Source organism: Rhodococcus sp. P-2, from assembly GCF_016598535.1.
Lineage (GTDB): Bacteria > Actinomycetota > Actinomycetes > Mycobacteriales > Mycobacteriaceae > Rhodococcus_F > Rhodococcus_F baikonurensis.
Genome location: NZ_CP066779.1, coordinates 3319543 through 3374299 on the forward strand (window position 1 = coordinate 3319543; position 54757 = coordinate 3374299).

Genomic DNA, 54757 nt, shown 5'->3' on the forward strand with positions numbered 1-54757 from the left:
ACGCAGACTTCGCTGCGGGACCCGAATACGGAATGATGACTCTCGACTCTCTTCGCGCCGCCCGGAATACTCCCGAGACAGGTATTGCCGACTCAGCGCAGATCGGCCTGATGGGATACTCGGGCGGAGCAATCGCCACCAACTGGGCGTCCATCCTCGCCCCGGACTACGCCCCGGACATCAACGAGGACCTGATCGGCGCCGCCCAGGGTGGACTGTTGGTCAACCCGGCAAACAACCTCCGGTACGCAAACGGAAGCATCGGTTGGGCAGGCGTTGTCGGGATGGCAGTCGTCGGACTTGCCCGTGCCTACGACATAGATTTCGATCCGTATCTCGGCGATCGGGGACGCGAACTCCTACCTCGCATCGAGGATGCCTCGATCGGTAACGTCATCCTGCAGTACCCGGGAGTGACCTGGCAGGACCTAGCCAAACCAGAGTATGCGAACCCCAACTCGGTGCCCGAGTACGTCGACGTCGCCAACAAGATCAACATGGGAAACGCGCCGATACCCACCATCCCGATGTTCATCGCTCAAGCCGCAAACGGAGCCCTCGAGGGCACCCAGCCAGGTGGACCGGGCGTCGGCCCTGGCGACGGAGTCATGGTCGCCGGGGACGTCCGCTCACTCGCCACTCGCTATTGCGACTCAGGTTTGTCCATCCAGTACGACCAGTACGACACCATCAGTCACGTTCCGGGTGGCGCGCTTTGGCTCCCCGGCGCCATCACCTGGCTCAAAGACCGTTTCAACGGGAATCCTTCGCCGAACAACTGCTCGAACATCGCACCGGGCAATTCCCTGGTGCCGGAAGAACACGCCGCGGGTTGAAGAATCCAGCAGTCGCGTCAGATCCCGATTGCCAGATCGTCGATATCCGCAAGTGTGCCGCCATTTTCGAGGATGCTCGTGTAATTCCGAAGCCGGTTCTGATCGATCTCGGTGGTGCTCACTCCGCGCTTCCAGTACCCGAAGGCAACTACATCGTCCTTCGCCAGGCCGACGGTCTTACGGAAATGCGCTCGGATGGAACGCATCTCATCGCGCTCCCCGGCTCCCCACACTGCGTAGTCTCCGGGGTTCTCGAGTTCGAGAGCGTGCTCGGCGAGACGCCCTTCCACGTGGTGCAACTTCAGGCCGGGAATCACGGGCAGTTCCGCGAAAGCCCCTGCGTCACCGGTGGCTACCCAACCGACGCCGGTCAGTCCTTCCGGCCACTGAAGCAGGATCGAATAGAGGGCAGGTATCGCGGTGTCGTCGGCGAACAGCGCGACGCGGCGACCAGCGACCTCGGGAACGAGGAAGTGCGGGCGGGGACCGGTGAGCGAGAACGAGTCACCCACACGAATGTCGGCTGCCCACTTCATCATCGGACTGGTGTGGCCGTGCAGCACTACGTCGAAGGTCATCGAACCGCTCGACGCGTCGAAGGTGCGCACGGTGTAGACGCGAGAGACGTCGCCGAACTTCGGACCGAGCTGGATGCGGAATGCGACGTTGGGACGCAACCAATTCGGGTCTTCCGCCGACGAAGTCAAGTGGACGGTGATGCGCGAGATGCTCTCGGTCGGCCGTTCGACGCGTTCCACGACAGCGACCACGTCGTTGAGGCCACGGTCGTGGTCTTCGCCGCGTGGCGCTTTCACCGACGCAGAGGACGAAGCTTCTTCGTTTCGGGCTTCTTCGGGGCGAGGTGAGGTTGTCATCGATTTCTCCTGATCATGGCTTCAGTTTTGGACGGGTAGCTGACTGACAGGTCTGCGGTCTCGCGGAACAACAAGTGGCCGTCCGGTTTCCGGATCTTCGAGAACAAGAGCCTCGAGGTCGAACACTTCGCGCAGCAACTCGGGGGTGAAAACCTCCGAGGCACTGCCCTGCATGACTATTTTTCCGGACCGCATCGCGACTACGTGCGTGGCATATCTGGCCGCGAGGTTCAGGTCGTGGAGGACTGCCACCAATGTTCGGCCGGACTGATGAAGTTGGGAACACAGGTCGAGAACTTCGATCTGGTGGGCGATGTCGAGAAAAGTGGTCGGTTCGTCGAGCAACAGCACCGGAGTACGCTGCGCGAGGGTCATGGCTATCCACACCCGCTGACGTTGTCCACCACTCAGTTCGTCCACCAATTGATCTGCTGCATATCGCATTCCGACCTCGGTCAGCGCTTCGGAGACGACGCGCTCGTCTTCGGGCGACCATTGGCGCAGCATGCTCTGATACGGATAACGGCCGCGGGAGACCAGGTCTGCGACACTGATCGCGCCGGGCGAAAGCGGGGACTGCGGCAACAGAGCGATTCGGCGAGCGACGTCCTTGGTTCGGTAGGACCGAATATCGTTACCGTCGAGCGCAACCCGACCCGATCGAGGTGTGAGCATTCTGCCGAGCGCACGCAACAATGTCGACTTGCCGCACCCGTTCGGTCCGACGACCACGGTGAACCCGCCGTCGGGGATTTCGAGAGTCAACTCGTCCACGATGGTTCGATCGGCGTAACGGAGTTCGATCTTCTCGGCGTGGAGCCGCGGCACTGGCGTAGCTGTAGTCATTGATCTCTTTCGTAGCAAAGTTTTCAGGCCTGACGGGCCAGCAGCCAGATCAGATAGGCACCACCGAGCAGACTGGTGACAAGACCGACCGGAGTGCGGAGACCGACCTCGACCGCTTGTGCGATCAAGTCGGCACCCGCCAGCAGAACTGCGCCGAGCAGGAAGGAGGTCGCGACAAGAACACCGCTGCGCCGTGCCAATCGTCGTGCGATCTGGGGAGCTGCGAGCGCAACGAAAGCGATGGGGCCGGTAGCTGCTGTCGCTGCTCCGGTGAGTGCGACCGCAAGCACGATGCCGGCAAATCGGTATCGCTCCACGGAAATTCCGAGTGAGGACGCTGCGTCGTCGCCCATCTCCATCATGGTGACGCGCCTGGACACCACGACGAGAGCAGGAACGAGAACACCGACGGCGATCGCAACGCTGACCGCGTGTGGCCAACCGCGCCCGGTCAGCGAGCCTGCCGTCCACTGCTGCACCACGGTGGCGTCGTCGATATCCGCGCGCACCACCAGGAACGACATCACGGCACTCAGCATCGCGCCCACGCCGATGCCGACCAGGACAAGTCGAAGACCGCCGCTGACTCCGTCTTTGCGAGCGAGCGCGTACACGAGCAATGCGGTCAGCATGCCGCCGAGAACAGCGGCACTCGCGGTCTGCAGGACCCCGCCGCCGAAGAACACGATTTGAACCACCGCCGCAGTCGCAGCGCCGGTGGTGAAACCGATGATGTCCGGCGAGCCGAGTACATTGCGCGAAAGCGTCTGGAAAACCGCGCCGGCCACACCAAGGCTTCCGCCCACTCCGATCGCCGTGATCAGCCGCGGCAGCCGGCGGTTCTGGACAGACCGAACCGCCGCTGGCGTGCCTTCGCCCTGCAGTGCGCGCCACACGTCACCCAAGGACAGATCCAAGGTTCCGTACATCAGCGTGACCAAGGAAAGGGCTAGAAGTGCCGCACTGATTGTCATGGCTACGAACAGCACTCGCGGAACTATTCGCCACGACCACGAGCCGATTCGAACCACCCAGCCTCGAAACAGCGGTGGGACCGGCTGCGCGGCAATCATGTTCACAGTGACGCCACTCGCCGCGAGCGAACGAGCGCAACAAATAGCGGACCACCGAGCACTGCCACCGCGATCCCCGTCTGCAGATCTCCCGGCGCGGTGGCAACGCGACCGAGAACGTCGGCCAAGAGCAGAAATGCCGGGGCGACGACGAGCACACACGGCAGTAGCAACCGCAGATCCGGTCCGACGACGCCCCGCACGATGTGCGGCGCGGCCAGCCCCACGAATCCGAGCGGTCCGGCCGCCGCGGTGGCGGCCCCTGCCAGCAGGATGACTGCGACAGCGGACCCGACCCGAGCGGGTCCGGTGCGGGCGCCAAGACCTTTCGCGACGTCCTCACCGAGCGCGATCGCATTGAGTGGACGAATCAGCAACAACGACAACCCGATACCGACGATGACGAAGGGAAGGACGGTGACGATCACGTCTCCGCCGCGACCCTGCAACGAACCCACTGCCCAGAATCGGAACTGATTGAATGCGGCCTCGTTGCTGATGAGAACCATGCTGGTGAGCGCCGTGATCGCCGTTGCCACAGCGGCACCGGCAAGCGCCATGCGCGCTGGGGTCGCGGCGCTGCGATGCGCAGACCCCAACATGTACACCCCCACCGAGGCTACGGCCGCGCCGGCCAGCGCGAACCACAGATAACCGCCGACCGAAGTCACCCCCAGATAAGCAATCGCAATCACGACTGCCGCTGACGCTCCGGCGTTCACACCGAGTAGCCCCGGATCGGCCAGAGGGTTGCGGGTGATCGACTGCATCAGCGCACCGGCCAGTCCGAGTGCGGACCCGACCACCAGCCCGAGAATTGTTCGAGGCAAACGTGATTCGATCACGATCAAGTGCTCGTTGTTACCGGCGTCGTAGGAAAGAACTGCGTCGAGCACCGTGGAGACGGGAATGTTGCGTGAGCCGAGGACGAGTCCTCCGACGGATGCCAGCACGATCACGACGATGGAGACGACGACCAACAACCCCGCACGCGCGGCCGTCCCGGACCTCAGCGGCGCTTCGGTCCGGGGCGGTGCGGTCCGGGACGATGCAGAAATACCCACGCGGTCATCCACCGAACGTGGACACCAGCGACTCGACTGTCTGCTTTGCACTGAAGTAGTCGAGACGGAAAGCCGCCGTACCCATCGCGTAGACCCGATCACCCTTGACCGCAGGTTGATTGGCTAGAAGCGGATCGGCGGCAAGTTGCTTCTCCACGTCCTTGGGTCCCATCGAGACGGCGAACAGCGTCTGCGAACCGTCGAGTGCGGCAGACATGTTCTCGGAGCTGACGATCGCGACGCCGGAGGCTCCCCGCTTGTCCGGCGCGACGAACTGCTCGGCAGGCTCGGCATAGGTGAAGCCGAGCGAGGCCAGCAGATTGCCCTGCGGGCTGTCGGCTCGGAACGTCCAGACACCGTCGGCACCCATGTAGACCAGTGCCGTCACCGGCTGCTCGGGAAGCGTGATTTTCGCGGCTTGGGTGGTGACCCAGCTGTCGTATTCGTCGACGGTCTCAGCGGCCTCGCTCTCGAGTCCGGTGACGGTCCCGAGCTGATCTGCGAGCTCCTCCCAGGAACTGGCGCCGTAGTCGAGAAGTACGGTGGGTGCGATGTCGCTCAGCTGCGCGTAGGCGTCGAGCGTCGAGTCGCCGCCGTTGGCGGACCCGATGATCAGATCGGGCTCGAAGGTCTCGATTGCGTCGAGGTCCAGCTCGAGATTTCGGTAGAGCACCTCGACGCCACGATCAGCTGCCACGCCCGACCACTGGGAGAAGAACCCCTGGCTGTCGGTCATTCCCGACGGCGTTGTCGCCGCACTCGCGACCACCGGAGCACCGATCGCAAGCAGTGTGCCGGTCAACGACGGCGAGGTGGAGGCGATCCGAGTCGGCTTTGCGGTGATCTCGGTACTGCGGCCGCCGTGTTCAACGGTGCGTGGCCATCCCTCGGTGGACCCGGAGGTTGTCTGGTTGCCCGCGTTTCCGGTGTCACTACCGGACGAATTCGAGCAGCCGGCAAGAGCGAGGGCGACGACCGCGGCGAGTACTGCCGCCGTCGGACGTAGAGATCTGCGCATGAGTATGTGGCTTTCTGAAGGTACGAAGGTGCGCCGCTGCGAACGCAGACGGACCGGAGGTAAAGTTAGCCATACTTAAGTAGCAAGGGTTGTCCAGGAGCGCCAACGTGTTACCACTATCGGGAAGGTCGGACCAGATCTTCATGGGCCCGATCCGTGCCGGCCGCACCGAGCCCAGCACGGGTCGCTCACCCCTTCTGTTCTGGGTTCTTGCAGGCAGCGGACGCGTCAGAACCGGATCGACCGTCTACGAGGTGCCGGCAGGGGAGTTGCTGTGGATCCCCGCGGGCGCACGATACGCAATGGAGACGGACTCGGATTCCGTCGCGTTTCCCATCCTGCTCCCACCCTCGGACGGCGTCACCGACGGACCGGCCACCGTGACACGGCTGCGCGTTCCTCCCGGCTGGGAAGACCGACTGATCCACGAGTTCGTTCACAATCTGGGCTATCTACGCGGGGACGCGGCAAAACCGGCGTCTCTCTTCGAGATGATCGCCCGGGCAGACGACGGGTCCACGTCGCTGCCGCGATTGCCGCACTCACGGGAAGCGTTCGAAATCGCGCACGCCCTCTTGCGAACACCTGGCACCGACGACACCGAAGGACAATTCGCGAAGCGCACCGGGATCAGCACTCGAACGCTCCAGCGGTACTTCGTGGAGGAGACCGGCCTCACCTTCACCCGCTGGCGACTTCGAGCGCGGATCGCCGCCTCGTTGGAGTACCTGAAGCAAGACCGCGAGATCAGTTGGATAGCAAACGAAGTCGGGTTCGAAACGGGCAGCGGATTCACCCGCGCGTTCCGAGCCCAAATGGGAGAGAGCCCGAGCGACTATCGCCGACGGACCCTCTCCGGTCCGTCCGATCGCAGTGCGCGAACCGACGATGACCAGGCCTTGGTCCGCATGCTCGCAGAGTCCAGACAACCCGGCGAGACCGCGCCACCGATACCGGCCAACGCGACGTGGCCGCGCGTCAACGGAGCCCACGTTGCAGTGTGGGTCTACCGAGGCCAAGCCCGGGTGGATGTCGCCCACCGCAGCTGGGAACTGCGCACCGGCGAGGCCATGATTCTGCCTGCAGGCGTGCGCAATACAGTCACAGTTCCGTCCGGATCACTGCTGCTCCCGCTCGGCTTCCGCGCCTCGAACGGGTCGACCGTATCTGCCGACGCTCTCGAGACCGTCCAATTCTCCCCCGATGACGAGCTGGCATTGCTGCACACATTCGTCGCCGCCTACACACCCTTGCGCCCGCGTGGCCACGACAGCACCGCGGTGTTCGACATCATCGCCACCGGGCCACTCGCGCAATCGGTTTCAAACGAGGGCAATGCCGATTCGATTGCCACGCGACTGGCAGCGACAATCGCCGCCCGGCCGGCCGACCCTCGCACTCTGGAGGAGTGGGCCCAGGAGTTCGGCACCGACGCGGCCAGGCTGCGCCGGGAGTTCCGGACCGAGACCGGCACCACGTATCCGCAATGGCGATCCCTTTCTCGGATGACCCAGGCACGCACCCAACTACAACTCGGGATTGCACCCGGCACGGTGTCGAGGAACCTGGGTTACGCGCACCTGCCCGCGTTCAGCCGAGCGTTTCGCACTGCGCACGGAATCTCACCGCAGCGCTTCCAAGCCCAGTCCGTCGAACGCGCCCTCTGGTTACGTTCGGTGCCGCGCGCCGCCGAGCCGAGCACTCGGGTTCCTCACATCCACTGAACGAGTTGCCACATGATGCCGTTGGGATCGACGAACTGGCAGTAGCGCTCGCCCCACGGTTCGGTCTCCGGCTCGGTGACGACGGAGGCGCCTTCGGCGGCGATGCGGGTGAACTCCGCGTCGACGTCATCGACCACGAATGCGATGAGCATGCCCTGGCCGGCCGGACCTGCGACGAAGTCGGGCTTGAACGTCCCGAGCCCGGTGCGCAGGAAGACCACGTTGACCCCAGCATCCGGATGATTCAGGGAAACGAAGCCGTCGTCGGCCATGGCCTCGGTGAAACCGAAATGAGTTTTCGCGAAGTGGGCCGAGGCGTCCGCGTCGGTGACGTTCAAGGACAGAGCAGTGCTGGTGATTTTCATCGTGGCCTCCATGATCATAAACCTTGTGCAGTGCATACAGTATGCACCGTATAAGGTATACCACCGTTGAGGTATTCCCGATTTCTGGAGACGACTGATGGCACGCGAACTGATCGACCTAATCTGGCGCGATCACCCCCTGGCACCGAAGGGTGGCGCCCGTGGCCCGCGCGCGAAGGTCACCACCTCACAGGCGGTCGACGTCGCCATCTCCGTCGCGAACACCGACGGCCTCGACGCCGTGACCGTGCGTCGCCTGGCCACCGACCTCGGCATCTCGGGAATGGCGCTCTACACCCACGTCGGATCCCGCGACGATCTGCTGGTGCTCATGGTCGATGCCGTACACGCGAACAGCCCACGTCTGCCGTACGGAAACCTGACGTGGCGCCAACGCGTTCGTCGGGTCGCAGAGGAAGAACTTGCCCTCTATGCGGAGCATTGGTGGCTCCTCGACATCACCGATCAGCGCTCCGCGTTGGGTCCGGGAACTATCGCGAAGTACGACCACGAACTTCACGCGTTCGACCGCACGGGACTGACCGACATCGACCGGGACTCCGCCCTGACATTTGTCGCCGACTTCGCCCGATCCTCGGCGCAAGCACGGCGCCCCGACCCTCGCGCAGCCGACATGGCCGAGGTGTGGTCCTCCTGGAACCAACGCCTGGCCGCTTACCTCGGCGACGACTTCCCGTTGGCTCAGCGCGTCGGCGGCGCGGCGGGAGAAGCGAAGAACACCCCGTACAGCCCCGAGGCGGCGTGGGAGTTCGGGCTCGACCGGGTACTGGACGCTCTCGAGGGGCTTGTTCACATCGAATGACTCGTTCAGATCGAATGACATTCTTGCAATTCGTGGGTGACAATATGTCCGTGCAGCGCTTCGCTTGGTCTCGACGGTTCGGCGGCAAACCTTCGTTGTTCGAACCGCGAGAGCTGTTGCACGCCTATGAGAATCGGTCGACCCGAGAGGTGCGGGATTCCGGCGAGCTTCTGATCGAGATTCCGCTGAGCGACGCGAGCATCCTGGAGATCACCATCCTCGATCCCTCCGCGGACTGGATCGAGCCCCGAGTTCGAGGGCTCTGCAGTTCGCTGGACGAGATCCACCGACGAGCCCAACGCATCCTCCGCGGGGGATTCAGCATCGGCTGGATCGAACTCGAATCAGAGCGACACGGCATCATCGACTATTGGGAAGACGGCGTGAACAACGAGTACCCCGTCGCCATTGTGTGGAACGGAAATTCCTGGGAAGAAGCGACGACCACCTAGCCCCGAATTCAGCGGCATATATCCGCGAAGACGGGGTAGACGAGTAGATACCAGCGGCACATCGACTCAACTCCAGGCGTGGTGGACAATGTTTCTCAGCGACCAGTCAATTCGTCGTCACACCCGCCGTTTCGGAGCAGCTCTGTCGCCTTCACACAAGTGGCCTCCGCCCACCGAAACACAGCGCATCGCACGCTGGAGTGAGCGGTCGGAGATGCTCGGCGCGCTGTCGGTACTCCTGTTCTGGGCTTTCGGTTTCGGCATCCTGCTCGGGGCGGGCGCGATTACAACAGGAATCTTCGCGCTCCGACGTCACCCGAAGAAGTCTGGCGGGCATCTGCTCTCGAATGCCCGCCAGCTGCCCTGGGATGCAATAGTCGGCCTCTTCACCGGCGTCATCGGTCTTGCCCTGAGCGGTTGGTTCTTCGTCGTGGTCCTACCTAACATGTAGGCGTCCGCTAGCCGAGACCGTTGGCGTGCGTGGCCAATGTTCGGAGTTCCCGTCGCAGTATCTTGCCGGTGGTGGTGAGCGGCAAGCTGTCGATGAACGTGATCTGCCTGGGATACTGATAGAAAGCAAGGCGACTTTTCACGTGGGTCTGCAACTCTTGGCGAAGCTCTTCCGAAGACTCCGTTCCTTCGGACAGAACGACAAAAGCATGAACAGCTTCCCCTCGCAACGGATCCGGCACACCGATGACACCGGCCATGGCTACCTCGTCGTGCGAGAGCAGGCACTCCTCGATCTCTCCGGGACCGATTCGGTACCCGGCGGACGAAATGACGTCATCTGCGCGTCCCTGGTACCAGAAGTTCCCGGCGTCATCGGTCCGACCCAGATCGCCAGTGTGAATCCAACCGTCGTACACCTTTTCATCGGTCTTCGACGGTTGGTTCCAATAGCCGAGGAACTGTCCGGGATTGCCTGCCTTCACACAGATTTCACCTACCTGTCCCACCTCGACCGGCTCGCCGAACGGATCCCGCAGGGTGATCTCGAAGCCGGGAAAGGCCCGACCCATCGAACCGCTGGCCGGGTTCCACCTCGAACGTGAAGTCCCGATGGTCAGATTCATTTCTGTCTGCCCGTAGAACTCGTTGACATCTACGCCGAACGTGCTCGCCACCCAGGCTTGCAGGGCGTCACCGAGCGCCTCGCCACCAGTTCCCAATGCCCGCAACTGAATACCACGCGCAGCAGTCTTGTCGATGCCGATACTTCGCATCTGCTTGAGCGCGGTGGGCGGAATGAAGGCGCCCGTCACCTTGTGACGGCTCAGTATCTCGACCGCACGCGCCGGCGTGAATTTGTCGGGCGTCGCGACCACGGGACACCCCAACGCAAGTGCGGGGAACAGTACGTCGAACAGACCACCGATCCAGGCCCAGTCTGCCGGCGTCCAGAAGACGTCTCCCCGCTGGGGAGCATTGTCGAACGCCGTCCGCACACCGGGCATGTGCGCCAAGAGGATTCGGTGCCCGTGGAGCGCTCCTTTCGGATTCCCGGTCGTTCCCGAGGTGTAGATGATGATGGCGTGTGAATCGGGGCCCGTCGCTGCCAATTCCGCGCTTTCTGCGGCATTGTCGACGAGGCTGTGGAAATCGAGGAGTTGAACGGGCGTCGGATGAAACTGCTGATCGAACTCTCCGACAACGATTACGGCTTCGAGGCCAGGGATGTCGCTGATTCCGTCGACGACTCGTTCGTAACAGTCCTTGTCGATCACAAGAACCTTTGCACCGGAGTCACGCATTCGATGTACTAGCGCATCCGCGCCGAACTTGACCGAAAGCGGAACGGTGACCATTCCGGATCGGAAGGCGCCCAGATGTGTCGCGAGAACCTCGATCCCCTGTGGGACCATCACACCGACTCGGTCCCCTGAGACAAGGCCGAGGTCCGCGAGCACGGTTGCGAACTTTCGGCTTCTCGTGGCAACTTCACCGAATGTGTACCGAGTCCAGTGTCCAGCGGTGTCTACGACCAAGGCTGGATCATCTGGATTCTGCACATCGACACATGCGTGCGCGATGTTGAATTGCTCTGGCACAGTCCATTCGAAGTGTTCTGCTTCGAGGTCCTGCCACCATGGCATATGGTGCCGAGAACTCACCGAACACCCACTTCGAGGTCGAGGGAATGGGTCTCGCCCACCAGGAAAGAGAATTCGCCGGAGAAGACAAGGTCTCCGTCTTGGTTGACGAGTGAACCTTTCGACGTCACGATCGCGGTCTCACCGTCCGAGCGCGGGCGCACCGACAGCACCTCCGACACCGCATGCACCGAGTCGCCGAGGTAGGTCGGCCTGTGGAATCTGACCTGGTCGAGCCCATAGAAGCACTGCAGATACCGGGGATCCAACTCCACCAGGCCGAGCAAGGTGGACAACATGAGAGCACCGTGGGCGATCTGTCGACCGAAGCGCGTCTGCTGCGCGTAGTCGGGGTCGAGGTGAAGAGGATGGCGGTCCCAGGTGAGGTCGGCGAAACTTCGCACATAGTCTTCGGTGACGACTCGCGGGTCCGTTACCGCAATGTCTCCGACAGAGATCTCTTCGAAACTCTTTGTGATCATTGAAGTTTCCTCTATTAGTTGACAACCGTTGAGCGTTGATCGACCGGCGGCAGATACGCCCCGTTGTCATCGATGTACATGTCCCGACTTCCTTCGTCGAGGTCGGTGTCACGGACGAAGTAGACGCTGATCAGCGAAATAACCGACAGGGCAGCGATATACACAGCGACCGCAAACGATCCTCCGGTTGCGCGAACCAACATGGCGGCAACCATCGGCGCGATTGCACCACCCAAGAGCACCCCGATCTGAAAAGCGATGGACGCTGCGCTGTACCGCACCCGTGCGTCGAACAATTCGGCGATGAACGTCGCCTGCGGCCCGTACGAAATGCTGAGCATGAATGCGCCGACTGCCAATGCGCCGGTGGTGATCCAGAAGTTGCCGGTATCTATCGCGGCGAATGCAACGAAGACCCACACTCCCATGCCGGTGATGCCGACCATCAGGATCCGGCGTCGGCCGAATTTCTCGGACAGTTGGCCGAAGATCGGAATGAAGATGACTGCAACGAGCGCGGACACCATGACGGCGCCGAGCATGAGGTTTCCGGACAGCAGATCGAACTGATCGGCGTATGTCAGGCTGTAGGTGTTGAGTATGTAGAAGTAAGCGCCCGTGCTGATCATCGAACCTGCGGCAAGAATGATTTGGCGAGGATAGTTCTTGAACGCGTCGACCATCGGAATCTTGACCGCGGTGTTCTGCTGCTTCACGCGAGCGAACGCGGGTGTCTCTTCCAACGCGGTGCGAATGTAAAGTCCCACGGCAACCAACGCGATACTCAGCAGGAAGGGAATTCTCCACCCCCACACCAGGAATTGGTCTCCGGTGAGCGCCTTGGTGCCGAACATGACGGCCGTCGCCAGCAGAAGGCCGGCCGGCACACCGACCTGCGGCATGCTGCCGTAGAAGCCGCGGCGATTCTTGGGTGCGTATTCCACAGCAGTCAGAACTGCACCGCCCCACTCACCGCCGACACCGAAGCCTTGAATCAGTCTCAGCAATACGAGAAGAATCGGTGCCCACACGCCGATCTGGGCGGAGGTCGGAAGGACGCCGACCAGGAACGTCGCGGCTCCCATCAAGAGAAGTGCAAGAACCAGGACCTTCTTGCGTCCGATGCGGTCACCGAAGTGGCCCATCACAACGCCCCCGAGCGGCCGCGCCAGGAAGCCGACCGCGAAGGTGGCGAACGAGAGAATCGTCGCGAGCGCGGGGTCTGCACCCGAAAAGAACAGTGGCGCAAAGACCAGCGCGGCGGATGCGCCGTAGATCTGAAAGTCGTACCACTCGATCGTGGTGCCGACCAGAACCGATCCCGCCACACGCCGCAGGGCAGGCCTGTCGACAGTTGCGGGAGATGGAGGATTCGCGTCGTTCATGTCATTGCTCCTTGTATGGAGTGCCCTGTTAGCTCTCGCACCGAGAGGGAGGCTCGACAAGGAGACTATGCAGTGACCCAGGGCACAGTCAAGCTTTTTTCAATCGATCGATTGATTACTCAAGATGCAATTCGCCAGTATATGAACAGCTATCAATCAACTGATTGACGGTCAGTCGATTTCGGCGGCGATGCTAGCATGATTGGGCAACCAACCGAAATGAGGATCATGGACCTGGGGCGCGTTCAACGGGCGGCAGTCACGCTGTTCGCGACGAAAGGGTTCGCCGCCACCGGCATTCGTGAACTCGGAGCAGAAGCCGGCATCAACTCGGCAACGCTCTATCACTACGTCGGCAGCAAAGAATCACTGTTGGCTTCGATCATTCGGTCGTGCCTCGACGAGCTGACGCAGTCGGGAGAGCGGGCAATGCGTCGCAGCGCCGATCCCGTAGTCCAGCTCGCCGGCTTGGTGTCCTCACACGTCGGCATTACCGCCGTCAACCAACTGACTGCCCGCGTCGCCGAGTACGAGATGCGCGGGTTGACCGGCGACAACAGAATCGAGTTGCAGACGCTGCGCGACGAGTACGAGCTTCTTTTCGGACAGATCCTCGAACGCGGCCAACGCGTGGGAGCCTTCGACATCGAAGATCTGGCCTTGAGTCGACTCGCGATACTCGAGATGTGCACCGGGGTCGCGCACTGGTACCGGCCCGGTGGGCGCCTCGAGTTGGAAGATGTACAACGATTCTTCGTGAGCACGACGTGCAAGCTTCTGTCAGTTCCGTCTGACGAACTGAACGGCGTGGAATTCATTCACGACGTTCGAAAGCTGGACAGCGAGCCCGAGACTCAGTCCTCTGAAATTTGGGGCACCCACGCACAGAGCGACTTCGTGCGCCGGTCCGAACTGTAATCACACCAGAACTCCCGGGCTGTGGTACGCACTGAACATGCACCTACCCGCGGACAGCCATGTTCACAGCGAGTGGTCGTGGGACACCGGCGGACCACAGTCCGACGCTTCCGGGCGAATGCAACAGACTTGCGCGCGTGCCGAAGCAATCGGATTGTCCGCGTTGGTGTTCACCGAACATCTCGACTTCGATGCTCGTTGGCGCACAACCGCCGCAGATCTGATGCCCCATCAAATTCATCTGCTGAGCACCGACGGCTACGTCCGCGTACCGATCCTCGACCTCGACGGCTATCTCGACAGCATCGAACGATGTCGACACCGTTTTCCTGAATTGCAGATTCTCACCGGAGTCGAGTTCGGGCAACCGCACCTGCACGAAGCGCAGGCGACGCAACTCCTTGATCTCGGTGTCATCGACCGAGTATTGGGTTCCTTGCACACGCTCGAAGTCGGCGAAGATCGAAGTGAACCGAACACTCTGTTCCGCATTTGGGACGCCGACGAGGTCATGTGGGCGTACCTCGAAGAGATTCCGCGCATGGTCGCGGGTTCCCGTGTCTTCGAAGTGTTCACCCACATCGACTACGCGGTGCGCGCATGGCCGACCGAAAGTGCGGGACCGTTCGATCCCCGCCGATTCGAAGAGGGATTCCGAAATGCCATGCGCGCCATAGCCAACAGCGACCGAGCCCTCGAGATGAACACCCGTCGGCTGTGGCCCTGGATACCCCAATGGTGGAGCGAAGAGGGAGGCAAAGCGGTGACATTCGGCAGCGATGCACATGTGCCCGAAGCTTTGGCAGCCAACTTCCCGGAAGCGACAGCGATGCTCGAGCACTACGGATTCCGTCCGGGTCAACGTCCGGAAGAGTATTGGACCCGCTGATCCACCTGATTCCAAGACCTACATTTTCCGTGAACTCGGGTTGTCGGAGACGGATCAACCCGCAATAGTCGATGTATGGATCGGTACAAGATCACGATGCCCGACGGCTCTTCGACCGAGGAACCTTTCAACTCCGACATGGAAGCAATCACTTGCGCAGTGGATGCCAACCGAGGAGTCAGCAAGAACCTCGTAGTCGAAAAATACACGGCCGACGGTCATCTGGTTCCTACCGCGCAGGCACCTGCGAAACAAACAGGTCGTCACAAGAAGAACCGTTCGAAGCGCTGAATAGTCGACTAGATTCCAACTCTCGAAATCGGTGTGTGACGACCGGATCCGTGACGCAGAAGTAGTTGGATCGCATGCTCGACGGTCGCTCCCAGGACTGCTTCGGGGTCACCTGAGAAAACCTGTTTCTCTGTTTCCGCGGTCCCATGGTCGACGACACCGAACCACACTGTTCCCGGTGGAACGTTCTCCTGGGTATCCGGACCGGCTTCGCCGGTGACAGCCAGTGCCAACGTCGCGCCGAACAGTGTGGCAGTGCTGTGTGCCATGACCCGTGCAGCGTCCTCGCAGACGACCGGGCCGTCAGGAACATGAAGAACGGAATGCTTGACCGCTCGGGTATAGGCGACGATCCCGCCACAAAACCACGATCCCGCGTTCGGTGCCTTCCCCAGATGTGCAGCGATTATCCCGGCAGTCAACGATTCCGCTGTGGCGACTGTCAGGCCACGCTCTTCGACCACGGTGGCCAACCGACGGCACAGCGCGTCGAGGTCCTTGTTCGACTGAATTTCGGGACGTGGATCGTCAGTCATATGTTGCCACTCTTGTCTTCGCTCCTCCCTACGCCGGTCTGATGTGCCGGACCCACTCCACTTTCGCTGGAAGTCGATTCAGTGGTCTCCGCGGCAGGTTGCTCGTCCGCGGGGGATGCAGTTCGTCCACCGGCAGTCTCTTCCGCCGGTGGTGCCTTGAACTCGGAATCGGTGACCGGTTCGCCGGCCCCTCCGGTGTTCGGCCCACCAGAACTCTCGGCCTCCTTGAAGGCCGACTTCTTTGCGGACGACTGACGTCCGTCGTAGGGCGGCACAGCCGGTTCCGACGGGGTGGGCTCGGCAGGCGTCGTCTCAGTTCCTTCCACCCCCGAGATCGTCTCCTCGTCGTCAAACGAGCCGGAAGGGCGATCTACCGGACCGCCTCCGGGTTCATTCGAGCCCGTGCCTCGCGAGCCTACGGCTCCACGCGCAGACTGAGGTTCCTCGGACGCCCGCTCGCCAGATTCGTTTTTCATGACTAACCCTTCGCCATCATGCAACTCGCGACGCGACCTACAGACGGGATGACCTCTGCACGGGGAGCCGACAAGTCCTCATTTCCAGTGAACTCGGCACGAAATTGGAAGTCAACGCCTCCCCGTTTCCAGTAGGCCCCGTTATCTGCAGGTCCCGGCTGCCTACAGCTCACTGACCTCTTGCGAACTGCACCCTTCGAAAGTGCGTCGGGCGCACTCGTCGATCACATCGGCCACCCGTGACCGGCGTGCGAGTTGCCGGCGCTGCACGATCGCTCCGTTTCCGTTACTGAAGACCTTGTCCAAGGAAGCCGTGACCTGCTCGAATTCTCCGAATGCGGTCAGAGCAGGTTCGACATGATCGACCAGTCGCCGAACCGCCTGGTGCGCAGTCAGCAAGCGTACCGATTCGACGTCGAGCGACCTCCCGTCGAGTCCGTCACGCGCCGCCCGCCAGCAAGCCGCGCGGAGTAGCTCCTGATCGACGGCAGGCGCAACCTCACCTTTGGTGATCGCAGCGGATGCGGTGCCGACGAGTGCCTGCACCAGTGTGGCCAGAGTCATCGTCTCCTCCACGGTGGCGGGAACGTCGCTGATTCGAATCTCCACGGTGGGAAGGTGATCCGACATGCGCACGTCCCAATAGACCATGTGCGGATCGAGAATGACCCCAGTCTCCAGCATCGCTGCAACAGCATCTTCGTAGTGCCCCACGGACTCGAAGAAGGGCGGCGGACCCGAACTGGGCCACCTGCCGAACAGAACGTAACGCCAACTCGCATAACCGGTATCGCGTCCGGCACTGATCGGCGAGTTCGCCGTCAATGCCAACAAGGTAGGTAACCACGGACGCAGATGATTGATGATCTGGACCGATCGTTCTCGATCTTCGACACCCACGTGGATATGGCAACCACACATCACACCTTCGGTGATCGCACCGAATTGACCGGCCATTCGTTGGTATCGCGACTTCTGTGTGATCTCGTCGACCGGTGGATCGTAGAAAGGCGTCCCGACTGCGATGAGTTGGCAGCCCACGCGGGCAGCGGCATCGGCGGTGAGGGCACGGGACTCACAGAGTTGATCACGAAGATCACGAATGTGACTGCCGATCGAAGTGGCCGTCTCCACCTGACAACGCGTGAGTTCGAGTTGCAGCGAGATACCGAGTTCTCGCCCCGCGGCAGCAACCTCGGAATTGCGGGGGCTGGGATGCCCAGTCTGGGGATCACAGAGCAGAAACTCCTCCTCCACACCGAGAGTCGGTGTACCTACGGAGAATAGGTCGGGATTCGGCTTCGCTTTCATAGGCCTTCCTCGCACCGGTTTCCTGCACATCCGATACTTCGAGCGTACGACGTTCTCCGTCTTTCGGCACTACTCCATCCGTTTCATCCACTCGTCGATCGGGTAGTTGCCCTGTGAACAGACGACGAGCGAAGAATCGCAAGTCTTCATGAGCTCAGGAGGGAGTGTGCCGTGACCAACGCGAGCGGGAGTTCACCGGTAGATGACGAACACACCAATCGATCGCACGTCGGGGAGGCAATCAGCGACGGCCGCAACTATCCCGGATACCTGCTGATCGGTTTGGGCCTGGCAACACTCGGATTAACCTTGGTGGCAGCAGGTTACGGATTTCGCGGTTGGGCAGTCATTGCAGGCATCGTGTGCGTGGTGTCCTTCATCGTCGGGACACTGGCCATCTTGATGGAACACCGTCGGGTCAAGCGACTGGAAGGTCAGGAACTCTTCGATCAAGAAGGGCACTGAGCCGAACGCTCGAGTCGTATTCTGCACAAGCAGAATACGACTCGAGCAGAATGGAGCTCAGTGATTTCGGAGTTTCTCGATCAGCTCACCCTTGTTCAGTTTCGAGTAGCCGTGCAGATCGAGTTCCTTGGCGCGTTCTTTCAGCTCGTCGACCGTCCACTCCTCGTACGGCGAGGATTGCCCGCCGGACTTGGCGACATTCGACCGCCCTCGATTGGCGGCCGCATTGGAGATTCGGGCCGCCTTCTCCTTGGAATCACCCTTCTCGCGTAGCTCTTCGTAGAGTTCTTGATCCTTGAGTTGAGGTTGTGAGTCCTTGCGAGCCACTGTTTCGTCCCTTCACTCGTCTTCACTCCGGCGGTGTGGCCGAACTTGCGGTGTGGCCGAATTGGCAGTTCGGCCACACCGCAAGTTCGAACGTACGCCGGCACTCAGGATGTGGGCGGCACCTCGAAACGCCCCCACACGCGGTGCGTCTTCAGAAGCTGAGCCAGCGAGGCCAGGGCCCCTTCCGCGTCCGCATCGACCACGACTCCCAATGCAGACTCGTCGATACCGGCGGCGGCCAGCGCACTCATGCTCTCACCCCAACCACCAATTGCCTTGCTGTGACGATACATTTCGTTCAGCAGAGTCTCCACCCGTGGATCCAACTTGCCCTCGCCGATCCGAGAAACGTCGCCGCTCAGCAGGATTGCGTCGAATTCGATCGAACGAGCTGTGAGGTACGTTCGCTGCACCGTCACCGCGTCGTCACCGTCCCCGATGGTTCCGCCGTGCGGGCCGAGGATCAGCGGCACCATACCGGCGTCGAAGATCTTGTCTCGAACGGCGACAACCGTTTCGAGGTCGGAGTTCTCGTCGACCAGTAGTGCGATGATCCTTCCGTCTACCGGCCATTCCTCACCGACCTGGGACAGCGCAGGGCTGAGCTCCGGATCACTCAACGGCTCCGTCGGTTCGGGAACCGGAAGTCCAAGCCCCCCTGCGACGATCGCCACGAGACCCGCGTCGATGTTCGCCAAGATTCCCAGATTCCGGATCTTGATGTTCTCCTCGTAGCACTTACCCAGTTCGAAGGTATACGCCTGCGCGACGTGCTCCTGTTCGACAGGGGAGAGACTGCGATAGAAGAGTCGAGCTTGCGAGAAGTGGTCGTCGAACGATGCCGGCGCCTGCCTCACCTTTCGCCCTGAAACTTCCTCGGGCACCTCGATGTAGGCCGCGCTGTCCGCCGAGGCCAGGAACGGGCACCCGCCGTCCAACGAATTGGGATGGTACGGCGCGACTCCGGTATGCACACCGTCCTGATGGAAGCCGTCGCGGAGCATGTCGTTGACGGGCGAGTGAGGACGGTTGATCGGAATCTGGTCGAAGTTGGGGCCACCGAGTCGCGTGATCTGGGTGTCGAGGTACGAGAACAAACGCGCCTGCAGGAGGCGATCGTTGGTGATGTCGACGCCCGGGACCAAATGACCCGGATGGAATGCAACTTGCTCGGTCTCGGCGAAAAAGTTCGTCGGATTGGCATCGAGTGTCATCGTTCCGATGACCTGAACCGGTGCGAGTTCTTCGGGCACGATCTTGGTGGGATCCAAAAGATCTATGCCTTCGAACATTTCGTCTTCGGTATCGGGGAACACCTGCACGCCCAGATCCCAGGACGGATATGCGCCCGCCTCGATGGCGTCGGCAAGATCGCGGCGATGGAAATCCGGATCCACACCGCCGGCGATCTGCGCTTCCTCCCACACGAGTGAATGCACTCCAGCGGCCGGCTTCCAGTGAAATTTCACCAGATTCGTCTCGCCGTCGGCATTCACGAGCCTGAATGTGTGAATGCCGAAGCCCTCCATCATGCGATATGAGCGCGGGATGCCTCGATCGGACATGTTCCACAATGTGTGCGCCGTGGCTTCGGTGTGCAGCGACACGAAATCCCAGAAGGTGTCGTGAGCACTCTGCGCCTGCGGAATCTCCCGGTCCGGGTGAGGTTTAGCGGCATGGATGATGTCCGGGAACTTGATTCCGTCCTGAATGAAGAACACCGGGATGTTGTTGCCCACCAGATCGAAGACACCTTCGTCGGTGTAGAACTTGGTGGCGAAGCCGCGTGTGTCTCGGACGGTATCCGCCGAACCGCGTGAACCCAGAACTGTGGAGAAGCGTACGAATACCGGGGTTCTGGCACCGGAAGCGAACAACGAAGCTTTACAGATGTTTTCGGCTGCACCATTGGCCAGGAACGTACCGTGCGCGGCCGCACCGCGGGCATGGACGACGCGCTCCGGAATTCGCTCGTGATCGAAATGTGTGATCTTCTCACGCAGATGGTGATCCTGGAGAAGAGTCGGGCCCCGCTCGCCTGCGGTGAGTGAGTGGTCGGTCTCGTAAAGCCGTGTACCGGTTGCAGTGGTGAGGTACTCCCCCCGCTGGCCGCGACCGTTTCCCTTCACCTTCTCCTCGGCACCCGCGACGGTACGCACCTCCGGCTGCCGCTGGTCGTCCTTGGGCGGCAATGGCTGTCGAGGCTTGACCGGCTCTTTCAGGTCCGGCGCTTTCGGGGCCGGTGCACCTGGGACGGACTGAGATGAAGGCATCGAACAGCTCCTCTTGATCGTCATGCTGGGCGCACGAATTCTGGTACGCCCTAAGTAAGTAGAGATTTCAAACTGAATGCGGAGCCACGACTCACCCCCGGGCTGGGATCAATCCCAGGCCGAGGGCGACGAGTGCGTCAGGGCTATTGCTCGGACTTCTGTCGCGCTTCGTCCGCGGCCGCTTCAGCGCGAGCCTTCTCGGCTTCTGCCTCTTTCTTCGCGACTTCTCGCTGGCTTTCGGCTTTGTCCTGCTGAGCACGGCCCTCTCGGGTCAAACTGTCGTTTCCGGAGACCGCACCAACGGCTTCCTTCGCCTTACCCTTGACGTCCTCTACAACGCCTTTGATGCCCTCGCTGGGGCCGCTCTTGTCGTCTGGCACGTTGACCCTCCAATTCGTTCGGATTTTCGCTCGGGGTTCCCGCGCAGGCAGGACTCCCACACAGAAGGCCCTACCCCGTCGAAATTCGCATAAACATCCGGGCACCGGCGCAGCACGACGCGTCGAGGTACCAATCGCTGAGAGGAGTGTCGTTCACCCTCATGTGTTATTCAGTGCACATGAGCCAGTTACAGACCGATCCCCCCGTGGGCGGAACGCTGTCCACGATTCGCGCGCTTGCGCCCAACCTGGCCCCGAGCGAGCGCCGCGTCGCCGACATCTGCATAGCCCGGCCCAAGGAGTTCGCCTGGTGGTCGGCGGCAGATGTGGCCGAGCACGCGTCCACGTCGACGGCAACGGTAATTCGAGCGTGTCAGAATCTCGGATTCAAAGGCTTTCAGCATCTGCGCATGCTGCTGCTCAGAGATCTCGGCGCAGCGGAATCACGGGTGCAGGATGCGTCCCACGCCAAGGACAGCATCGGACTGGTGCAGGCGGTGTTCGGCGACGTTGCTGCCGATCTCGGCGGAGCACTCACGCCATTGGATCGTGATGCTTTCGACCGGGCAGTCGAAGCCATCGCCGACGCCGATCGTGTACTCGTCGTGGGAAACGGGGTATCCGGACCGTCGGCAGCGGCAGTAGCGGTGAGGTTCATCCTCAACGGACGCACAGCCGAAGCCCCCACCGATGCAGTGATGCAGCAACTGACAGCCCGGCACCTCACCTCGCGTGACGTCTGTCTGGCGATCAGTGACAGTGGGCTCAACTCGTTGACCCTCCAACCGGCCCATGCCGCGAAAGAGGCCGGCGCCATCGTCATCGGCGTGACCGGTTACGCGCGTTCGCCGCTGGTGGAACTGGCCGACATGGGACTGGTTCTCGGTGGTGGATCCGGGCCGTGGGGCGCGCACGGCGCTTCGGCGACCGTCATCCAGCTGACCTTTCTGATCGGCCTCCAGATCGCCGTCAGTGAACGACGCGGTGGGTCGGCGGAAGCTGCCGCCCAGACCCTCGAGCATGTGATCGGAATCCTCAATCACGGTTCCACTAGCTGAAATTCGGGTCCTCCACACGTTCCGGCTCGAATAGTTGCCCTGAGAATTACGGACATTTAGGACGGCGTTCGGTCACCGTTCATCTTCGACTGGCTAACTTTCGATGTAACGAAAATCCCCAATTTGACGCGATTGGGTAACGTGATTTCATCGGGAGAAGCCAATGGGCAGGATTCGCATAGAGAATCTGAGTCGAAAGTTCGCAGATGTCACCGCAGTCGACAACATCGACATCGATGTTCGTGACGGCGATTTCCTGGTCCTTCTCGGACCGAGCGGTTGCGGTAAAACGACACTGCTGAGGATGCTCGCCGGCCTTCTCGAGCCGACCAGTGGCCGGATATTGCTCGACGACGAAGACATCACCACCGCTCCCGCACGTCGACGCGACGTCGCCATGGTGTTCCAGAACTATGCCCTCTACCCGCACCTCTCCGTCGCAAAGAACCTCGGATTCCCCTTGAAGGTGAAGAAGATCGACAAGGCCGCAGCCGTAGCGCGTGTCGAGGAGGTAGCGCAGCAGCTCGAGATCGCCCATCTGTTGGAGCGCAAGCCGAAGGAGTTGTCAGGTGGCCAGCGTCAGCGAGTGGCGGTGGGACGCGCGATCGTTCGAAATCCGAAGGCCTTCTTGATGGACGAACCTCTGTCGAACCTCGATGCGAAGCTCCGAACGGCCACCCGTCGTGAGCTCACCGACCTTCACCGACGGCTGGGCGCCACCTTCGTCTACGTCACCCACGACCAGGTCGAGGCCATGACGATGGCGACGCGCATCGCGCTGCTCAACCACGGCAAGCTCGAGCAACTCGGCTCCCCGGAGGATGTGTACGATCGTCCGGCCTCGGTGTTCGTCGCGGGATTCCTGGGCAGCCCTGCAATGAATCTCGTTGATGCAAAGGTCTTCTCGACAGACGGCAGCGTGCGAGTTTCAGCTGAAGGACTCGAAGCCTCCCTCTGGCCAGGGGAGTCCGATTCGCGCGACGTCGTGATCGGCATTCGTCCCGAGCACCTCACACCGATACATCCGGGCGCAGATTCGAGCTCGGGCGCGCAGATCACGGTCGATGTCACTTCGGTGGAGAATCTCGGAAGCGAGCAGGTGGCCTACTGCCTGGTCGGCTCGACGACGATCTGCGTGCGCGCTCCGCGGCCGATCGCACTTCGCGAGGGGCAGCCCGCAGTCTTGTCTGCCGAGCTGCGTCACCTTCACCTCTTCGACCGAGCCAGCGGACGCCGACTCGAATGGCTCGACATACCAGCAACATTGGATCTTGACTCATCAGTTCTCAGCTGAACCTTCAACTCGTCCTCCGCCACTGCATTTCATCACCAGGAGATTTGTCATGCACAAAACACGATGGAAGATCGCCACAGCCTTGGCGGCATCCCTCGCCCTTGCCGGATGTGCCACGGGCGGCGCCACCACCGGCGGTTCCGATTCCGCGGTACAGGTACCGGAACTCGACCCGAACCAGCAGGTCGACATCGTCTTCGAGTCATACAACCTTGCCCAGGCAGGGTTGTGGACAGACACCATCACCGGTCTCATCTCCGACTTCGAGGCCGCTCACCCGAACATTCACGTCAAGGCACAGCCTCCGCAGAGCGGTGGTGCGGCCGGTTCCGGTACCGCGAGCAGCGTGCAGACACAGATGCTCGCCGGTTCACCGCCCGATGTCGCTCAATTAACTTTCGACACACTTGATTTCGCCGTCACGGCACTGAAAGCAAGGAATCTCGACGAACTTGTCGGCGAGGACGCCGTCCAGGCAAACTTCGGCGGCGACCATCCCTTCCATCCCAGAGCTGCCACCCTCGGCGACTGGAACGGTGACACCTACGGCGTTCCTTATGTGTTTTCCACTCCTACGTTGTTCTACAACTCCACTGCATTGATCGAGGCCGGACTCCCGGCAGACACCGATCTGTCCACCTGGAGCAAGGTGTCCACTGCCGCGAAGGCAGTGACAGCCAAGACGGGAAAGCCCTCGCTCGGAGTCAGTTGCTCGGTCAAGGGTGGCAGTTGGTGCATGCAGGCACTCTTCAAGTCGGCCGGTGGCGGTGTGCTGTCCGAAGATCGCAAGACTGTCGAATTCGGAGAGCCTGCATCAGTTTCCGCTGTCACCATGCTTCGTGGACTCTACGAGGACGGAGTACTGGTGAACGCTGATTCGGCAACGCAGTACGAGGGCTTCGCGAAGGGTGACATCGCCATAGATCTCAACACATCTGCACTGCAGGGGATGTTCGTCAGTTCCGCGGCCAAGGCAGGTTGGGACCTTCGTGCAACCGCGATGCCTGCCTTCGACGGACATGCAGCGGTCCCCACGAACTCCGGTTCGGTTCTGTCCGTCTTCTCGCAAGACCCTGCAAAGGCCCGCGCTGCTTGGGAATTGATCAAATTCACGACAAGCGATCACGCCTACACCCAGATCTCCACCAAGATCGGATACCTGCCACTTCGTTCGTCGTTGACGCAGGATCCCGCTGCACTCAAGCCGTGGGCTGACGGTAATCCGCTGCTGGCGCCCAACCTCAAACAACTCGACTCGATCCAGCCCTGGCAGTCGTACCCGGGCAACAGCTACGTTCAGGTCGACGACATTCTCGCGCAAGCGATCGAGGAATCCGTGTTCTACGGCAAGGATCCGAAGTCGACGATGCAAGCCGCACAGCAGCGCGCTCAGGACTTGATCGGCTGACACGGCCCGATCCAGTTTCAGCCAATACAACTTCCGAATCGGGAACAATCATGACTACAGCTCTTCCGGTTCAGCGAGCCAATCGTCGGCTCGACCTGAACGGTACCTACAACTTTCGCGACGTGGGTGGATACGCCGCCCGCGACGGCCTCACCACCAAGTGGAACAAGCTCTTTCGTGCCGACGCTCTTCATCGGCTCGATCAGGCGGACCGCGAGATTCTCCGCGCTCGAGGGTTGGCATTCGTCATCGACCTGCGCGAGCAGGAAGAATTGGACACAGCACCGAACGCGCTCGAAGGTCTGGACCTGAGGCAGCTTCATCTACCCATCTTCGAGAGTGAGATAAACACTCGAGAGACAAGTTTGGACCTCGCGGCAATCTACGAAAAGGTCATCGACGACTGCGGCGTCCGGTTGGCTCGCGCGGTGCGCGCAATCGCAGAATCCGACGACAGCGCAGTACTGGTGCACTGCACGGCAGGCAAAGACCGCACCGGCCTTGTGGTTGCGCTCGCACTGGCTGCGGTCGGCGTGGACAACCGCGACATCGTCGCAGACTATTCGCTCTCCGAGGTCATGCTGGCCGGCGAATGGGCATCGGCCATGGCCGTCAAGATGCGCGAATACGGCTTCGGCGACGGGGAGAATCTCGCGCAGCTGGTCGGGGCGAGCCCCGCTGCGCTCATGCGGGCCAGCCTGCAGTCCATCGACAACTCGTACGGCTCTGCCTCCGAATACCTTCTAGCCCATGGATTGAGCTCTGCGGAACTCGATCGTCTACACCTCGCACTGGTCAACTGACACACACTTGAAGGAGAATTTCTCATGTCCCAGTACGGCGAACCCGATCACTACATCTTGCACCTCAGCGACACTCACTTCGTCACGGACGGAGATCTTCTCCACGATTCCGTGGACAGCGATGCCAATCTGGCACGCATCTTCGAGCGCCTGGAAAGGACTGGCCAGCGTCCTGAGGCTATCGTCTTCACCGGCGATCTGGCCGACGTGGGGGAACCTGAGGCATACGTGCGGCTGCGCCGGATCGTCGAACCGGCGGCCGAACGGCTAGGCGCAAAGGTAATTTGGGTCATGGGCAATCACGACGCACGCCCAGCCTTCCGAAGCGGCCTGTTGGATGCCGCTCCGACACAGGAGTCCGTCGACTCGGTGGTCGACGTGAACGGTCTCCGCATCATCGTGTTGGACAGTACGGTTCCCGGGTTCCATCACGGACTGATCAGCGACGAACAGCTCGCTTGGCTCGAAGAGGTTCTTTCGGTACCCGCACCACACGGCACTCTTCTGGCACTGCATCATCCGCCGGTCCCGTCGGTTCTGGATGTGCTCACTTTGGTGGAACTCAAGGAACAGAACAGACTTGCCGCTGTGCTCGAGGGAACGGATGTCCGCGGCATCCTCGGCGGACACCTGCACTATTCGACCACCTGCACGTTCGCCGGAATTCCCGTCTCGGTTGCGTCAGCGACCTGCTACACCCAGGATCTACTCGCGAACAAGGGCAGCATGCGCGGTCGCGACGGTGCGCAGGCATTCAACATGGTCCATGTCTTCCGAGATCGAGTTCTGCACACGGTTGTTCCGGTGGAGGAGTCGGCAACTGTGTACGAAATGAGCGCCGAGTACCTCGCGGAAGCGATCTCCAAGCTGGTTCCTGGGAGCGATTCGTCCAGTTCCGCTACTGTCCTGTCGAATTGAGTCTCGAACATGTTCGTTGAAGTTCCAAGTGCCGGCGGGTCGGAGCGTGCCGTAGCGGCGCGCCCGGCCCGTTCCGGGTGGGCACCTCGCGCCTTGGTGCCGTACCTGTACCTGCTGCCGGCAGTGGTGTTGTTGATCGTGTGGATCTACAAACCACTCGGCGAGACTGTCAACTTGTCTTTCTACAAGTGGAACATGGTTCCCACCACTCCCAAAGTATCCGTAGGACTTGATAATTACACGCGGGTTCTCTCGTTGCCCGAGTTGCATCAGGCACTGCGGAACACCGTGGTCTACACACTCGCCTTCATGCTGTTCTCATTACTGTTGCCGATCATCATCGCGTTGGTGTCCAAGCGGATATCGGGACGGTCCAAGACGATCTATCAAGCGCTGATCTTCGTCCCCTTTCTGGTGACACCGATCGCGGGCAGTGCGGTGTGGCGTTGGCTCTTCAATCCCGACGGCGGTGCCATCCCGAGGGCGGCCGCAACGTGGGGAGTGGAGATGGGCAACATCTTTCGTGATCCCAAGTTTGCACTTCTCGGAGTGGTCGTGATCGTCGGTTGGCAAATGCTCGGGTTCGGATTGCTGGTCATCTCGGCCGGCCTTGCCGGCATCAACCCGGACTACGCTTCGGCGGCATCACTCGACGGCGCGTCCGAGGCGACCATCACCCGAAAGATCACATTGCCACTACTCTCACCGACTCTGGTCTTTCTGGCCCTCATGACGATTCTGCTCGGTGCACAGTGGGCATATCCCGTGATCGACATTCTCACCCAGGGTGGACCGAGTGGTGCCTCCACGAACATCTACTACCTGTTGTACCAGTTCGGTTTCCAAAACTTCGACGCCGGACTTTCAGCTGCTGCAGGCACTCTCTTCTTCGTCGGTTTCGGAATGATCGCCGTTATCTTCGTCCACCTGTCGGACCGACTGAGCTTCTACGACAATTAGGAACTGACATGGCATTTGTTCTGGTCGACGCCCCCAGCCATACGCATGGTTCCGGAGCGACCCCGGCGGTGGAGCATCTCGCCCCGCGGAGCGAGGGCAACGACGGTCCGGTCCGGCCCCGGTCTCGAACGCGCCGGGTGGTCGGACACGTTGTCCTCGCAGCAGTGACAGTGTTCAGCATTTTTCCGATCTACTGGCTGTTTGCGACGGCCTTTCGTCGCCCTGACGATTCGCTGTCGGCGAGCCCCCTCCCCTCGCCCTTCAGCCTCGAGAATTTTCGATACGTGTGGAACACGATCCCGATGGCGTCGATGATGGTGAACACCTTCACGATGGCGTTCGTCATGTCGGTCAGCCAACTGTTCGTCGCTGTCCTCGCCGCCTACGGGTTCGCGCGGTGGAATTTCTTCGGCAAGCAAGCGTTGTTTCTGCTCTTCGTCGGGTCATGGCTGGTTCCGTTCCAGGTCACGATGATCCCCAACTACCTGCTCATCTCCCAGATGGGTTTGCTCAACACCGTTGCGGGCATCGTGATCCCGAATCTGTGCTCGGCGTTCGGTGTTCTGCTGATGCGTCAGCACATGGAAGCATTTCCACGGGAGTTACTGGACGCCAGTCAGATCGACGGCCAGAACTCATGGGCAACGCTGTGGAAGGTTGTGCTGCCCAACATGAAGCCCGCTCTCGCTGCGCTGGGAATCATGCTGTTCATCTCAGCCTGGAACGAGTATCTCTGGCCTGCACTCATCATGCGCCAGTCGAATTCTGTGCTGCAGATCGGTATCCGCAGTTTCCTCGGTGCCGAAGGGAACAATTGGGGCGCCATCATGGCGGCATCCGGACTCGCATGCCTACCGATCTTCCTGATCTATCTATTCCTTCAGCGTTACGTGCGCGACGCTTTTGTTCAGTCCGGTCTCAAGTAGCGATCAACCGTTCTCAGAAACTGTCGACCGGGCAGAGGAATTGGCGGGACTCGTTCCAGAAGGGGAAGAGGTCTGTGGTCGTGGCCGCGGGGTGGTCGATCCCGGCGAGAGTGTAGAAATCGAGGGTCGTCCGACCAGCGGTTGCGCTGACCTCGCATGCCTGCAAGCTCAGCTTTGCCTCCGCCACGAAGCCGATGCTGCGGGCAAAGGGACCGAGAGTCCCGGCATTGACGAAGCTCTCGAGATTTTGTCCCCACTGGTTGAAGTCCGACTGCAAAGCAAAGCTGCATGTTTCGCCGAACAACTCGGCGCAGGTGGTCGGCTGCCCACCGATCGTGTGCTCCGTATCGGCAAGCTCGTGAGAGGTGCGTTCGCGCGGGGATCCGGAAAGCAACAGCAAGATGGCGACGGCCAAGGCAACCACCAGAAGGATGCTTGCGGCCGTTGCCAGTATCGCCTTCACAATCCCTCGATCCACGTAAGTTCATGAGGGCAACCGATTTTCGAACACCGGACATTACATCTGTACCCGCGGCGTTCAGGGTCCAAACATCGACCAGGCTGGGAGCCGTCCGTCAGTCTGGGGGATCTGTTATCGGAACTGTGAGGGAGGATCAACACTCCCTTCCACTATCAATGTATATCTCACCGGGGGCCTTGCGGCAAGGCCCGGGTAGTGCCGCAGAATGGCTCTTCCGATCCCGCACGACCGACTACGGGATCGGAACAGCCAGCGGACGTGAGGGCACGTGCCAACCCAGGGATACGAAGAAGAACTGCGATCCGAGCGGAACTATGTGGAGGGGCTCTACGCACGCCTCGATGCGGAGCGCGCACGAGTCAAAGGCAGGTACAACACCGCTCTGCGCGGAAACGGCGAGGCACTCATGGAACGCGACGCCGAGGTGCGCGCACTTGCCAAAGAAGTGAAAAGGCTGGACGTAGCCGACAACGGACTGTGCTTCGGCCGGTTGGACTCGCTGTCGGGTGAGACTTCGTACATCGGCCGAATCGGCCTTCTCGATGCGGACAACGACTACGAACCGGTGCTGCTCGATTGGCGGGCACCGGCGTCTCGCGCGTTCTACGTGGCCACCGCTGCCAACCCGGAAAACATGCGTCGACGCCGTCAGTTCCACACCCGTAGTCGACGCGTGGTCGATTTCACCGACGAGGTACTCGGACGCCCCGACGGCGTAGAACACGACGCGCACAGCGACTCCGCCCTGCTCGCGGCAGTCAACGCACCCCGCGGTGAAGGAATGCGGGACATCGTGGCGACGATCCAGGCCGAGCAGGACGACATCGTCCGGCTCGAGCACCCAGGGGTGTTGGTGATCGAGGGTGGCCCGGGTACCGGGAAGACCGTCGTCGCCTTGCACCGCGTCGCCTACCTGCTCTACACGCAGCGAGAGCGGATGGAACGTCACGGCGTTCTCGTGGTCGGGCCGAACCCGGCGTTCTTGAACCACATCGGCCGCGTACTGCCCTCGCTGGGAGAATCCGACGTGGTGTTCATGACCACCGGTGATCTCGTTCCCGGCCTGCGCGTCACCGCCGAGGACACCCCGGCCGCCGCCGAACTCAAAGGTTCGCTGAAGATCCTCGACGTTCTCGGCGCAGCGATTGCCGATCATCAGCGATTACCCGAGAACCCGCTGTTGATCGAATTGGCAGACGTCACCGTGCGAATCGACGCCGAAACCGCGGAGTGGGCCCGAGAAGAAGCCCGTACGAGCGGACTCCCCCACAACGACGCTCGCACTGTGTTCACCGAAATCCTCACCTGGGCGCTGACCGAACGGGCGATAGCGCGGATCGGCAAGGGGTGGTTGACACGCAGTGACCGTGAAGCCTGGGAGCAAGTGCGGGCAGACCTGACCGCAGAGCTGGTGGAAAACAGCGCGTTTGCCGCGGCGCTCGACACCCTCTGGCCGATTCTGACTCCGAAAGAGCTACTGACACAGCTGTTTACTTCTCCGGCACGACTACGCGCGGCAGGCGCGGACGAGAAGCTGCTCCGCCAGGACGGTGACGGCTGGACCGTCTCGGACGTTCCGTTGCTCGACGAGTTGGTGGACATGCTCGGCCGGGACAAGCCCGTCGACCAGAGTGCCGAACGTGAACGCCGCGACGAGGCTGCGTATGCAGCGGGCGTACTGGACATGATGATCAGCCGCGAGGACCTGATGGACGACGAGGATCACCTTCTCGCCCAGGACATGCTGTACGCCGAGGACCTGGCTGACCGCTTCGTCGAACGTGATACCCGGGAACTCGCCGAACGCGCTGCTGCAGACCGTGACTGGACGTACCGGCATATCGTCGTCGACGAGGCACAAGAACTGTCCGAGATGGATTGGCGGGTCCTGATGCGCCGTTGTCCTGACCGGTCTTTCACCGTGGTGGGCGATCTCGCGCAACGACGTTCACCGGCCGGTGCCCGCTCGTGGTCGACGATGATGGAGCCCTATGTCCCCGGTCGCTGGATCTACCGATCACTGTCGGTGAACTACCGCACGCCGGCCGAGATCATGAGCGTCGCCGCCGCATTGCTCGCCGAGTTCGCGCCGGGAGTCCAACCACCCGAGTCCGTCCGCGCCTGCGGGATCGCGCCGTGGTCCAGACAGATCTCGGCCGACGAACTGGCCTCCGCCATCGACGAATTCAATCAGGACGAGGCTGGGCGCGAAGGTACGAGCATCGTCATCGGACCTGCGGATGTGCCCGGCGCCGTGCCGGTTTCGGAAACGAAGGGCCTGGAGTTCGATGCCGTACTCGTGGTGGAACCGGAACGAATCATCGCCGACGGTCCACGCGGCGCATCGGAGCTCTATGTCGCCCTCACCCGCGCCACCCAACGTCTCGGCGTCTTGCACGAGGGTCCGCTGCCTCAGGCCCTGAGCGGACTCGTCCAGTTCGAGACGGCGAGGTCACCGCAATCGTTCGCGACGAGCGATCGTGCTGTGTAGCCCTTCGGCAGCCGCGCGAACGTAAGGCACTTGGCTCTCGGGAACGAAGCGGCTGGTGGGGCCGGTGACACTGATGGCGGCGACCGGTTTGTCGTTGGTTCCGAATACCGGAGCCGCGACACACGCAAGACCAGGCGCCGATTCCTCACGCTCGAACGCAATGCCGGTCTCGACAACCCTGTTCAGTTGAGTGTTGAGAATGCCGGGCGCGACAATTGTGTGCGGGGTGCGCCTGGTCATCGGTTCCGACAGCACTTCGCGGCGAAAATCGCTGTCGGAGAACGCCAGGAGTGCCTTTCCGATCGCAGTGCAGTACAGCGGTATCCGGCCACCGGTCCGAGACGGGGAGTTCGCTTGTCGATGTCCGCCGATCTTCGCGACGTACACGACGTCGTGGCCGTCACGGACCCCCAGGTGGACTGTCTCGTGGGTCCGCTCGTACAAGTCTTGGAGGAACGGCATCGCCATCTCCAGGAGGCTACGTTCGAGAGAGGCGAGCATGCCGAGTTCGAAGAGACCGCCGCTGAGTCGGTAACCGCCGTCGATGCGGTCGAGTAGTCGGTTCGCGACCAGTTCGTTGGCCAGGCGGTGCACCGTCGCCTTGTGCAGTCCTGTCCGTTGGACCAGGACGGCCAGAGGCAACATGTGGTCGTCGGCCCGAAAAGCTCGCAGGATCGTCACCGCCTTGCCCAGCACGGTGTCGAGGTTTGCGCCGCCAGTCACGTGCCCAGCGTATCGCTGAGTGAGACAGTTCCCTGGCGCAACCTCGGTACTGCGGCGAAGGTAGTGGTCATGAGCCAGCCCACGAATACCAGTACAGCTAGCGAGACCGACATCGCAGCTGCTGCGGACCGCCTCGCAGCCGCCATCGCGAGCGGTACTCCCTGCGCGCCAGTGCGCGATCTGATCGGCGCCGACGATCTCGTCGCTGCCTACGCTGTCCAGCGCCGCGTCGATGAAATCCGTCGGCAGGCGGGTGCCGTCGTCGTAGGCCGCAAGATCGGCCTGACCTCGGTGGCAGTCCAGCAGCAGCTCGGTGTCGACCAGCCCGACCTCGGCGTTCTGTACGCCGACATGGAGTTCCCCGCCGGTGGCGCCATCCCCATGAGTCGTTTGATCCAGCCCAAGGTCGAAGCGGAAGTTGCCTTCGTGCTCGGTGCCGACCTTGTGGACGGACCTCTCGACAGCGCGCAGGTGCGCGGCGCAATCGACTACGCCGTCGCCGCGATCGAGATCTGCGACAGCCGCATCGCGTCGTGGGACATCAAGTTCGGTGACACCGTCGCCGACAATGCGTCCTCGGGCGTGTACGTCCTGGGAACCGAACGTCGGACCCTCGACGAGGTGGAGCCCGCCGGCGTCGTCATGTCGATGTCCGTCGACGGCACCGAGGTGTCCACCGGCGTCGGAACCGCCTGCCTGGGCGATCCGATCGAAGCAGTCGTCTGGCTCGCCCGCACGGCACGCGAGTTGGGGCAGCCACTGACGGCGGGCCAGGTGATCCTGTCCGGCGCACTCGGCCCGATGGCGCCGGTCACCGCAGGCAACGAAGTCACCGTGACCGTCTCCGGGTTCGGTTCCGTCACCACCAGTTTTTCCAGCGAAGAGGACAACGCATGAGCAAGGTCAAGGTCGCGATCATCGGATCGGGCAACATCGGCACGGATCTGATGATCAAGGTGCTGCGCAACTCCGACTACCTGGAGATGGGCGCGATGGTCGGCATCGACCCGGCGTCGGACGGCCTCGCCCGTGCTGCGCGTCTGAACGTGCCGATCACGGCAGAAGGTGTCGAGGGTTTGATCGGTCTCCCGAACTTCGACGAGATCGAGATCGTCTTCGACGCCACCTCGGCAAAGGCTCACGTCGCCAACAACGCGCGGCTGGCTCCCCTCGGCAAGCGCATGATCGACCTGACGCCTGCAGCGATCGGCCCGTACGTCGTGCCGGCCGTCAACGCGGACGAGCACCTGGATGCACCCAACGTCAACATGGTGACGTGTGGTGGCCAGGCCACGATCCCGATGGTTGCCGCCGTTTCTCGGGTCGTGCCGGTGGCGTATGCGGAGATCGTCGCGTCCATCGCCTCCAAGTCCGCAGGTCCCGGAACGCGCGCCAACATCGACGAGTTCACCGAGACCACGTCCGAGGCGATCGTGGCTGTCGGCGGCGCCCGCCGCGGCAAGGCCATCATCATCCTCAACCCCGCTGAGCCGCCGCTCATCATGCGCGACACGGTCTTCTGCCTCGTCGACGCCCCGGACCCGGCTGTTCACGAGGAGATCCGTCAGTCGATCGAGAAAATGGTCGGCGACGTCTCCGCGTATGTCCCCGGCTACCGGCTCAAGCAGGAAGTCCAGATCACCGAGATCCCGGCCGACCAGCCGGTCGAGACATTGCTCGTCGACGGCAATCGCCCCACCCATCAGGTGTCGGTGTTCCTCGAGGTCGAGGGTGCTGCACACTACCTGCCTGCGTACGCCGGCAATCTCGACATCATGACGTCCGCCGGAATGCAGATCGCGGAGCGCATCGCCCAGCAGAAGGAAGCAACCAAGTGAGCAACCGCAAGATCTTCGTCCAGGACGTCACCCTTCGTGACGGCATGCACGCTGTCCGCCACCGCATTTCGCCTACCGACGTCAAGCGGATCGTCACAGCTCTCGACGCTGCCGGTGTCGACGCGATCGAAGTTGCACACGGTGACGGCCTCGCCGGCGGCTCGCTCAACTACGGCCCCGGGTCGAACACCGACTGGGAATGGATCGAAGCTGCGGCCGAGGTGCTCGAGCACGCTCGCCTCACCACGCTGCTGCTTCCGGGTGTCGGCACGATCAGTGAACTCAAGCATGCTTACGACCTCGGTGTACGGTCGGTTCGCGTTGCCACGCACTGCACCGAGGCCGACGTCTCCGCGCAGCACATCGAGACTGCCCGCGAGATCGGCATGGACGTCTCGGGCTTCCTGATGATGAGCCACATGGCTCCTGCCGAAGAACTGGCGAAGCAGGCCAAGCTGATGGAGTCGTACGGCGCGCACTGCGTCTACGTCACCGACTCGGGTGGACGTCTGGTGATGAACGACGTCGCGGATCGTGTCCGCGCGTACCGCGACATCCTCGACGAGGGCACCGAAATCGGTATCCACGCCCATGAGAATCTCTCACTCTCGGTTGCCAATTCCGTTGTTGCAGTGCAGAACGGCGTCACACGCGTCGACGCTTCGCTTGCCGGTCACGGCGCCGGCGCCGGTAACTGCCCCCTCGAGGCCTTCATCGCCGTTGCGAACATCGAGGAGTGGGAGCACGGCTGCGACCTGTTCGCCCTGCAGGATGCTGCCGACGACATCGTCCGTCCACTGCAGGACCGGCCGGTCCGCGTCGATCGGGAGACCCTCACACTCGGCTACGCAGGCGTGTACTCGAGCTTCCTGCGCCACGCCGAGGCTGCGTCGGAGCGCTACGGAATCGACGTTCGCACACTGCTGCTCGAAGCCGGACGCCGCCGTCTGGTGGGTGGCCAGGAGGACATGATCGTCGACATCGCGCTCACCCTCGCAGCACAGGCGACAAAGGAAGCTGTCTGACGCACTGTCCAGTTCGCCGATACCCGAGTCCCGCTCCCGTCTCCGGACGGGGGCGGGACTTCTCAGTTGAGCCGAGAGGTTCTGTCATGACGGCGCTCAACCTCTGAAACTGTTGTTGCCCAATAACGCCGAGGGACCGATCTTCGCTACGGTGGATGACATGACCGAACCTGACAGCGACAGGCAGATACACCCAACTGCAACGGTGGGATGTGCCGGCGTCGACATTCCGGACAGCCGGGGTCGCACCGGCCTCGACCGAACAGGCTTCGGGCTGCACGGTAATCCGAATGTCGAGGTCGAACGAGTCGAGGTCACCTCGGACGGTTGGCATGTGTTGCGTCGCAGCACCTTCACGTATCGGCGAAGGGACGGCACTCTCGAGACACAGCAACGGGAAACCTACGACCGTGGGAACGGCGCGACGATCTTGCTGTACGACCCCGAACGGCGCACCGTCCTGTTGACGAAGCAATTCCGCTTTCCCGCTTACGTCAACGCACACCCCGACGGAATGTTGATCGAGACCGCAGCCGGTTTGCTCGATTCCGACACACCGGAAGTAGCCATTCGGCGAGAGACGAGCGAAGAGCTTGGCGTCGCAATCGGTGAGGTCCAGCATCTGTTCGATCTGTACATGAGCCCCGGATCCGTCACTGAGAGAGTGCATTTCTACGCCGGCCGATACACTCCGGCGGACAGAACCGGCAGTGGTGGCGGGGTGCCGGACGAAGGTGAGGACATCGAAGTCCTGGAGTTGCCGTTCGAGACGGCACTCGACATGATCTCCGGCGGAGAAATCGTCGACGGCAAGACGGTCGTTCTTCTTCAATGGGCGGCCATGTCGGGGGCGCTCTGACTCGAAGTCGATTGCCTGAAATTCTATATCCTGTACCGATGGAGTCTGCCGAGTACCGTGACGCGCTGAGATCTGTCCTCGACACTGCATCGTCGGTGGTCGAAAGCCGGCTGGCGGCGATGCGCGCCACGGCGACCGCACATACCGAAGGCATTGTCATCGATGTCTCGCTCGACCAAGACGGCGAGGGAACATTCGGCGTCTGGGCACGATTCGAGGGTTCCGACGCATTCAGCCTGAATCAGCAAATCGGTGACGAGAGAGAGCTATTCGGCGTGATCTGGGGCGAGAAAGGCTGGGAACCGCCGGTTCCTACTCGGCCGCTAGAGTGGTCGCACGCGAAACTGGAGGAAGTTATCGTCGGTGTCGTCGCCGAGTGGATCCACACGCTCATTTCCCCGACTGCATCCGAACTGCGCTGGGAAGTAACAACTCCCGACGGAGCGACCGACCCGGTTCCCGTAGGCCCCGATTTCAGTCGTGGACATTCACCTCGATGAAAGCGCGGAAGCTGTCGGCGAGACGAACGACCTCACCGCCACTGTTGTCGCCCAGGATCTGCCAGTTGCAGCGGCGGATCTATCGGGTGTTGCGATGTCACCGGCCGGTCGAACCGTCGATCAGTTCGCGGAGGATATCAGCGTGCCCGGCATGGCGTCCGGTCTCTTCGATCATGTGCACGAGCGCCCAACGGACACTGGGAGCGGGTCGTTTCGCCCCTGGTCGCGGGATGGGTGCGGCAAGATCTGTGCATCCGTCGAGAACTGCGTTGGCGCGCTCGACCGTCTCGCGATAGCGACGGACGACATCGTCCACGCTTTCTTCCGATGACGGCTGAAAGGTCGCCTTCCAATCCGTCACGTTTTCGGCGAGAAACATCGCCCGCTCGACAAAGATCAGATGATTGGTCAGCCCGAGCAAGGTTGTTCCCGACGGAACAACTGTGTTGCGCACCTGAGGTTCCGGAGCACCCTCGACCTTGGCGGCAATCGAATCACGGAGGTAGTCGAGAAACGCTCGTAGCGTGGCTGCCTCGCTGTTTCCCGCCCGAGGCGGTGGGACATCACGGCGGCTGCGACGCGACGTAGCCATGGCGGTTCTCCTTCCTCCGCGACGAACGGTCAAGAGGCTTCCTGGACGAGCAGGGTCGATTCTTCCGGTTCCACTCCGATCCCGCATCAAATTTTGCCGTTGCAGCAAAGACAACTTGGTTGCCGGTATCAGCGTGCCGAGTTCAGGTCGCGCACAAGTTGGGGCCTCCGCCACTTGCCGACCTCGAAAGGCCACCGCCGCAGCGGATAGGCGAGACGAGCCACGAAGTAATTGACGTACTCGACGACGCCGAAAGCCCACACCGCCAGGACGCCCACCGCCGTGCCGGAGTGATCTGGTAACCAGATGACAACGCCGAGAAGAGCTATCGCCAACAGGAGAACATCGAGGACCTGAAACACGCGGTAAAGCGCTGCGAGGCGGGCCGGCATCGGCTCCACCTCGATCCAGCCCCGTGCAAGCAGCCAATAGACACCTGCTTGCACGAGGATCACAAGCAGTGGGGACAGCGCCGACCACAGTGCAGCGGGGTCTTGCGGACCTTCGAGGCGAGGAGTCACGACGCCGACAGCCACAGCGGCGAATACGGCCGCGGCTGCCAACTCTCCCATGCCAAGGCTCAGGTACCTGCGTCGCACACTCTTTCGCCGTTGATCCACCACGAAAGCAGACACTATCCGCTGATCACTCCGCAGCAGGTGCGAGGCGTTGCCTAAGATCGTTCGAAAGGCATTCACGTGTACAGAGGTTGGTGTGGGATGGTGCGATTGGCCATGGTTACGTTCGATGCAACGGACGCCCGATCGTTGGCCACCTGGTGGTCGGAGCGATTCAGCAACGCGAGCATTGACGGCGACGAAGACTTCCTCACGGTGACGGCCCCGGATCTCCCGCTCACTCTCGGTTTCCAACGAATCGATCAGGCTCGCAGCCAAAGGAATACGCTTCACCTCGACTTCGACCTCGAGTCGCACGATCCTCCACGAGACGAGGTCGTCGCTGCGTTCGTCGCGGCAGGCGCGGCCCACGTCGAGCGCCACGAAGTGGGTGGATCGACTTGGGACGTTCTCGCGGATCCGGCGGGAAACCTTTTCTGCGTAGGTGATCCGCACTAGGGCTTGTTTTGACAACGGTCCGAGAACGTGGCCCCTACTCATCCGGCAAGGCCCGAAATCGCGTCACCCGAACAGCTGTACATGCCTTCGTTCGCATACAGTCGGACGTGTCCCGGCGGCACCGTCCGCTGAGTCAAATCTGCCGATTGGGGGCTGGACGGATGGAATCGCCTGACTTACTAGGTCTGACGGCCTCACTTGCGTCGTCGACGCTTATCCTCGCGTTCGTTGCTGGGCTCATGCCGCGACTCGTCGGCGACGAACCGAATCCCGTTGTCGGCATACGGACCAAGTCGACGACCTCGAGTCCAGAGGCGTGGCGATTGGCCCATCAGATTGCGCGTCCGCTTCTGCGCCTGACGATGTGGACAGCCGTAGCGGGAATGTGCGTGCAGGTCACCATCGGCGTCGTGACGGGTTTCGGATCTGTGGTGTCGACTGTCGCCTCAACAGTCGTGTTTCTAGCGGTTCTCCTTGTCCTGCTCTTCGCAGGGATGAAGGGCAACGCCGCGGCGAAATCGTTGCAGCCTTGACCGCCTGACCCTGCCGCTGTCAGACGTGCCCAAGGTCTCAGCTCCCGATACGCGGTCGTTCGCGCCGACGTGGTCCTCGATCGCGCATCTCGAGAATCGCCGCCGCCGTGGACGCGACCGTCTTGTCGTCGTCGCTGGCGATCCCGACGAGCGCTTCGCGTGCTGCCACGCCGGGAATCTCGGCGAGCGCCTGCGTGATTCGCAACCTCGTCGGGGCGTCGTCAGTGCCGTCGAGCCTTGCCTGCACGGCATCGACGACCTCACCGCTGGTCGGTGAGTGCTCCGCGAGAAGACCGAGCACCTCGCCGGCCTCGACGTCGCGTCGCCCGTCGGCGACCATCTCGAGGAGAGCGGGCATCGAGACGGCCTCTCCGCGAGATCCGAGGGCGAGAGCGGCGTCGGCGCGGACTATCGCGTCCGAATCATCGAGAGCTCGCTTCAGTGACCGAGTTGCTTCCTCTGTGTGGATCCCGGATATGGCCGACGTCGCGCGGCGTCGAACCTCGACGTCCTCCGATTCGAGCCCCTTCGTGAGACCTGCAAGGCCCGCACCTTCGGTCCTCGCCAACGCCCACTGCAACGCACCCGCCACGTTGGCATCCTTCTCCGACAGGATGGCTTCGACGAGTGCGTCGACGGGCAATGCCGCATTCGCATCCTGCGACAGGATCGCTTGCTGACGGTGGGCGGCGAACTCGGATTCGAGTGCACGCAACAGCGAGACCATGCGCAGGACGTCGTCCCACTCCGAAGGGGCAGTGGCGTCGACCCTTTCGAGTTTGGTCAGCAATTCCTCCTCCGCCGCGATCCGTTGACGAGTGTGTTGCATGAGTTCACCCACCAAATCGGCTGGGGCGAAGCCCGGCTCGTCCAGTGCACGCTTGGCTTCGTTCAACGAGAGCCCCAACGTCCTCAGGCTTTCGACGTGGAAGAGTCGACGGATGTCGTCGGCGGAGTACTCGCGGTAACCGCCGGACGTGCGGCCCGTCGGCTTCACCAGCCCCAATGTGTCGTAGTGACGCAGCATCCGTGTGCTGACACCACAGCGCCGCGAGACCTCGCCGATCAACATCCGTCTCCCCTTCCTACGCGTCCGGGCCGATTGCCGCGACGCGCTTCGCCAACTCGTGCGAGAGAGCGAACCCACCGTCGGGGTCGTGCCAGAGTTGCTTTGTAGCATCAGCATGCGCCCGAACACGCGGATTCGTGCTTGCGCCGGCCGCGTCGAGCACCGGAAGTACAGCCTCGCCGAGCCCTGTCAGAGCTCTGCTGAGACTGAGCTGCATCTGCAGTTCACCCCGTCCGAGTTCTGTGGCCAGATCGGTCGCGAGTGCACCTTCACCTCCAACGGGCACGAGAGCCACGGCCGCACGCCACGCACTGCGCGCGACTTCGTCGTCCTGGTCGTGAACCAGCGCAGAGACCTCGGGCCACGCGATCGGATCGCCGATCTTGGACAAGGTGTGGAGTGCCTGGCTGCGGGCTTGCGAACCGTCGGTCCCGAGCTCACGAATCAGCTGCGGCACCGTGATTTCGGCCGGCAGGCGGCACAATGCCCAGGTCAACATGTCGCGGACGAAGAAGTCCGGCTCGACGGCACACCGATCGACCAGGGCATTCGTCAGCTCAGGGTCCGGGCGTGTGCCGGCGGCGAGCGCGGCTCGCAGCCGAACCGAGGGGTCGGCTGCGGCCAGTGCGTCGACGAGGTGAGCATTCTGCCCACCGTGGTTGGTTGTGTTCACGACAACCACCTCCTTCGTCGACCATTGGAGTCCTTGTCACTGTGTCAAGGTCAAGCTCCGCTGTCACCGACACGTGAAAATCACCTCGGACTACACGCCGGTTGTCGATCCTGGCCGAAAGATCATCAGGACGACGACAACGACCCACAGCAGATTGAAGATTCCCGTCGAAGTACCCAGTCGACGGGTCAGCCGCGTTGCGACGTCCACACCGGTCCCGGTTCCGTCGATCGCAGCCATCGTCAGCCGTTGGGCAGGAATCACTACCGCGGTGAGTATCACGGCAGCAACGACGGTGAGTGCAATCGAGGTGAGGATCCACAGGTCACCGAGTACCCCCAGATTGACGGCGGTCGCGACACCGAGCATCGGAACGACGATCCCGATCGTGGCGTACACCCGAACGATGCGATGCAACATTCCCGTCGTCGCAACACTGCCGCTGTCCGAACGTCGCGCTAGCTGACCTACTTCTCGCTCTGTCGTCGCACCATCTCCGAAATCCAGATGGGCGCAAACGGCGAGGTGCAGTTCGGGGGCGTCGGGTAGTCTTCGAGCACTCGCAGACGTTCACCGATGTCGATTGCCCGGGCACGGTACTGGGCATGGTCGATCCCGATCTGGGCCAGGCAATGGTTCATCGCCCATTGCAGGCGGTCAGGGGCATCCTTCATCTCCGCCTCGATGACGTCGAGCAATCCTGAAAGATCAAGGCCCTCGGGCTTCTTCGCTACGCGCTCGGTAGTCAGGGCCCAGCCGGCGCTCGCGACCACGGGATCGGGGTCAGCGGTCCAGGCCACGCGCAACTCCTCGGCGTTCGGGTTCTTCTTCACCACGTAGTTGACGAGCCAGTCATGCACCTTGGGAGTACGGGCCTCACGCAACATGACGTCCAACTCGTCACTCCCGAACGCCTTCGGGCGGCAGATCAAAAGGGCCAGCAGCCGCGCGGCGGTATCGCCAGTCGTCCAAAGCTGTTGTGCGAGTTCCTGCTGAGTCTTCAATCGCTTCGCAACAGCGCGCAGCTTCGTGAGGTTCACGCCGTGGTCGTCACCGTGCTTCTCGTTCACCGCACGCGCCTTCGGATCCTCGAGCGCAGCAAGCTCGTCCATCACTGCGGCAACCGTCGCTTCGGCCACGTCGTCCTCCAGTCACTACTTCTGCAATTCACGCACTGCTACTCATATACAAGGAAAGCACGGGAAGGCGCGCGATCTGAACTGCACGGCCACTGTCCACGTTTGATCTGTTGTTTGAAATTTCTGTCATTGGGTACATGACTGCTCCTGAGGTGGCGGCACGTCACCATGAAGACAGGACGAACCTTGCATATGCGACGCGCCGCGAGTGCTGAGAACGTGGACGAAACCGCACGCCGCGATGAAGGCGGCGGTATGAACGTTCTCACTCGGGCTATCACCGGCCCACTCCTTTTCGTGTTCATCCTCGGAGACGTTCTGGGCGCCGGAATCTACGCGTTGGTGGGCGTCATCGCCGGTGAAGTCGGTGGAGCCGTCTGGGTACCACTGCTCGTAGCGCTGGTCATGGCGTTGCTGACCGCAACGTCGTATGCCGAACTGGTCACCAAATATCCGCGAGCGGGCGGCGCAGCAGTGTTCGCCCAACGGGCGTATCGGAAACCACTGATCTCGTTCCTCGTCGGCTTCTCGATGCTGGCGGCCGGTGTAACGAGCGCAGCAGGGCTCGCCCTCGCATTCTCGGGTGACTACCTCAAAGCCTTCGTCGACGTCCCGACCGTTCCCGCCGCGCTCGTCTTCCTTCTCCTGGTGGGACTTCTCAACGCCAGAGGCATCAAGGAGTCGATGCGCGCAAATGTCGTCATGACAGTCGTGGAGGTCACCGGACTTGTCCTGGTTGTCGTCCTCGCGTGCATAGTTCTCGGGCACGGCGACGGAACCTTGAGCCGCGTCGTCGAGTTCGACGACAGTCGGTCACCTGCACTCGCCGTGTTGGCCGCTGCATTGCTCGCGTACTACTCGTTCGTCGGCTTCGAAACGTCCGCGAACGTCGCCGAAGAAGTGAAGAACGTGAGCAAGGTCTACCCGCGTGCACTCTTCGGAGCCTTGCTGACGGCCGGCGCCGCCTATGTCCTTGTCGGCCTGGCTGTCTCGGTGGTCCTGCCCGCAGACGAACTCGCCGCGTCCTCCGGCCCCTTGCTGGCGGTGGTGTCAGCCGCCGACGTCGGCGTTCCTCCTCGCCTGTTCAGCCTGATCGCTCTGGTCGCCGTCGCCAACGGCGCACTGCTGACGATGATCATGGCGAGCAGGCTCACGTACGGAATGGCGTCGGAAGGCTTGCTCCCCAGCGTATTCGCGCGGGTGCTGCCGCGACGCCGGACCCCTTGGGTGGCGATCATCGCGACCACCGCCGTTGCCATGGCTCTGTGCGTCACCGGCTCGTTGTCAGCCCTGGCGGAGACGGTGGTACTCCTGCTGCTTTTCGTATTCATCAGCACCAACATCGCGGTCCTGGTTCTACGTCGTGACGTAGTGCAACACAAACACTTCCGAACGCCGATCATCTTTCCGATCCTCGCCCTCGGTACGTGCGTTGCGTTGCTCACCCAGCAGAGCGCCGCGACATGGTTGCGCGCATCATTACTCTTGGCTGTCGGAGTTGTGCTGTACGCCCTCTCCCACCGGCGATCCACGAAGTAAGGTGCGAAGTTCACGAGGGGGTGTGATGACCGACAGTTCTGACGCACCAGATGTAATTCAGCGTCGAGAGCGAAAGATCGACAGGCGAACCCTGACGTACGGCTTGTCAGTCGTTCTGGCTACCGCAGTATTGGTTATCGCGATCGTGTGGTTGGGCTCACGACGAGGCGAATGCTTCGGCACCGACACCTTGCTGTGCTCACAGAAAGATCGCCGACTGGCGGTCTTCGTCCCGAGCCTCGTGTTGCTGCTCGGCTCCGTAGGCGCGTTCTTACGATCTTCCCTGCGATTGCACCGCCTGCGGCGCCTCTACATCCGGCCGTACATGGCATGGCTCCTGACGGGGCTTACCGTCGTGTATGCGGCAGGAGCTTACCTCCTGATCTATGGGTAAAACCTCTGAATACGTCTGTTCGACAAACAGATTCACGGCAAAGGTTCACAATCCTGGGTCAGAATCGCTGATCGTCGATCGCAGTGAGGACTACTTCCCGCATCGACGACGAAGCCGACAAACTCGAAATCGTGCGCACCGTATCCACAACGTCATGCACCGGGACCAGAGATCCCTCTCCCCTGGCCGCAGCGACGTCTCGGGGCACGTCGAGCCCGTCTTCTGTATTGAGATATCCGAGATGCAGGACAGTCACTGCGAGTCGGTCCTTCCGATAGCCCTCTCTCAACGCGTCGGCAATGCCGTTGATCGCGAACTTCGATGCACCGAACGCAACCTCCGGCCTACCGCTTCGCGGGAGTCCCGAGGTGGACCCGGTCAAGATGATCCGAGGTCGAGGACGGCCGATCATTCGCGGGATCAGGCGCTTGAGTACAAGAATCGTGCCCGTGATGTTGGCATTGATCATTTCCAGCATGTCGACGTCGGATTGATCTGTGAACGCATAGTCGGAAGTGAAGGCGCCGCCTTCCCAGATTCCGACGTTGCAAATCAGTGTGTCTACACCCCCGACAAGCTCCTGATCGATCGAGTTCGCTGCCCTAACAGGGTCGGTCAAGTCTGCTTCGATCCACTCGGAGACGTCGAACCCGCCAGGGCGCCGACGCGAGATGCCGAGAACATCGTGGCCATCGCTCCGCAATCCCTCGATCAACGCACGACCAAGACCTGGGCTCGCACCGACAACAACCGCCCTCGCCACAATTACACCCTTCGTCGCTCGCTCGAACCGATCCTATCGATCCAGCCGTCGCCGGTAGTTTCGTCGAGAAGCGAGAAATTCGGATTCGCACCGTAGTGCGGCTGGACAACTACGGGCTCGCCGATATTTCAGAGTGGCTGCGTGCGCACGTCGCCGCCCGACATGAAGCCGACCGTGAGAACGAATGGACCGTCACCGATGCGCCGCCGAACTTCATCGACGCGCAGCTGCGAGGAATCGTGGGGATCGAACTGCACGTGGCCCGTGCAACGGAAAAGCGAAATTGAACCAGAATCGCTCCCCAGGGGATCGCCGCCGGTCTCGACAACGGTTGACCGGTGACGCCGTCGTCGGGTCCTGCATTGCGCACCGGTTCGGCCTATCGGAATCGAAACCTCGAAGTGGCCTGCATCTCACTCGTCCAGGCAACGACTCCCGGTAAGTCGACCTCACTCGTTCGTTGTGGTTACCACGCGGTAGGTCGGGGTAGCCCGCGTAGCGGCGGTGGCTCCGCGACCCGCGGAGCACTCGTCGAGCAGAAGCTGAACATCATGTAAAGCACGCACCGACGAAGGGACGACCCCGTTATGAGCAACTCCGAAACCACGTCCGCCTTGATCACGCAGCTACGCATCCTCCTCGGACTGACGCACGCCGAGATCCAGGTCGCCGAAACGCGCGTCGCTCAGGCCAGAACCGAAGCCGTTCGACGCGAACTCACGGAAAACGCAGAGAACGGTCGTGAAAGGGCCGGTTCCATCGAGTCCACAATTCGCGATCTGGATGGCGTACCTGAATTGGTCGGTCCGTTCATCGGGCGAGCGACAGCAGGAGTGAAAGCGATGGTCGAACAGGCCCAACCTTTCGACGAAGCTGTACTGGGTGACCTTGCGCTCGAACATCAACTCCTCGACCGCTCGCGCTACCTCAAAGCCCTGGCCACAGCCGGAGGCGATCAGACCGTCGCCACATTGGCCGATCGACTCATCACCGCGCACTCGGCGACTGTGGAGTGGCTGACCACCGTCCTGGCCGAAGAGGCGCTCGGGGGCCCGGCAGCTTTGCGTCGCACTCCCTTCCAAGCGGCCACAGGCGCAGCCATTCGACTGGTGAACGTTCCCGTCTCCTGGTCCACTCGCAGCCTCGACCGTGCGATCGACGCCGTTCGCACCTCGCCGCCGGTATTGGGTGAGCTGATCAGCTGGGGTGCGTATGCCGGCGACGTGACCGTGAAAACGCTGTCTGCCAGTAGGGACGCGGCCATTGCCACCGCAGAGAAGGTCACTCGCCGAGAGGGCGCGGACGGCGCCGCAGACGTATTCCGTTCGGTGCGAAAGTCGAGTGGGCTACTCGACCCCACTGAACTTCCCATCGAAGACTTCGACGAACTCAACGTCGCGCAGGCCGTCTCCGCGGTGAAGGAACTGACCGAGGCCGCCCAAGTGCGAGATATCGTCGCGTACGAGGAAGCGCACAAGAACCGACATGGCGTTGTCTCCGCTGCTCAGGCAAGGCTGGCAGCGATCGCCCAGGAAGTCGTCGGTATCAACTAGATCGTTCGACCGCGACGCTCGGCGTTGTCTCGTCGAACCCGATGCGCGAGATCCAGACTTACGAAACCGAATCGAAAGGCACGAAACATGGTCGAAGTCACCCGAAAGTTCACCGCCGAAGTACCGATCGAGAAGGCGGCCGCGTTTCTCCGCGACTTCGCCAACGCCCCACTGTGGGATCCGGGCACCGAGAGTTGCACCCAGACCTCGGATGGCCCGATCGGTATCGGAACCCAGTGGCACAACGTGTCCAAGCTGTTCGGCATCGGCACCGAACTGACGTACACCTTGGTGACCGACGAGCCGAATCACATTGTGCTCGAAGGAAAGAACAAGACCGCCACGAGTACTGACGACATCACCTTGACCGCAATCGGCGCGAACTCGACTGAAATCGACTACCGAGCGAACGTCGAATTCAACGGCGCTGCCAAGATCGCCTCCCCACTGTTGAAAGCGGGATTCGAGGCCAAGGTGGCACCCGAGACAGTCAAGAAGATGACCGGGGCTCTCGAGGCCCTCTGATCGGCAAGTTGCGTCAGGGTTTGGTCGCCGACGTCAGCGCCGATTCGCGATCCGTCGAACCCAGCGCAGCTCGCGCGGAATCGAGAATTGCCTCGGAGAGGGGGGATCCCTTCGTAGCTCGCGCGAGGACCAATGCGCCGAGCATGGTGGAGAGCCGGACGAGACCGTCCGCTTCCTCGTCAGCCAGGGCTGCGGCAAAATCACCCACGCCCTCCGTGTAAACCCGACGGGCCCCGCTGTCTGCAGGCTCGCGCGCCATGTCGGCGGCGAGCGCGGCAGCGGGGCATCCGTCTGCCGGGTTGTCGCGATGCTCCTCCGAGAGATAAGTGTCGATCAGAGCTTTCCGGGCAGAGTCACGTTGCCCTGCATGCTCTTCGAGCCCCGCACTGTGAAGCTGAGCCAACTCGGCAAAAGCATGGGCGGTAGCTTCGTCGATCAGCGCATCCTTGGACGCGAACTGCTTGTAGAAACCACCGTGGGTCAGTCCCGACGCCTTCATCAAGTCTGCGACGCTGAGGTGAGTGCCCTTCTCACGGAACAGACGGGCGGCATTTTCCACGACGCGTCGACGGTTCTCTTCCGCTTGCTGCTGCGATACGCGGCCCATCAGCATCCCTCCGGCTTGGATTTCACTTGACATCTATCTTAACTCGATCTTAGATTACATTCATAATCTAAATGTCGGAGCAGCCGACGCTAGCCGCAGCACTGGGAGAAATCATGGACCTGAACAACACCGTTGCCGTTGTGACCGGAGCCAATCGTGGACTCGGACGGCATTTGGCCGCGGGACTCGTCGAGCGCGGCGCGAAGGTGTACGCAGCCGCCCGCAATCCGGAAACTGTCGACCTGCCCGGCGTGATTCCCCTGAAATTGGACGTGACGGACGCCGAATCGATCACGGCGGCGGCCCGAATCGCATCGGATGCGACCTTGCTGGTCAACAACGCCGGTATCTCCACCTCCGCGGCCTTGATCAGCGGCGACATCGATGACGTTCGACGCGAGATGGACGTCAATTTCTACGGCCCACTCGCCGTGACCCGAGCGTTTGCTCCCGTCATCGAAAACAACGGAGGCGGAACAGTACTCAATGTTCTCTCAGTACTGTCCTGGTTCCATCCTGCCGCACTGGGGTCTTACGCGTCATCGAAGGCCGCGGCATGGGCGATGAGCGACGCCGTTCGAGAAGAACTGGCGCCGCGCGGAATCTCCGTGTCGGCACTCCATGTCGCATACATGGACACCGACATGGCCGCGGGCGTACCGGCCGAACAGAAGATCGATCCTGCTGATGTCGCGGCGCAAGCACTGGACGGCATCGAAAGCGGGCTCGCCGAAATTCTCGCCGACGACACCACCCGGTACGTCAAGCAGAGCCTGTCGTCGTCGAACTCCGAGTGACCGAGAGACTGTCGACGGGCGACACTCATCCCACCGATTTGAGACTGGCCAATCTGCTCAGAATCGGTGCCCGCCAAGCCTCGAGGTCTTCGGGACCGTTCTCTTCCCACAACTCGTGCAACTCCGACGTGTCGCTGTCGGAGACTGCGCGCTCGAGGGCGTTGAGGATCCAGGTTTTCTGCTCCGGGCTCAAGGTTCCGGCGTACCCCGCGGCGTCAATCTCGTCCAGCTGCACGGGCTTCGGCGCAACCCCGTGCGCAACCGCAAGAATCTCGGCGACAGCGATGGCTGTTTGAGCATCATCGGCATCGAGGTAGCCGTCGTCGGGGTGGCGAGCGTAATCGTCGATGTCGTAGTCACCCGCCTGTATCGCGCTGAGCAGGTCGCCCGCTACGTCGTTGTCGAAAGGTCCTGAACCCCAAGTCCCCATGCTGTCTCTCCGATCCGTGCCCGCGTCATCTGTCGTAGCGATAGTAGTGAATCACCGGCCTCGGCCAGGCTCGTCCGGCTGAAAGTGCTGCGTTCGCCGTATATCGACTCAGCGCAACGGGACGCGAATGATGCGGTCGTCACCGGGGTTCGGGTCGCCACGACCGTCCGTGTTGTTCGTCAATATCCACAGCGACCCATCGGGAGCGAGGGCCACGTCTCGAAGGCGTCCGTATGTGTCGACGAAGAACTCGTCGGCCGTTGCGAGATCGGTCAGCGGCACAACCCGGAGCCGCTCGCCACGAAGATTGGCGATGTAGATCGTGCCGTCGTGGATGGCGATTCCGCTGGGGCTGGCATCATCCGGTGACCATTGCTGGAGCGGGTCGATGAACCCGTCCTCGCCGGCAATGCCTTCGACCTCGGGCCACCCGTAGTTTCCGCCTGCTTCGATTTCATTGAGCTCGTCCCAGGTATCCTGCCCGAACTCGCTGGCGTACATCGTGCCGTCCTCGGCCCAGGCTATGCCCTGCGAGTTGCGGTGGCCATAGCTGTAGACGCGCGAGCCGGCAAACGGATTATCTTGCGGTACACCGCCATCCGGAGTCATTCGGAGGATTTTCCCGGACATCGAGTCGAGGTCCTGAGCCCTGTCTCGACTACCGGCATCACCGACGGTGGCGTACAGCATCCCATCCGGACCGAAGGCGATGCGACCTCCGTTGTGGTAGTTGGCCGAAGCGAGTCCGTCGAGAATCGTCTCGGCCGGCCCGAGACCAAGCGCTCCGGGATCGCCGGTGATGTCGAAGCGCTCGATCCGGTTCTCCCCGTTCGCGGTGAAGTACGCGTACAGGCGGTTTTCACGTACTGCGATCCCTAGTAAACCGCCCTCACCTCTTGGGCTGACGCCGTCGACGACTCCCACCTCGCGGCTGTTTCCGCCGGCGTCGAGTTCGAGGATTCGCGCGCTGTCGCGCTCACTGACAAGTGGTGTGTCGCCGTGGAATGCGATCGACCAGGGCGCGTCCAAGCCGTCGGTGACGGTCTCGGGTTCACCGAAGGCCGCGGCGGGCGCCGATCGTGTTGTCGTGCTTGCCTGCGGACGGGGCCCTTCAGGATCCTCGCTACCGCAGGCCGTCAGGAAGGCCGAGACGAGCACGGCGGTGCCCAGTCCTCGGATCTGTCGTCGTGTCATGGGCGCGTCTCCCGGGTGCAGGCAGTCTTTGCGCCGACGGTAGCGCGCAATCGGCCACACCGGGAGTCCCTTCGAGTACCCCCAACGAACGGGACTCCCTCGCAGGCGACAGGCGTGATGCCCTGGACGGGTGCGCCACGACATGCGCGTCGTCAACAGAAAGAGAACTGACCACCTCATGATTTCCGTCCCGACAGTCGAAGGAACCGGCCGCCTGCCGCTCGTGATCTACGTGCTGGCCGTCGGCGTTTTCCTTATGGGCACAACCGAATTCGTCGTCGCCGGCATTCTCCCTGAGATCGCGAGCGACCTCGACACGTCGATCGCGAACGTCGGGCTGATGATCACCGTCTTCGCGATCGGAATGATCGTCGGCACGCCGACGATGGCGATCTTGACACTCAGGGTTCCCCGACGCGTGACCTTGAGTTGGGCGCTGGTTGTCTTCGCGATCGGACACGTCGTCGTCGCGCTCTCGTCCAACTTCGGACTCATTCTCGGCGCCCGCTTCCTCACCGCCGTGGCGACGGGCGCATTCTGGGCAGTCGCCGCAGTGGTCGGAGCGAAAGCGGCAGGCCCGGCGTCTTCCTCGCGCGCACTCGGCATCGTCTTGGGCGGAGGCATGCTCGCGAACGTCATCGGTGTTCCGCTCGGCGCTCTGTCCGGCCAAACCATCGGGTGGCGTGGTCCTTTCTGGACACTCGCAGCCCTCGCACTCGTTGCCGCGGCCGTTGTCCATCGATTGGTGCCCGCCGACTCCGATTCCGGTGCGGTGCCGTCTTGGCGAGCGGAGATCGCGAGCCTGCGGGACGGACGTATCTGGCTCGTTCTGTCCGGCTGCACCGTCGTATGCGGTTCGTCGCTGGCGGCATACAGTTTCATCTCGCCGCTGTTGACCGAGAACACGGGCCTTGTCGCGTCGGCAGTGCCACTGGTACTTGTCGGCTACGGACTCGGTGCGTTCGTCGGCTCCAATCTCGGCGGCCGACTCGGTGCAAAGCATCAGTACGGCGTCTTGTTCGCCTCGGCAACGATGACGTTTCTCGTACTCGGTGCGCTCTGCCTCTTCTCGTACAACTCATTCGTGACAGTGATTCTCGTGGTCATGCTGGGACTGTTCGGCATGTCGACCAATCCCATCCTGATCGGGATGGCTGTGCGGTATGCCGATCAGGCGCCGACGATGGCTTCTGCTCTCAGCACCTCGTCGTTCAATCTGGGCACAGCGGTCGGCTCCTGGATCGCCGGGTTCGCGTTCGCCTCGAGTCTCGGTGCCACTGGGCCGGTGTTGGTAGGCACCGGCGTCGCCGCTCTCTACTTTCTGCCGCTGATGATCCTGTTGCGTAAGGAACGCACGAAGCGCACCGTCGTCGACTGACGACGCACATCAACCGTCGCGCAGTTCGTCAGCCGTCCGTCAGCGAACGCTCCGACACGTGAGGCGCAGAGTCCGCATTGCCACTGGCTGCCAACGAGGCGAGTAGCTGCATCCGCTCGGCGGAGGGCGATCCCGGCTCTGCGGTGTAGATCGTGAGCGTCAACCCTGGCTCGGCGGCCATCTCCAAACCTTCGAAAGCAAGCGTCAACTCCCCCACTGCGGAGTGGTGAAAAGTCTTGAATCCGGCCCCGTGATGGCGGACGTCGTGCGCGCCCCACCGCCGCCGGAATTCCTCACTCCGAGTGCTGAGTTCACCGATCAGATCGTGCAATTCCTTGTTGTGCGGATCTCACCCAGCCTCGGTTCGCAGAATCGAGACAGTCACCTCGGCAAACGCGTTCCAGTCCGGATAGAACTCGAAAGCTCTTTCGTCGAGGAACGTGAAGCGTGCGATGTTCGGCGGCTGCCCCGGCATGTCGTACACATCCTTGTAAAATGCACGCGCGAGTGTGTTGACCGCAAGAAGATCCATGCGACCGTTCCGTACGAAAGCGGGTCCCGCTGTGACTGCATCGAGCGCCCACTGCAGGCTCTGATGGGGCTTCCAGCACTTCGTATTTCGCCGACGCGGGGGCCTGGCTACCGGGCTTGCCGCGTGCGCGAGATCAAAAAGGTGGGCTCGCTCGGCGTCGTCGAGTCGTAGTGCCTTCGCAATGCTGTCGAGCACTCCCGGCGACGCGCCGCTGATCGCTCCGCGCTCGAGCCTCGTGTAGTACTCGACGCTCACTCCGGCAAGGGTTGCCACTTCACTTCGACGCAAACCTTCCACGCGGCGGTTCGATCCGGCCGGAAGTCCAACTTGCTCAGGCGTGACTCGGGCGCGCCGCGAGGTGAGGAATTCGCGTACCTGCGCTCGATCGTCCATGCCATCGAGGGTAAGTCAGTGACCGGTAGCGAGGGAGTCCCTCGCAGTACCACTATCGCGCAGGACTCCCGCAGGCCGCCAAATCGTGATCAGGTTGAAGGGACACGAAGAAACCGATGGTGAGGAGCCACGTCATGCGCGCTGTCGTCATGCATGCCCCCGGCGATGTCCGGGTTGAAGAGATCGAAGCACCGGTGATCGTCGAACCGACCGACGCGATCATTCGCGTTACAGCCACCTGCGTCTGCGGTTCCGACCTTTGGCCGTACCGCGGCATCGAAGAGCTGAATGGCCCGACGCCGATGGGACACGAATACGTGGGCGTCGTCGAACAGGTCGGCCCTGACGTCAACGACATCGAAGTTGGGGACTTCGTCGTGGGCTCGTTCGTCGCGTCGGACAACACCTGCGAAATCTGCGCGGCCGGCTTTCAGTCTCGCTGTATCCACCAGGTCATGATGGGCTCGGTCGGCACCCAATCCGAATACGCTCGCATCCCGCTCGCGGACGGAACCCTCGTCCCTGTCCGCGGAGAACCGACTGAGCGGCAGGCCCGCAGTCTCCTTGCAGCCTCCGACGTACTCGGCACCGGTTGGTTCGCCGCCGTAGCCGCGGAAGCTGGACCTGGCAAAACGGTCGCCGTCGTCGGCGACGGCGCAGTCGGACTCCTGGCGATCCTCGCTGCCAGACAACTCGGCGCCGAGCGGATCATCGCCATGTCACGTCATGCCGAACGGCAGGCACTCGCCACGCAATTCGGCGCCACCGACATCGTCGAAGAGCGGGGCGACGCGGGCATCGCGAAGATCAAGGAACTCACCGGCGGCTACGGCGCCCACTCGACCGTCGAAGCTGTAGGCACCCAAGAATCGATGATGCAGGCTATCGGAGCTACCCGTCCCGGCGGACACGTCGGCTACGTCGGGGTATCCCACGGCGTCGAACTCGACGGCATGAACCTGTTCTTCGCGACGGTGAGCCTGCTCGGCGGTCCTGCGCCGGTGAGGCGATTCCTACCCGAACTGATCGAGCTCATCATGACCGACCAGATCGACCCGGGCATCGTCTTCGACCTCACTCTCCCGTTGGAGGACGCCGCCGCCGGCTACCAGGCAATGGACGAGCGGCGCGCCACCAAAGTGCTACTCACCCTCTGACCGATACCGAAGGCGCGCACGGCAGAACTCGGGCTCCACGCGTAGATCGAGGAAGGTCTCGGCTACCAACGAGAGGCACCTATCGTTTACCGAGCAGCATGTTCACTGATCACCGCAAATGCGTACGACACCGAAGGTGAGGTTGGGCACTTCGCTTGGCGTGCAGCTGCTTTGAGCCAAAGGTTGCCACGCGACTGATCTGCACCCCGACAGCGGAAACCGATTGTACGAGTGAATGTTTCAAAGCAATCTACGGCTGCGCTACTTCGCAGCAAAGTCATTCGCCGCTACCTACGGTTGCGTACTGAATTCCTTGTGGGGCAGGCTTTCTGTGTACCGCTGCCGAGCCGTATTGCTGACGAACAGTATCGCTGACGAACCAAGGTCGGAGAACAATGGGTCACTACAAGAGCAACGTCCGTGATATCGAGTTCAATCTGTTCGAAATACTCGGGATCGGCGAACTGTTGGATGCCGGTGCTTACGGGGATCTCGACACCGACACTGTGCGCAACATTCTTGCCGAGGTAGCGAGGCTGGCGGAGGGCCCGGTCGCCGCGTCCTTCGCCGACGCAGATCGGAACCCTGTCGAATTCGACGCACCCAATCACGCGGTCGTGGTCCCGGAACCGCTACGCAAGACCGTCGAGGCGGTGAACGAGGCCGGTTGGTCTCGGCTCGGTTTACCAGAAGGCATGGGCGGTGTTCCCGCTCCGGCGCCGCTGGTCTGGGCGATCGGCGAAATGTTGGTCGCGGCAAACGGATCGGCGAGCTTCTTCAACATGGGCCCGCTGATGGCAAGCGTGCTCTACTCCATCGGAAACGAACAGCAGAAACATTGGGCCAAAGAGGGATTCGAGCGCGGCTGGGCTGGAACCATGGTGCTGACGGAACCCGACGCCGGATCCGATGTGGGCGCAGGCCGAACAAAGGCGATCGAGCAGGGCGACGGTACGTGGCACATCGAGGGTGTCAAGCGGTTCATCTCCGGCGGCGACGTCGGAGACACTGCCGAGAACCTCTTCCACTTGGTGCTTGCACGACCCGAAGGAGCGGGCCCCGGAACCAAAGGGCTGAGCCTGTTCTACGTTCCGAAGTTCCACTTCGATTCGGAGACACTCGAACTGGGCGAGCGCAACGGCGTATACGTCACCGGCGTCGAACACAAGATGGGCCTCAAGTCATCCCCGACCTGCGAACTCACATTCGGGGCCACGGACGTTCCCGCGGTCGGCTGGCTCGTGGGTGATGTGCACAACGGTATCGCCCAGATGTTCCAGGTCATCGAGAATGCACGGATGATGGTGGGCACCAAGGCAACAGGAACATTGTCCACCGGCTATCTCAATGCTCTGGAGTACGCAAAAGAACGAATTCAAGGTGCGGACCTCACCGAACTGACAAACAAAACCGCGCCCCGAGTCGCCATCACGCACCACCCCGACGTCCGACGCAGTCTGGCGATGCAGAAGGCCTACGCCGAAGGCCTCAGAGCGGTCTACCTCTACACCGCTGCCCATCAGAATGCCGATGTCGCCGAATTGGTTTCCGGTGCAGACGCCGAATTGGCCGCGCGGGTCAACGACCTACTGCTGCCGATCGTCAAGGGCGTCGGCTCCGAGAAGGCCTACGAACTGCTCACCGAGAGCCTGCAGACCCTGGGCGGCTCGGGCTATCTTCAGGACTACCCCATCGAGCAGTACATCCGCGACGCCAAGATCGACACCCTGTACGAGGGCACCACGGCAATCCAGGCGCAGGACTTCTTCTTTCGAAAGATTGCCCGCGACCGCGGCGTTGCACTCGCTCACGTAGCCGGTCGCATACGAGAGTTCATCGACAGCGAGGCCGGGAACGGTCGTCTCAAGGCCGAACGAGTCCTACTCGAGACCGCGTTGACCGACGTGCAGGAGATGGCCGGGACGCTCACGGGCCACCTGATGGCTTCCCAAGACCAGCCTTCCGAGTTGTACAAGATAGGCCTCGGCTCGGTGCGCTTTCTGTACGCGGTAGGTGACCTGCTCATCGGATGGCGACTGCTGGTGCAAGCCGAAGTCGCGTTGGCAGCCTTGGATCGTGATGCGTCGGCAAAGGACCGGTCGTTCTATCGGGGCAAGGTGGTCGTCGCGTCGTACTTCGCGAAGAACATCCTGCCCGTCCTGGCGTCGACCAAAGAAATCCTGGGTTCCCTGGACAACGAGATCATGGAACTCGAGGAAGAGGCGTT

At 62.0% G+C, this 54757-nt stretch carries 61 protein-coding genes and 1 pseudogene (2 of these 62 running past the window's edge); 34 read left to right on the forward strand and 28 right to left on the reverse strand.

The features are described 5' to 3' along the window. On the forward strand, positions 1 to 836 hold the 3' portion of the coding sequence (locus I7X09_RS15800; RefSeq protein ID WP_200312956.1) for a lipase family protein. 514 nt of this gene lie to the left of the window's left edge; the window shows 836 of its 1350 coding nt (coding positions 515-1350); its start codon lies off the left edge, out of view; the stop codon is at positions 834 to 836. Between the two features lie 17 nt (positions 837 to 853). Here the strand turns inward: I7X09_RS15800 and I7X09_RS15805 are convergent, their stop codons facing one another. The 5 genes from I7X09_RS15805 to fepB are packed head-to-tail and all read right to left on the reverse strand — an operon-like array spanning position 854 to position 5712. Beyond that, a complete protein-coding gene (locus I7X09_RS15805) occupies positions 854 to 1711 on the reverse strand; it encodes a siderophore-interacting protein (protein ID WP_200312957.1) in 858 nt (285 codons plus the stop codon). Positions 1712 to 1732: 21 nt separating this feature from the next. Next, positions 1733 to 2557, reverse strand: coding sequence for an ABC transporter ATP-binding protein (locus I7X09_RS15810; protein WP_200312958.1), 825 nt, complete (start codon positions 2555 to 2557; stop codon positions 1733 to 1735). A 23-nt stretch (positions 2558 to 2580) separates the two neighbouring features. Continuing rightward, positions 2581 to 3630: a FecCD family ABC transporter permease gene (locus tag I7X09_RS15815; RefSeq protein ID WP_234036957.1), complete on the reverse strand. Its 1050-nt coding sequence runs from the start codon at positions 3628 to 3630 to the stop codon at positions 2581 to 2583. A 2-nt stretch (positions 3631 to 3632) separates the two neighbouring features. Next, positions 3633 to 4694 carry a FecCD family ABC transporter permease gene (locus tag I7X09_RS15820; RefSeq protein ID WP_234036583.1) on the reverse strand — a complete coding sequence of 354 codons (1062 nt, stop codon included), beginning with the start codon at positions 4692 to 4694 and terminating at the stop codon, positions 3633 to 3635. Between the two features lie 4 nt (positions 4695 to 4698). Then, positions 4699 to 5712 carry a Fe2+-enterobactin ABC transporter substrate-binding protein gene (gene fepB, locus I7X09_RS15825; protein WP_200312961.1) on the reverse strand — a complete coding sequence of 338 codons (1014 nt, stop codon included), beginning with the start codon at positions 5710 to 5712 and terminating at the stop codon, positions 4699 to 4701. Positions 5713 to 5819: 107 nt separating this feature from the next. On the opposite strand from fepB, the gene I7X09_RS15830 reads away from it, so the two are divergent. Further along, positions 5820 to 7436, forward strand: a complete 1617-nt coding sequence (locus tag I7X09_RS15830; protein ID WP_200312962.1) for an AraC family transcriptional regulator — start codon at positions 5820 to 5822, stop codon at positions 7434 to 7436. On the opposite strand, the gene I7X09_RS15835 is transcribed toward I7X09_RS15830, so the two are convergent. Further along, complete coding sequence (locus tag I7X09_RS15835; protein ID WP_200312963.1) at positions 7424 to 7801, reverse strand: VOC family protein; 378 nt, start codon at positions 7799 to 7801, stop codon at positions 7424 to 7426. The genes I7X09_RS15830 and I7X09_RS15835 overlap by 13 nt on opposite strands. Before the next feature lie 97 nt (positions 7802 to 7898). Between I7X09_RS15835 and I7X09_RS15840 the strand changes: the two genes are divergently transcribed. From I7X09_RS15840 to I7X09_RS15850, 3 genes are all read left to right on the forward strand, one after another. Continuing rightward, positions 7899 to 8624: a TetR/AcrR family transcriptional regulator gene (locus I7X09_RS15840; protein WP_200312964.1), complete on the forward strand. Its 726-nt coding sequence runs from the start codon at positions 7899 to 7901 to the stop codon at positions 8622 to 8624. A gap of 32 nt (positions 8625 to 8656) precedes the next feature. Further along, a complete protein-coding gene (locus I7X09_RS15845) occupies positions 8657 to 9076 on the forward strand; it encodes a hypothetical protein (RefSeq protein ID WP_234036584.1) in 420 nt (139 codons plus the stop codon). Between the two features lie 88 nt (positions 9077 to 9164). Then, on the forward strand, positions 9165 to 9527 hold the full coding sequence (locus I7X09_RS15850; protein ID WP_234036585.1) for a hypothetical protein: 363 nt from the start codon (positions 9165 to 9167) through the stop codon (positions 9525 to 9527). 7 nt (positions 9528 to 9534) lie between these two features. Here I7X09_RS15850 and I7X09_RS15855 read toward each other — a convergent pair whose 3' ends face one another. The 3 genes from I7X09_RS15855 to I7X09_RS15865 form a co-directional block, all read right to left on the reverse strand. Beyond that, positions 9535 to 11064 carry an AMP-binding protein gene (locus I7X09_RS15855; RefSeq protein ID WP_234036586.1) on the reverse strand — a complete coding sequence of 510 codons (1530 nt, stop codon included), beginning with the start codon at positions 11062 to 11064 and terminating at the stop codon, positions 9535 to 9537. Positions 11065 to 11186: 122 nt separating this feature from the next. Continuing rightward, positions 11187 to 11651 (reverse strand): MaoC family dehydratase, encoded by a 465-nt coding sequence (locus I7X09_RS15860; RefSeq protein ID WP_200312966.1) that lies wholly within the window; start codon positions 11649 to 11651, stop codon positions 11187 to 11189. A 14-nt stretch (positions 11652 to 11665) separates the two neighbouring features. Next, on the reverse strand, positions 11666 to 13036 hold the full coding sequence (locus tag I7X09_RS15865) for an MFS transporter (protein WP_042448184.1): 1371 nt from the start codon (positions 13034 to 13036) through the stop codon (positions 11666 to 11668). 219 nt (positions 13037 to 13255) lie between these two features. Here I7X09_RS15865 and I7X09_RS15870 point away from each other — a divergent pair, with 219 nt between their 5' ends. The 3 genes from I7X09_RS15870 (at position 13256) to I7X09_RS15880 (ending at position 15134) form a co-directional block, all read left to right on the forward strand. Further along, the gene (locus I7X09_RS15870; RefSeq protein WP_234036587.1) at positions 13256 to 13954 is read left to right on the forward strand and encodes a TetR/AcrR family transcriptional regulator; all 699 of its coding nucleotides are present in this window, start codon (positions 13256 to 13258) and stop codon (positions 13952 to 13954) included. 37 nt (positions 13955 to 13991) lie between these two features. After that, positions 13992 to 14843 carry a PHP domain-containing protein gene (locus tag I7X09_RS15875; protein ID WP_166809951.1) on the forward strand — a complete coding sequence of 284 codons (852 nt, stop codon included), beginning with the start codon at positions 13992 to 13994 and terminating at the stop codon, positions 14841 to 14843. 75 nt (positions 14844 to 14918) lie between these two features. Continuing rightward, the gene (locus I7X09_RS15880) at positions 14919 to 15134 is read left to right on the forward strand and encodes a hypothetical protein (protein WP_095971749.1); all 216 of its coding nucleotides are present in this window, start codon (positions 14919 to 14921) and stop codon (positions 15132 to 15134) included. Between the two features lie 8 nt (positions 15135 to 15142). Here the strand turns inward: I7X09_RS15880 and I7X09_RS15885 are convergent, their stop codons facing one another. The 3 genes from I7X09_RS15885 to I7X09_RS15895 form a co-directional block, all read right to left on the reverse strand. Next, entirely contained in the window at positions 15143 to 15670 is a 528-nt protein-coding gene (locus I7X09_RS15885; RefSeq protein ID WP_200312967.1) for a CinA family protein, read from the reverse strand. Continuing rightward, complete coding sequence (locus tag I7X09_RS15890) at positions 15667 to 15996, reverse strand: hypothetical protein (protein WP_234036588.1); 330 nt, start codon at positions 15994 to 15996, stop codon at positions 15667 to 15669. The genes I7X09_RS15885 and I7X09_RS15890 overlap by 4 nt, the downstream gene beginning before the upstream one ends. Before the next feature lie 312 nt (positions 15997 to 16308). After that, complete coding sequence (locus I7X09_RS15895; RefSeq protein WP_200312969.1) at positions 16309 to 17457, reverse strand: glutamate--cysteine ligase 2; 1149 nt, start codon at positions 17455 to 17457, stop codon at positions 16309 to 16311. Positions 17458 to 17628: 171 nt separating this feature from the next. Here I7X09_RS15895 and I7X09_RS15900 point away from each other — a divergent pair, with 171 nt between their 5' ends. Beyond that, complete coding sequence (locus I7X09_RS15900) at positions 17629 to 17922, forward strand: hypothetical protein (RefSeq protein WP_095971745.1); 294 nt, start codon at positions 17629 to 17631, stop codon at positions 17920 to 17922. A gap of 57 nt (positions 17923 to 17979) precedes the next feature. Here the strand turns inward: I7X09_RS15900 and I7X09_RS15905 are convergent, their stop codons facing one another. From I7X09_RS15905 to mbp1, 3 genes are all read right to left on the reverse strand, one after another. Continuing rightward, the gene (locus I7X09_RS15905; RefSeq protein ID WP_095971744.1) at positions 17980 to 18249 is read right to left on the reverse strand and encodes a DUF7218 family protein; all 270 of its coding nucleotides are present in this window, start codon (positions 18247 to 18249) and stop codon (positions 17980 to 17982) included. A gap of 104 nt (positions 18250 to 18353) precedes the next feature. Then, on the reverse strand, positions 18354 to 20522 hold the full coding sequence (locus tag I7X09_RS15910; protein WP_200312970.1) for a catalase: 2169 nt from the start codon (positions 20520 to 20522) through the stop codon (positions 18354 to 18356). Between the two features lie 143 nt (positions 20523 to 20665). Then, on the reverse strand, positions 20666 to 20902 hold the full coding sequence (gene mbp1, locus I7X09_RS15915) for a microaggregate-binding protein 1 (protein ID WP_003943084.1): 237 nt from the start codon (positions 20900 to 20902) through the stop codon (positions 20666 to 20668). Between the two features lie 179 nt (positions 20903 to 21081). On the opposite strand from mbp1, the gene I7X09_RS15920 reads away from it, so the two are divergent. From I7X09_RS15920 to I7X09_RS15950, 7 genes are all read left to right on the forward strand, one after another. Next, positions 21082 to 21960 (forward strand): MurR/RpiR family transcriptional regulator, encoded by an 879-nt coding sequence (locus I7X09_RS15920; RefSeq protein ID WP_095971741.1) that lies wholly within the window; start codon positions 21082 to 21084, stop codon positions 21958 to 21960. A 163-nt stretch (positions 21961 to 22123) separates the two neighbouring features. Then, positions 22124 to 23254, forward strand: a complete 1131-nt coding sequence (locus I7X09_RS15925) for an ABC transporter ATP-binding protein (protein WP_200312971.1) — start codon at positions 22124 to 22126, stop codon at positions 23252 to 23254. Positions 23255 to 23303: 49 nt separating this feature from the next. Further along, complete coding sequence (locus tag I7X09_RS15930; protein WP_200312972.1) at positions 23304 to 24662, forward strand: ABC transporter substrate-binding protein; 1359 nt, start codon at positions 23304 to 23306, stop codon at positions 24660 to 24662. Positions 24663 to 24712: 50 nt separating this feature from the next. Continuing rightward, a complete protein-coding gene (locus I7X09_RS15935; RefSeq protein ID WP_095971738.1) occupies positions 24713 to 25465 on the forward strand; it encodes a tyrosine-protein phosphatase in 753 nt (250 codons plus the stop codon). Positions 25466 to 25489: 24 nt separating this feature from the next. Next, positions 25490 to 26383 carry a phosphodiesterase gene (locus I7X09_RS15940; RefSeq protein ID WP_095971737.1) on the forward strand — a complete coding sequence of 298 codons (894 nt, stop codon included), beginning with the start codon at positions 25490 to 25492 and terminating at the stop codon, positions 26381 to 26383. Positions 26384 to 26392: 9 nt separating this feature from the next. Further along, complete coding sequence (locus I7X09_RS15945) at positions 26393 to 27343, forward strand: carbohydrate ABC transporter permease (RefSeq protein WP_200312973.1); 951 nt, start codon at positions 26393 to 26395, stop codon at positions 27341 to 27343. A gap of 8 nt (positions 27344 to 27351) precedes the next feature. Continuing rightward, positions 27352 to 28269, forward strand: coding sequence for a carbohydrate ABC transporter permease (locus I7X09_RS15950; protein ID WP_200312974.1), 918 nt, complete (start codon positions 27352 to 27354; stop codon positions 28267 to 28269). Positions 28270 to 28282: 13 nt separating this feature from the next. On the opposite strand, the gene I7X09_RS15955 is transcribed toward I7X09_RS15950, so the two are convergent. After that, a complete protein-coding gene (locus I7X09_RS15955) occupies positions 28283 to 28747 on the reverse strand; it encodes a hypothetical protein (RefSeq protein ID WP_234036589.1) in 465 nt (154 codons plus the stop codon). A 271-nt stretch (positions 28748 to 29018) separates the two neighbouring features. On the opposite strand from I7X09_RS15955, the gene helR reads away from it, so the two are divergent. Beyond that, the gene (gene helR / locus I7X09_RS15960) at positions 29019 to 31241 is read left to right on the forward strand and encodes an RNA polymerase recycling motor ATPase HelR (RefSeq protein WP_200312975.1); all 2223 of its coding nucleotides are present in this window, start codon (positions 29019 to 29021) and stop codon (positions 31239 to 31241) included. Here helR and I7X09_RS15965 read toward each other — a convergent pair. After that, on the reverse strand, positions 31203 to 31964 hold the full coding sequence (locus tag I7X09_RS15965; protein WP_095971733.1) for an IclR family transcriptional regulator: 762 nt from the start codon (positions 31962 to 31964) through the stop codon (positions 31203 to 31205). The two genes, helR and I7X09_RS15965, sit on opposite strands and share 39 nt — an antisense overlap. A gap of 69 nt (positions 31965 to 32033) precedes the next feature. Here I7X09_RS15965 and I7X09_RS15970 point away from each other — a divergent pair, with 69 nt between their 5' ends. From I7X09_RS15970 to I7X09_RS15990, 5 genes are all read left to right on the forward strand, one after another. Beyond that, a complete protein-coding gene (locus I7X09_RS15970) occupies positions 32034 to 32861 on the forward strand; it encodes a 2-keto-4-pentenoate hydratase (RefSeq protein ID WP_095971788.1) in 828 nt (275 codons plus the stop codon). Continuing rightward, a complete protein-coding gene (locus tag I7X09_RS15975; protein ID WP_020909649.1) occupies positions 32858 to 33802 on the forward strand; it encodes an acetaldehyde dehydrogenase (acetylating) in 945 nt (314 codons plus the stop codon). The genes I7X09_RS15970 and I7X09_RS15975 overlap by 4 nt, the downstream gene beginning before the upstream one ends. A gap of 44 nt (positions 33803 to 33846) precedes the next feature. After that, complete coding sequence (dmpG, locus tag I7X09_RS15980; RefSeq protein WP_042448265.1) at positions 33847 to 34827, forward strand: 4-hydroxy-2-oxovalerate aldolase; 981 nt, start codon at positions 33847 to 33849, stop codon at positions 34825 to 34827. Between the two features lie 160 nt (positions 34828 to 34987). Next, entirely contained in the window at positions 34988 to 35686 is a 699-nt protein-coding gene (locus I7X09_RS15985; protein WP_200312976.1) for an NUDIX domain-containing protein, read from the forward strand. Between the two features lie 38 nt (positions 35687 to 35724). Continuing rightward, positions 35725 to 36186 carry a DUF6389 family protein gene (locus I7X09_RS15990; RefSeq protein ID WP_166809959.1) on the forward strand — a complete coding sequence of 154 codons (462 nt, stop codon included), beginning with the start codon at positions 35725 to 35727 and terminating at the stop codon, positions 36184 to 36186. Positions 36187 to 36283: 97 nt separating this feature from the next. On the opposite strand, the gene I7X09_RS15995 is transcribed toward I7X09_RS15990, so the two are convergent. Both I7X09_RS15995 and I7X09_RS16000 read right to left on the reverse strand, forming a co-directional pair. Next, the gene (locus tag I7X09_RS15995; protein ID WP_200312977.1) at positions 36284 to 36778 is read right to left on the reverse strand and encodes a DinB family protein; all 495 of its coding nucleotides are present in this window, start codon (positions 36776 to 36778) and stop codon (positions 36284 to 36286) included. A gap of 128 nt (positions 36779 to 36906) precedes the next feature. Next, positions 36907 to 37350: a hypothetical protein gene (locus tag I7X09_RS16000; protein WP_200312978.1), complete on the reverse strand. Its 444-nt coding sequence runs from the start codon at positions 37348 to 37350 to the stop codon at positions 36907 to 36909. Between the two features lie 162 nt (positions 37351 to 37512). On the opposite strand from I7X09_RS16000, the gene I7X09_RS16005 reads away from it, so the two are divergent. Together I7X09_RS16005 and I7X09_RS16010 are read left to right on the forward strand one after the other, a co-directional pair. Then, positions 37513 to 37854 (forward strand): VOC family protein, encoded by a 342-nt coding sequence (locus I7X09_RS16005; protein ID WP_200312979.1) that lies wholly within the window; start codon positions 37513 to 37515, stop codon positions 37852 to 37854. A gap of 161 nt (positions 37855 to 38015) precedes the next feature. Then, a complete protein-coding gene (locus I7X09_RS16010; protein ID WP_200312980.1) occupies positions 38016 to 38387 on the forward strand; it encodes an SdpI family protein in 372 nt (123 codons plus the stop codon). 37 nt (positions 38388 to 38424) lie between these two features. Here I7X09_RS16010 and I7X09_RS16015 read toward each other — a convergent pair whose 3' ends face one another. From I7X09_RS16015 to I7X09_RS16030, 4 genes are all read right to left on the reverse strand, one after another. Beyond that, a complete protein-coding gene (locus I7X09_RS16015; protein ID WP_200312981.1) occupies positions 38425 to 39459 on the reverse strand; it encodes a HEAT repeat domain-containing protein in 1035 nt (344 codons plus the stop codon). Between the two features lie 13 nt (positions 39460 to 39472). Next, complete coding sequence (locus tag I7X09_RS16020) at positions 39473 to 40138, reverse strand: HEAT repeat domain-containing protein (RefSeq protein WP_185564555.1); 666 nt, start codon at positions 40136 to 40138, stop codon at positions 39473 to 39475. An 81-nt stretch (positions 40139 to 40219) separates the two neighbouring features. Beyond that, a complete protein-coding gene (locus tag I7X09_RS16025) occupies positions 40220 to 40549 on the reverse strand; it encodes a hypothetical protein (RefSeq protein ID WP_234036590.1) in 330 nt (109 codons plus the stop codon). Between the two features lie 47 nt (positions 40550 to 40596). Further along, complete coding sequence (locus I7X09_RS16030; protein WP_200312982.1) at positions 40597 to 41268, reverse strand: DNA alkylation repair protein; 672 nt, start codon at positions 41266 to 41268, stop codon at positions 40597 to 40599. Between the two features lie 192 nt (positions 41269 to 41460). Between I7X09_RS16030 and I7X09_RS16035 the strand changes: the two genes are divergently transcribed. Both I7X09_RS16035 and I7X09_RS16040 read left to right on the forward strand, forming a co-directional pair. Further along, complete coding sequence (locus I7X09_RS16035; protein WP_200317864.1) at positions 41461 to 42807, forward strand: APC family permease; 1347 nt, start codon at positions 41461 to 41463, stop codon at positions 42805 to 42807. Between the two features lie 25 nt (positions 42808 to 42832). Next, a complete protein-coding gene (locus tag I7X09_RS16040; RefSeq protein ID WP_200312983.1) occupies positions 42833 to 43201 on the forward strand; it encodes a hypothetical protein in 369 nt (122 codons plus the stop codon). A gap of 58 nt (positions 43202 to 43259) precedes the next feature. Here the strand turns inward: I7X09_RS16040 and I7X09_RS16045 are convergent, their stop codons facing one another. Beyond that, complete coding sequence (locus I7X09_RS16045) at positions 43260 to 43964, reverse strand: SDR family NAD(P)-dependent oxidoreductase (RefSeq protein ID WP_200312984.1); 705 nt, start codon at positions 43962 to 43964, stop codon at positions 43260 to 43262. 95 nt (positions 43965 to 44059) lie between these two features. On the opposite strand from I7X09_RS16045, the gene I7X09_RS29430 reads away from it, so the two are divergent. From I7X09_RS29430 to I7X09_RS16065, 4 genes are all read left to right on the forward strand, one after another. Further along, positions 44060 to 44251: an FMN-binding negative transcriptional regulator gene (locus I7X09_RS29430; RefSeq protein ID WP_234036592.1), complete on the forward strand. Its 192-nt coding sequence runs from the start codon at positions 44060 to 44062 to the stop codon at positions 44249 to 44251. A gap of 51 nt (positions 44252 to 44302) precedes the next feature. After that, the gene (locus I7X09_RS16055; RefSeq protein ID WP_200318147.1) at positions 44303 to 44521 is read left to right on the forward strand and encodes a hypothetical protein; all 219 of its coding nucleotides are present in this window, start codon (positions 44303 to 44305) and stop codon (positions 44519 to 44521) included. Between the two features lie 30 nt (positions 44522 to 44551). Beyond that, on the forward strand, positions 44552 to 45517 hold the full coding sequence (locus I7X09_RS16060; protein ID WP_200312985.1) for a ferritin-like domain-containing protein: 966 nt from the start codon (positions 44552 to 44554) through the stop codon (positions 45515 to 45517). A gap of 87 nt (positions 45518 to 45604) precedes the next feature. After that, positions 45605 to 46042: an SRPBCC family protein gene (locus I7X09_RS16065; RefSeq protein WP_095971718.1), complete on the forward strand. Its 438-nt coding sequence runs from the start codon at positions 45605 to 45607 to the stop codon at positions 46040 to 46042. Between the two features lie 13 nt (positions 46043 to 46055). Here the strand turns inward: I7X09_RS16065 and I7X09_RS16070 are convergent, their stop codons facing one another. After that, a complete protein-coding gene (locus tag I7X09_RS16070; RefSeq protein WP_234036593.1) occupies positions 46056 to 46682 on the reverse strand; it encodes a TetR/AcrR family transcriptional regulator in 627 nt (208 codons plus the stop codon). Between the two features lie 80 nt (positions 46683 to 46762). Between I7X09_RS16070 and I7X09_RS16075 the strand changes: the two genes are divergently transcribed. Further along, positions 46763 to 47446: an SDR family oxidoreductase gene (locus I7X09_RS16075; protein ID WP_095971784.1), complete on the forward strand. Its 684-nt coding sequence runs from the start codon at positions 46763 to 46765 to the stop codon at positions 47444 to 47446. A gap of 25 nt (positions 47447 to 47471) precedes the next feature. Here I7X09_RS16075 and I7X09_RS16080 read toward each other — a convergent pair whose 3' ends face one another. After that, positions 47472 to 47876: a DUF4259 domain-containing protein gene (locus tag I7X09_RS16080; RefSeq protein WP_124567230.1), complete on the reverse strand. Its 405-nt coding sequence runs from the start codon at positions 47874 to 47876 to the stop codon at positions 47472 to 47474. A gap of 108 nt (positions 47877 to 47984) precedes the next feature. Further along, positions 47985 to 49070 (reverse strand): PQQ-dependent sugar dehydrogenase, encoded by a 1086-nt coding sequence (locus I7X09_RS16085; RefSeq protein ID WP_200312986.1) that lies wholly within the window; start codon positions 49068 to 49070, stop codon positions 47985 to 47987. 178 nt (positions 49071 to 49248) lie between these two features. On the opposite strand from I7X09_RS16085, the gene I7X09_RS16090 reads away from it, so the two are divergent. Continuing rightward, positions 49249 to 50448, forward strand: coding sequence for an MFS transporter (locus I7X09_RS16090; protein WP_234036594.1), 1200 nt, complete (start codon positions 49249 to 49251; stop codon positions 50446 to 50448). Between the two features lie 28 nt (positions 50449 to 50476). Here the strand turns inward: I7X09_RS16090 and I7X09_RS16095 are convergent. Continuing rightward, positions 50477 to 51373: pseudogene (locus I7X09_RS16095) on the reverse strand (helix-turn-helix transcriptional regulator). Between the two features lie 134 nt (positions 51374 to 51507). Here I7X09_RS16095 and I7X09_RS16100 point away from each other — a divergent pair. Together I7X09_RS16100 and I7X09_RS16105 are read left to right on the forward strand one after the other, a co-directional pair. Then, entirely contained in the window at positions 51508 to 52530 is a 1023-nt protein-coding gene (locus tag I7X09_RS16100) for a zinc-dependent alcohol dehydrogenase family protein (RefSeq protein WP_200312988.1), read from the forward strand. Between the two features lie 395 nt (positions 52531 to 52925). Then, positions 52926 to 54757: the 5' portion of an acyl-CoA dehydrogenase gene (locus I7X09_RS16105; RefSeq protein ID WP_200312989.1), read on the forward strand. It continues 4 nt past the right edge of the window; 1832 of the gene's 1836 nt are visible here — the first part of the coding sequence; the start codon lies at positions 52926 to 52928; the stop codon falls past the right edge of the window.

Excerpts from the sequence above, each read along its gene's own strand:
- I7X09_RS15805 (WP_200312957.1), bottom strand. The coding sequence starts at position 1,711 with ATGACAACCTCACCTCGCCCCGAAGAAGCCCGAAACGAAGAAGCTTCG.
- I7X09_RS15810 (WP_200312958.1), bottom strand. The coding sequence starts at position 2,557 with ATGACTACAGCTACGCCAGTGCCGCGGCTCCACGCCGAGAAGATCGAA.
- I7X09_RS15815 (WP_234036957.1), bottom strand. The coding sequence starts at position 3,630 with ATGATTGCCGCGCAGCCGGTCCCACCGCTGTTTCGAGGCTGGGTGGTT.
- fepB (WP_200312961.1), bottom strand. The coding sequence starts at position 5,712 with ATGCGCAGATCTCTACGTCCGACGGCGGCAGTACTCGCCGCGGTCGTC.
- I7X09_RS15835 (WP_200312963.1), bottom strand. The coding sequence starts at position 7,801 with ATGAAAATCACCAGCACTGCTCTGTCCTTGAACGTCACCGACGCGGAC.
- I7X09_RS15840 (WP_200312964.1), top strand. The coding sequence starts at position 7,899 with ATGGCACGCGAACTGATCGACCTAATCTGGCGCGATCACCCCCTGGCA.
- I7X09_RS15850 (WP_234036585.1), top strand. The coding sequence starts at position 9,165 with ATGTTTCTCAGCGACCAGTCAATTCGTCGTCACACCCGCCGTTTCGGA.
- I7X09_RS15860 (WP_200312966.1), bottom strand. The coding sequence starts at position 11,651 with ATGATCACAAAGAGTTTCGAAGAGATCTCTGTCGGAGACATTGCGGTA.
- I7X09_RS15865 (WP_042448184.1), bottom strand. The coding sequence starts at position 13,036 with ATGAACGACGCGAATCCTCCATCTCCCGCAACTGTCGACAGGCCTGCC.
- I7X09_RS15870 (WP_234036587.1), top strand. The coding sequence starts at position 13,256 with ATGAGGATCATGGACCTGGGGCGCGTTCAACGGGCGGCAGTCACGCTG.
- I7X09_RS15875 (WP_166809951.1), top strand. The coding sequence starts at position 13,992 with ATGCACCTACCCGCGGACAGCCATGTTCACAGCGAGTGGTCGTGGGAC.
- I7X09_RS15880 (WP_095971749.1), top strand. The coding sequence starts at position 14,919 with ATGGATCGGTACAAGATCACGATGCCCGACGGCTCTTCGACCGAGGAA.
- I7X09_RS15885 (WP_200312967.1), bottom strand. The coding sequence starts at position 15,670 with ATGACTGACGATCCACGTCCCGAAATTCAGTCGAACAAGGACCTCGAC.
- I7X09_RS15895 (WP_200312969.1), bottom strand. The coding sequence starts at position 17,457 with ATGAAAGCGAAGCCGAATCCCGACCTATTCTCCGTAGGTACACCGACT.
- I7X09_RS15910 (WP_200312970.1), bottom strand. The coding sequence starts at position 20,522 with ATGCCTTCATCTCAGTCCGTCCCAGGTGCACCGGCCCCGAAAGCGCCG.
- I7X09_RS15920 (WP_095971741.1), top strand. The coding sequence starts at position 21,082 with ATGAGCCAGTTACAGACCGATCCCCCCGTGGGCGGAACGCTGTCCACG.
- I7X09_RS15925 (WP_200312971.1), top strand. The coding sequence starts at position 22,124 with ATGGGCAGGATTCGCATAGAGAATCTGAGTCGAAAGTTCGCAGATGTC.
- I7X09_RS15930 (WP_200312972.1), top strand. The coding sequence starts at position 23,304 with ATGCACAAAACACGATGGAAGATCGCCACAGCCTTGGCGGCATCCCTC.
- I7X09_RS15935 (WP_095971738.1), top strand. The coding sequence starts at position 24,713 with ATGACTACAGCTCTTCCGGTTCAGCGAGCCAATCGTCGGCTCGACCTG.
- I7X09_RS15940 (WP_095971737.1), top strand. The coding sequence starts at position 25,490 with ATGTCCCAGTACGGCGAACCCGATCACTACATCTTGCACCTCAGCGAC.
- I7X09_RS15945 (WP_200312973.1), top strand. The coding sequence starts at position 26,393 with ATGTTCGTTGAAGTTCCAAGTGCCGGCGGGTCGGAGCGTGCCGTAGCG.
- I7X09_RS15950 (WP_200312974.1), top strand. The coding sequence starts at position 27,352 with ATGGCATTTGTTCTGGTCGACGCCCCCAGCCATACGCATGGTTCCGGA.
- I7X09_RS15970 (WP_095971788.1), top strand. The coding sequence starts at position 32,034 with ATGAGCCAGCCCACGAATACCAGTACAGCTAGCGAGACCGACATCGCA.
- I7X09_RS15975 (WP_020909649.1), top strand. The coding sequence starts at position 32,858 with ATGAGCAAGGTCAAGGTCGCGATCATCGGATCGGGCAACATCGGCACG.
- dmpG (WP_042448265.1), top strand. The coding sequence starts at position 33,847 with ATGCACGCTGTCCGCCACCGCATTTCGCCTACCGACGTCAAGCGGATC.
- I7X09_RS15985 (WP_200312976.1), top strand. The coding sequence starts at position 34,988 with ATGACCGAACCTGACAGCGACAGGCAGATACACCCAACTGCAACGGTG.
- I7X09_RS15990 (WP_166809959.1), top strand. The coding sequence starts at position 35,725 with ATGGAGTCTGCCGAGTACCGTGACGCGCTGAGATCTGTCCTCGACACT.
- I7X09_RS15995 (WP_200312977.1), bottom strand. The coding sequence starts at position 36,778 with ATGGCTACGTCGCGTCGCAGCCGCCGTGATGTCCCACCGCCTCGGGCG.
- I7X09_RS16000 (WP_200312978.1), bottom strand. The coding sequence starts at position 37,350 with ATGGGAGAGTTGGCAGCCGCGGCCGTATTCGCCGCTGTGGCTGTCGGC.
- I7X09_RS16005 (WP_200312979.1), top strand. The coding sequence starts at position 37,513 with ATGGTTACGTTCGATGCAACGGACGCCCGATCGTTGGCCACCTGGTGG.
- I7X09_RS16010 (WP_200312980.1), top strand. The coding sequence starts at position 38,016 with ATGGAATCGCCTGACTTACTAGGTCTGACGGCCTCACTTGCGTCGTCG.
- I7X09_RS16015 (WP_200312981.1), bottom strand. The coding sequence starts at position 39,459 with ATGTTGATCGGCGAGGTCTCGCGGCGCTGTGGTGTCAGCACACGGATG.
- I7X09_RS16025 (WP_234036590.1), bottom strand. The coding sequence starts at position 40,549 with ATGTTGCATCGCATCGTTCGGGTGTACGCCACGATCGGGATCGTCGTT.
- I7X09_RS16035 (WP_200317864.1), top strand. The coding sequence starts at position 41,461 with ATGCGACGCGCCGCGAGTGCTGAGAACGTGGACGAAACCGCACGCCGC.
- I7X09_RS16040 (WP_200312983.1), top strand. The coding sequence starts at position 42,833 with ATGACCGACAGTTCTGACGCACCAGATGTAATTCAGCGTCGAGAGCGA.
- I7X09_RS16060 (WP_200312985.1), top strand. The coding sequence starts at position 44,552 with ATGAGCAACTCCGAAACCACGTCCGCCTTGATCACGCAGCTACGCATC.
- I7X09_RS16065 (WP_095971718.1), top strand. The coding sequence starts at position 45,605 with ATGGTCGAAGTCACCCGAAAGTTCACCGCCGAAGTACCGATCGAGAAG.
- I7X09_RS16070 (WP_234036593.1), bottom strand. The coding sequence starts at position 46,682 with ATGTCAAGTGAAATCCAAGCCGGAGGGATGCTGATGGGCCGCGTATCG.
- I7X09_RS16075 (WP_095971784.1), top strand. The coding sequence starts at position 46,763 with ATGGACCTGAACAACACCGTTGCCGTTGTGACCGGAGCCAATCGTGGA.
- I7X09_RS16080 (WP_124567230.1), bottom strand. The coding sequence starts at position 47,876 with ATGGGGACTTGGGGTTCAGGACCTTTCGACAACGACGTAGCGGGCGAC.
- I7X09_RS16085 (WP_200312986.1), bottom strand. The coding sequence starts at position 49,070 with ATGACACGACGACAGATCCGAGGACTGGGCACCGCCGTGCTCGTCTCG.
- I7X09_RS16090 (WP_234036594.1), top strand. The coding sequence starts at position 49,249 with ATGATTTCCGTCCCGACAGTCGAAGGAACCGGCCGCCTGCCGCTCGTG.
- I7X09_RS16100 (WP_200312988.1), top strand. The coding sequence starts at position 51,508 with ATGCGCGCTGTCGTCATGCATGCCCCCGGCGATGTCCGGGTTGAAGAG.